The 41,289-nt window shown below is 48.9% G+C and carries 37 protein-coding genes and 5 pseudogenes; 26 read left to right on the forward strand and 16 right to left on the reverse strand.

The features are described 5' to 3' along the window. The first annotated feature begins 172 nt into the window (after positions 1–172). Positions 173–736 (forward strand): transcriptional regulator, encoded by a 564-nt coding sequence (locus tag AWJ19_RS17675; protein WP_068725694.1) that lies wholly within the window; start codon positions 173–175, stop codon positions 734–736. 289 nt (positions 737–1,025) lie between these two features. On the opposite strand, the gene AWJ19_RS17680 is transcribed toward AWJ19_RS17675, so the two are convergent. From AWJ19_RS17680 to AWJ19_RS17695, 4 genes are read right to left on the reverse strand one after another with little or no spacing between them, the layout of a single operon-like run. Then, entirely contained in the window at positions 1,026–3,557 is a 2,532-nt protein-coding gene (locus AWJ19_RS17680) for an FtsX-like permease family protein (protein ID WP_068725696.1), read from the reverse strand. Continuing rightward, on the reverse strand, positions 3,554–4,255 hold the full coding sequence (locus tag AWJ19_RS17685; RefSeq protein ID WP_068725698.1) for an ABC transporter ATP-binding protein: 702 nt from the start codon (positions 4,253–4,255) through the stop codon (positions 3,554–3,556). The genes AWJ19_RS17680 and AWJ19_RS17685 overlap by 4 nt, the downstream gene beginning before the upstream one ends. 51 nt (positions 4,256–4,306) lie before the next feature. Then, on the reverse strand, positions 4,307–5,380 hold the full coding sequence (locus AWJ19_RS17690; RefSeq protein WP_241781791.1) for a HAMP domain-containing sensor histidine kinase: 1,074 nt from the start codon (positions 5,378–5,380) through the stop codon (positions 4,307–4,309). Then, on the reverse strand, positions 5,377–6,063 hold the full coding sequence (locus tag AWJ19_RS17695; protein ID WP_068725699.1) for a response regulator transcription factor: 687 nt from the start codon (positions 6,061–6,063) through the stop codon (positions 5,377–5,379). The genes AWJ19_RS17690 and AWJ19_RS17695 overlap by 4 nt, the downstream gene beginning before the upstream one ends. A 258-nt stretch (positions 6,064–6,321) precedes the next feature. Here AWJ19_RS17695 and AWJ19_RS17700 point away from each other — a divergent pair, with 258 nt between their 5' ends. From AWJ19_RS17700 to AWJ19_RS17755, 13 genes and pseudogenes are all read left to right on the forward strand, one after another. Next, complete coding sequence (locus tag AWJ19_RS17700) at positions 6,322–6,624, forward strand: hypothetical protein (protein WP_068725701.1); 303 nt, start codon at positions 6,322–6,324, stop codon at positions 6,622–6,624. Positions 6,625–6,677: 53 nt separating this feature from the next. Next, the gene (locus AWJ19_RS17705; protein ID WP_068725703.1) at positions 6,678–7,355 is read left to right on the forward strand and encodes a PspA/IM30 family protein; all 678 of its coding nucleotides are present in this window, start codon (positions 6,678–6,680) and stop codon (positions 7,353–7,355) included. 4 nt (positions 7,356–7,359) lie between these two features. Next, the gene (locus AWJ19_RS17710) at positions 7,360–7,752 is read left to right on the forward strand and encodes a PspC domain-containing protein (RefSeq protein WP_347231126.1); all 393 of its coding nucleotides are present in this window, start codon (positions 7,360–7,362) and stop codon (positions 7,750–7,752) included. Positions 7,753–7,841: 89 nt separating this feature from the next. After that, a complete protein-coding gene (locus AWJ19_RS17715) occupies positions 7,842–8,546 on the forward strand; it encodes a PspA/IM30 family protein (RefSeq protein ID WP_068725705.1) in 705 nt (234 codons plus the stop codon). 353 nt (positions 8,547–8,899) lie between these two features. After that, entirely contained in the window at positions 8,900–9,547 is a 648-nt protein-coding gene (liaF, locus tag AWJ19_RS17720) for a cell wall-active antibiotics response protein LiaF (protein WP_198536592.1), read from the forward strand. Positions 9,548–9,554: 7 nt separating this feature from the next. Further along, positions 9,555–10,622 (forward strand): sensor histidine kinase, encoded by a 1,068-nt coding sequence (locus AWJ19_RS17725; RefSeq protein WP_068725708.1) that lies wholly within the window; start codon positions 9,555–9,557, stop codon positions 10,620–10,622. Between the two features lie 16 nt (positions 10,623–10,638). Further along, complete coding sequence (locus tag AWJ19_RS17730) at positions 10,639–11,289, forward strand: response regulator transcription factor (RefSeq protein ID WP_068725710.1); 651 nt, start codon at positions 10,639–10,641, stop codon at positions 11,287–11,289. 60 nt (positions 11,290–11,349) lie between these two features. Further along, positions 11,350–11,493, forward strand: a complete 144-nt coding sequence (locus tag AWJ19_RS35280) for a hypothetical protein (RefSeq protein WP_157890035.1) — start codon at positions 11,350–11,352, stop codon at positions 11,491–11,493. A gap of 327 nt (positions 11,494–11,820) precedes the next feature. Beyond that, the gene (locus tag AWJ19_RS17735) at positions 11,821–12,030 is read left to right on the forward strand and encodes a hypothetical protein (RefSeq protein WP_068725712.1); all 210 of its coding nucleotides are present in this window, start codon (positions 11,821–11,823) and stop codon (positions 12,028–12,030) included. Positions 12,031–12,059: 29 nt separating this feature from the next. Next, positions 12,060–12,905, forward strand: coding sequence for a YwmB family TATA-box binding protein (locus AWJ19_RS17740; RefSeq protein WP_068725713.1), 846 nt, complete (start codon positions 12,060–12,062; stop codon positions 12,903–12,905). Positions 12,906–13,239: 334 nt separating this feature from the next. Further along, positions 13,240–14,790, forward strand: a complete 1,551-nt coding sequence (gene zwf, locus AWJ19_RS17745) for a glucose-6-phosphate dehydrogenase (RefSeq protein ID WP_068725714.1) — start codon at positions 13,240–13,242, stop codon at positions 14,788–14,790. A gap of 203 nt (positions 14,791–14,993) precedes the next feature. Continuing rightward, complete coding sequence (locus AWJ19_RS17750) at positions 14,994–16,229, forward strand: MFS transporter (protein WP_068725716.1); 1,236 nt, start codon at positions 14,994–14,996, stop codon at positions 16,227–16,229. 163 nt (positions 16,230–16,392) lie between these two features. Then, positions 16,393–17,978, forward strand: a pseudogene (locus tag AWJ19_RS17755) (peptide chain release factor 3). A gap of 118 nt (positions 17,979–18,096) precedes the next feature. On the opposite strand, the gene AWJ19_RS17760 reads toward AWJ19_RS17755, so the two are convergent. Beyond that, positions 18,097–18,342: a small acid-soluble spore protein SspI gene (locus AWJ19_RS17760; RefSeq protein WP_068725717.1), complete on the reverse strand. Its 246-nt coding sequence runs from the start codon at positions 18,340–18,342 to the stop codon at positions 18,097–18,099. 175 nt (positions 18,343–18,517) lie between these two features. Here AWJ19_RS17760 and AWJ19_RS17765 point away from each other — a divergent pair, with 175 nt between their 5' ends. From AWJ19_RS17765 to AWJ19_RS17780, 4 genes and pseudogenes are all read left to right on the forward strand, one after another. Next, a complete protein-coding gene (locus AWJ19_RS17765; RefSeq protein WP_068725719.1) occupies positions 18,518–19,177 on the forward strand; it encodes a TrkA family potassium uptake protein in 660 nt (219 codons plus the stop codon). A 24-nt stretch (positions 19,178–19,201) separates the two neighbouring features. Continuing rightward, positions 19,202–19,996 (forward strand): RNA methyltransferase, encoded by a 795-nt coding sequence (locus AWJ19_RS17770; protein ID WP_068725721.1) that lies wholly within the window; start codon positions 19,202–19,204, stop codon positions 19,994–19,996. 328 nt (positions 19,997–20,324) lie between these two features. Further along, positions 20,325–21,830, forward strand: a complete 1,506-nt coding sequence (locus AWJ19_RS17775) for a dienelactone hydrolase (protein ID WP_068725722.1) — start codon at positions 20,325–20,327, stop codon at positions 21,828–21,830. Positions 21,831–21,948: 118 nt separating this feature from the next. Next, positions 21,949–22,440: pseudogene (locus tag AWJ19_RS17780) on the forward strand (L-dopachrome tautomerase-related protein); the annotation flags it as partial. A gap of 107 nt (positions 22,441–22,547) precedes the next feature. On the opposite strand, the gene AWJ19_RS17785 reads toward AWJ19_RS17780, so the two are convergent. From AWJ19_RS17785 to AWJ19_RS17820, 10 genes and pseudogenes are all read right to left on the reverse strand, one after another. Further along, complete coding sequence (locus AWJ19_RS17785; protein WP_068725724.1) at positions 22,548–23,168, reverse strand: SDR family oxidoreductase; 621 nt, start codon at positions 23,166–23,168, stop codon at positions 22,548–22,550. Positions 23,169–23,214: 46 nt separating this feature from the next. Further along, positions 23,215–23,580 (reverse strand): YxeA family protein, encoded by a 366-nt coding sequence (locus tag AWJ19_RS17790; protein WP_068725725.1) that lies wholly within the window; start codon positions 23,578–23,580, stop codon positions 23,215–23,217. 28 nt (positions 23,581–23,608) lie between these two features. Next, entirely contained in the window at positions 23,609–24,907 is a 1,299-nt protein-coding gene (locus AWJ19_RS17795; RefSeq protein WP_241781792.1) for an FtsX-like permease family protein, read from the reverse strand. Positions 24,908–25,066: 159 nt separating this feature from the next. After that, positions 25,067–25,279: pseudogene (locus AWJ19_RS36745) on the reverse strand (FtsX-like permease family protein); the annotation flags it as partial. Further along, positions 25,218–25,541 carry a hypothetical protein gene (locus tag AWJ19_RS36750; protein WP_241781793.1) on the reverse strand — a complete coding sequence of 108 codons (324 nt, stop codon included), beginning with the start codon at positions 25,539–25,541 and terminating at the stop codon, positions 25,218–25,220. The pseudogene AWJ19_RS36745 and the gene AWJ19_RS36750, both read right to left, overlap by 62 nt. Beyond that, entirely contained in the window at positions 25,528–26,313 is a 786-nt protein-coding gene (locus AWJ19_RS17800) for an ABC transporter ATP-binding protein (protein WP_068725727.1), read from the reverse strand. Before AWJ19_RS17800 ends, AWJ19_RS36750 begins: the two co-directional genes overlap by 14 nt. A gap of 139 nt (positions 26,314–26,452) precedes the next feature. After that, positions 26,453–27,499, reverse strand: coding sequence for a sensor histidine kinase (locus AWJ19_RS17805; protein ID WP_068725729.1), 1,047 nt, complete (start codon positions 27,497–27,499; stop codon positions 26,453–26,455). Between the two features lie 14 nt (positions 27,500–27,513). Beyond that, positions 27,514–28,197, reverse strand: a complete 684-nt coding sequence (locus AWJ19_RS17810; RefSeq protein ID WP_068725731.1) for a response regulator transcription factor — start codon at positions 28,195–28,197, stop codon at positions 27,514–27,516. A 46-nt stretch (positions 28,198–28,243) separates the two neighbouring features. Then, positions 28,244–30,154: an ATP-binding protein gene (locus AWJ19_RS37630; protein ID WP_128083636.1), complete on the reverse strand. Its 1,911-nt coding sequence runs from the start codon at positions 30,152–30,154 to the stop codon at positions 28,244–28,246. Positions 30,155–30,161: 7 nt separating this feature from the next. Beyond that, a pseudogene (locus AWJ19_RS17820) lies at positions 30,162–30,874 on the reverse strand (response regulator transcription factor). A 206-nt stretch (positions 30,875–31,080) separates the two neighbouring features. Between AWJ19_RS17820 and AWJ19_RS17825 the strand changes: the two are divergent. From AWJ19_RS17825 to AWJ19_RS17845, 5 genes and pseudogenes are all read left to right on the forward strand, one after another. Continuing rightward, a complete protein-coding gene (locus AWJ19_RS17825; RefSeq protein WP_068725734.1) occupies positions 31,081–32,427 on the forward strand; it encodes an extracellular solute-binding protein in 1,347 nt (448 codons plus the stop codon). A 249-nt stretch (positions 32,428–32,676) separates the two neighbouring features. After that, positions 32,677–33,771: a DUF4163 domain-containing protein gene (locus AWJ19_RS17830; RefSeq protein ID WP_068725736.1), complete on the forward strand. Its 1,095-nt coding sequence runs from the start codon at positions 32,677–32,679 to the stop codon at positions 33,769–33,771. Positions 33,772–34,009: 238 nt separating this feature from the next. After that, positions 34,010–34,471 carry a nuclear transport factor 2 family protein gene (locus AWJ19_RS17835; RefSeq protein ID WP_068725737.1) on the forward strand — a complete coding sequence of 154 codons (462 nt, stop codon included), beginning with the start codon at positions 34,010–34,012 and terminating at the stop codon, positions 34,469–34,471. 106 nt (positions 34,472–34,577) lie between these two features. Next, positions 34,578–35,165 (forward strand): TetR/AcrR family transcriptional regulator, encoded by a 588-nt coding sequence (locus AWJ19_RS17840; RefSeq protein ID WP_068725739.1) that lies wholly within the window; start codon positions 34,578–34,580, stop codon positions 35,163–35,165. Between the two features lie 194 nt (positions 35,166–35,359). Next, positions 35,360–36,696: pseudogene (locus AWJ19_RS17845) on the forward strand (MFS transporter). A 185-nt stretch (positions 36,697–36,881) separates the two neighbouring features. Here AWJ19_RS17845 and AWJ19_RS17850 read toward each other — a convergent pair. Then, positions 36,882–37,616, reverse strand: a complete 735-nt coding sequence (locus AWJ19_RS17850; protein WP_347231127.1) for an AraC family transcriptional regulator — start codon at positions 37,614–37,616, stop codon at positions 36,882–36,884. Between the two features lie 305 nt (positions 37,617–37,921). Between AWJ19_RS17850 and AWJ19_RS17855 the strand changes: the two genes are divergently transcribed. Genes AWJ19_RS17855 through AWJ19_RS17865 form a run of 3 tightly spaced genes read left to right on the forward strand, consistent with a single transcriptional unit; the run spans position 37,922 to position 40,764 of the window. Beyond that, entirely contained in the window at positions 37,922–38,752 is an 831-nt protein-coding gene (locus tag AWJ19_RS17855) for an amidohydrolase family protein (protein WP_068725755.1), read from the forward strand. 24 nt (positions 38,753–38,776) lie between these two features. Beyond that, positions 38,777–39,742 (forward strand): aldo/keto reductase, encoded by a 966-nt coding sequence (locus AWJ19_RS17860; RefSeq protein ID WP_068725741.1) that lies wholly within the window; start codon positions 38,777–38,779, stop codon positions 39,740–39,742. Continuing rightward, complete coding sequence (locus AWJ19_RS17865) at positions 39,742–40,764, forward strand: zinc-binding alcohol dehydrogenase family protein (protein WP_068725743.1); 1,023 nt, start codon at positions 39,742–39,744, stop codon at positions 40,762–40,764. Before AWJ19_RS17860 ends, AWJ19_RS17865 begins: the two co-directional genes overlap by 1 nt. The last annotated feature ends 525 nt before the right edge of the window (positions 40,765–41,289 follow it).

Below are 41,289 nucleotides of genomic sequence, written 5' to 3' on the forward strand. Positions count from 1 at the left end.
GGTGAATACTATCTCTGTTCAAAAAAAATTGTACACTGGACAAGTAAGCGTGTGGTCAACCGGAAGTAAAGCAGACTCGGAAATTGTGTAAAATTTGTTGCAATAATGCGGGCTTGTTCCCGCTTTATGTAATGCGGAGTTAACAAGACTACGAAGAGTGAGGGTGCAGCAAATGAAGCAGGCCGCATTTGGCGAAGACAACGGGCAGTTATCTCCACGGGAGCAGCTGCTGCGCAGGGTGATTGATGCGATCGCTCAGACGATGGATTTGTACGGGGCCAATTATTCCTTTGGGCAGCTGTACGGGATTATGTTCTTTGAGGACAAGCCGATGACGCTGGAGGAAATGAAGCAGGTGATGAATATGAGCAAAAGCAATATGAGCTACGGTGTGCGTTCCCTGATGTCCTCACAGATGGTAACCAAGCTCGAAGAGAAACGGGAGCGGAAGGATCTGTATGTGGCGGAGACGGATTTTTTCCAGGCGTTCCGGAACTTCTTCACCCTGAAGCTGCAGCGGGAGATTGATGTAATGCAGGAGGCGATGGGGGCGGTGATTCCGCAGCTGGAGGTTTTGATGCAGGCGGGAGATACGCCCGAAGAGGAGCGGCTGTCCTGCAGCCGGGATTTGGAGAAGCTGCGTCATGCAGCGGAATATTACCGCTGGCTGCAGCAGTTTGTTGATGGACTGAAGAACGGGGAGATGTTCGGCGGACCGGGTGCGGAGCAGCGTTGAGTCACGGCATGCTATGTCAATTTTTTTGCGGAAATTTGAACCGTCCCCCGTCTGCCCTTGCACGTTAGCTGCGCTTTATACAACTATATCGCCATTTTTTCTTCTTATCCCCGGTTTAAGTGTATTCTGTGCAACTATCCCTTATAGAGTGTGCCTTTTAACTATACTGCGCAAGCAGACGACAAAAAACAGGCAGACCCGTTTCCATACGGATCTGCCTGTTTATTTATGTGCTTTCCTCACAATGAGGGGCTGCGGGCAGATAAATTTGTTTTTCAGAATACTAAGCTTATTCCCCCTGACGCAGCCTTTCAATCAGCGTATCCTTACTCAGCATTCTGTACGAGCTCAAGGTTACCGTGTAAGCAATGACAGCCAGCACAGGGATGACCAGCACAAAGGGCAGCCAGCTCATGCGGAACACGGTAAAAGCCATGTTATCCGCAATGCTTTTGGCAATGTTATAGGTCAGGAACACGCCGAGGCTTGATGTAATAGCGGTGGTCAGAAGGACATTGTACAGCCCCTCATAGATCAGCATTTTTTTGAGCTGGCGTTTAGTCATGCCGATGCTCTCCAACAGAGCGAATTCATTCCTCCGCGTAATAACACCCGTAACGACTGTATTGATATAATTCAGGATGCCGATCAGCGCAATGACGAAGCTAAGACCGTAGCCGATAATCCGAAAAACCCGGATAAATCCGTCCAGCTCCTCCCGGTAATCCTCTCTCGATTTAACCACCAGCTCATCACTGGAAGCGGCCAGGGATTTGGCTGCCTGTGTTGCACTGTCCAGCTTGTCCGGGTCAATATGCAGCGTTGCTGACAGCGCCCATGGCGGGTTAGTCTCCGCAGGCAGCTCTCTGGTCAATTCGGATGACGGGAAGAATGCATTGAACCCGTACGTTGAGAAAGACTGGGTCGTCGCAGCATAGAGCGCATCGTAATTCATTACAGCCATGACCTCATAGCTTTTGCCCAGATTTTTAAACTCAATCATATCACCGGGATGATAGTAAGAGGTATAAGTATCTTCCTCCCACATGTTGGCTTGAGCCACCAGCACATAGTCCCCGGAAGCGAATTTCTGCGGATCAAATCGGCCTTCGATAACATCCTTTTCTACCAGGCTGTACCAGCCAGGATCGATGCCATACAGTCTAAGATAAACAAGATTACGCTCCAGCAGGCTTGTAAGTAAAGGCTCCTTCGGCTCTGTCTCTGACAAAGGCTGCAATACAGCACGGGTTTTCTCATCCATTTCATGAATATCATAATAGTAGTAAACCTTCTCCACGCTCTCCACACCATCAATCTTTGCCAATTCATTGCTGAATGCCTCCGACAGCTTATAAGGATCACCGGCGCGTTCACCTGTAAAGGTCTCAATGGCCTCATTACGGATTACCACATCCCCGGAAAGAAACGTGCTAAGGTATTTATTCACATCGAGCGAACCGATCACCGTGAAAATAATACTGAACAGCACAATGCTCAAGGAAAGAGAGGTCAGCATGAGGGTCAGCTTCTTTTTACTGCGGAACAGGTTCGTGAAGGCCATGACAGGCAGCCGGCCTCCGCGCTTCGAGCGTTTGTTCATCCGCCGCGTTGTTTGCACTCCCGTATACCTGACCGCTTCGACAGGCGCAATCCGTGCGGCCATCCGGCCCGGCTTCCCTGCAGCGACCCATACCGTCAGATAAGCGAACAGGGCGGCTCCAATGAAAATCCACGGGCTGGCGGAATAAGCGGCTTCCATAGGCTCACTGGAAAAAGTGTTCAGCATCGGCGTGAGCAGCCATCCGATTATATAGCCTGCAGCGAGGCCGAAGGGAAGCCCGATCAGATACAAGACCTGTGATTGTACTCTGATAATCCGTTTGAGCTGCCTTGGTGTCGTCCCGATCGCTTTGAGCAGACCGTAAAACTTCACATCACGCACAACCGATATGTAAAAAATATTATAAATTAGCAGATACCCGCTCAGCATAATAATGAAGACGACAGCTACATAAGGTACAAATTCAATAAGATTGTCGGATAAGGAAGAGGTCGTATAAGCCCAGTTGACTCCAGTGGGTCTATCTATACCTGTATCGGCGAGCACTTTATCCAGCTTTTTTTCAATATCGACTGCGTTCTTGAACATTACGCTCATCTCTGCGGTGTTTACATAGGAGCCGCTGGCTTCGGACTCTGCCGGATCAATCCCGGAGAGATTATTCTGCACCCATGCATCGGAGACGAAGGCCAGTCCCGCAATCGCCAGATTTTTATCCGCTTCATAGTAGCCTGACACGATAAAATCCTGCTTAAGAACACGCTCTGTAATATCAATGTCCAGCTGGAACTTTTCGCCCAGCGCATGCTTCACACCGAGCTTATCCAGCACCCAGGTACTCAGCACAACCTCATTCTCAGCTTCAGGCAAACGCCCCTCAATAAGATGAATAAAACCATGCCGGGCATAGGCTTCATCGATCTGCTTAACCTCTACCGGACTGTCCCTGAACACCTCGTTCCGCAGGATCCCGGCATTCAGCGAAACGCTGTATTCCTTAATGCTTGGATGCTGCTTTAATATCTCTATCTGCTCAGGGCTCACCCGTTTGAAGCTGCCGTGAAAATCACTGCCGGCCGTCTTCATCTTGGTTAATTCCATAGATTTGTTAAGGCTCATCGACATCGTAAACATCGACGTAATCAGCAGTGTCGTCAGTACGACAGCGCAGATGACAGCCAGGTTGCGCAGCGGATTGGCCCGTAGGCTTTGGATGGAGAGACGGGTTACAATCTTGCTGTTATTGTTGGCAATCATAGTGTCCCGGCTCCCGCCGGTGCTGCGTTTCCGGATACAATGCGCCCGTCCTCCATGCGGATAATCCGGTCAGCCATCTGGGCGATGGATTCGTTGTGCGTAATCATAACGATGGTCTGGTTGAACTTTTCGCTCATCTGCTTCAGCAGGATCAGCACTTCCTGGCTTGTTTTGCTGTCGAGATTGCCTGTCGGCTCGTCCGCCAGAATGATCGACGGCTTGGTAGCGAGCGCTCTGGCAATAGCGACCCGCTGCTGCTGTCCGCCAGAGAGATTAGAAGGGAGGGAATGAATTTTAGACTGCAGGCCCAGCGCCTGAATGACCTCATCCAGATACGTCTGGTCGATTTTGCCGCCGTCGAGCTCGATGGGAAGCGTAATATTTTCGAGTACACCCAGAATCGGTACCAGATTATAGCTCTGGAAGACAAATCCGACCGAACGGCGCCGGAAGATCGTCAGCTTCTCATCGCTCATCGCAAAAAGCTCGTTCCCGTCCACCGTCACCTTGCCCTCCGTAGGCCGGTCCAGACCGCCCAGCATATGCAGCAGAGTACTTTTTCCGCTGCCGCTGGTGCCGACAATGGCGACAAACTCACCTTTTTCTACCGTCAGGGATATATCATCCAGTGCTTTTACCGTAGTCTGCGGATCTTTGCCGTAATATTTCTTCAGGTGCAGGGTACTTAAAATAGGCATTTGCGTATCTCCTCCATCATTCGTGGTTGTCCTCTAAGATAACAGACCATTCTAACGTGGCAGTGTCTGAAATCTGACGGAATTGACACATTCAGAGCTGGGGGAGGTAAATGGTAAGCCTGCTTCCTTGTCCTGCCTGGGATGATGCGGTGATGAAGCCGCCCTGGATACTGATGATTTTTGCGCCAAAAAAAGTCCGATTCCGATCCCCTCATACTCCCCGGCATTATGCCCTCTATAGAAGCGCTTGAAAATATGCTCCAGCTCGTCCTCCGCAATCCCGATTCCTGTATCAGCTACCTCAATCCTGGTGAACATTTCATTGCCCTCAGCTGTAATCCGGATACTGCCGCCCGGCTCCGTATATTTCACAGCATTCTCCAGCAGATTGAACAGCGCTTCGCTGGTCCATTTGTGATCGTGGCGGGCTGATGTTAGAGAGTCACATTCAATGGTAATGCGGATGTTTTTATTGCTGGCGCGTGTATACAAATGTGAGAGGGCACTGGTAATCGTTGCTGTAACCGGCCTTACCTCACTCTTGAGATTGATCATGCCCGACTCCAGCCTGGATAATTTAATCAGGGAAGTAATCAGCCATTCCAGCTTTTCCGACTGGACTTCGATTTGCTGCAGCAGCTGCCGTGTGTCCGTGCTCAGGTCCGGTGTTTCCGCAACTAGCTGACTGTAGAGCAGAATGTTGGACAGCGGAGTTTTGGTCTGATGCGAGATGTCGGAAATCAGCTCCTTGATCATGTTCTTTTCGGCCGCGAGGTGTTGCTCGTTTGCCTTGCCCATTTCAATATAGCGCAGCAGCTTGTGCTCAAGGGAGGACAGACGGGTCTCGTCGAAAAGGGTCAGCTGCTCTTGCCCGTGAATCGCCCGGTCGACCATGTCATCCACCGTATCCATAAAGCCTGTGATCTGCCGCTGCAGCATGCGGTTATATAGAACTCCCGTACCGAGCATAGCAATCAGGAAGAGCAGAGTGAGCTGCAGAAGTGCGGGACTGAACCCTTCCAGATAGAGAACGGTTGCGGTGTAGCCTGTTAGTAGAAGCAGAAATAATACTGAGAAAATAATAAGGAGCCGTTTGTTAGGCCGAATATTACCGCTATTGGTCATAGATGCGGCCTTTCTGTCCACATGTACCCCAGACCGTAGACGGTTTTGATGTACCTGGGCGAGGCAGGGTCGTCCTCAAGTTTGGAGCGCAGCCGCTTTACGGCCACAGTCAGGGCATTCTCATCCACAAACTCCGCATCCTGCGACCAGATTTTATCTATTAACTGCTCTCTGCTCAAAACGATGCCGGGATTCGAGGCCAGGATGTTCAGCAGCTTGAGCTCTGTTTTGCTGAAGGCCAGCGGTTCCTTATGTTTGTAGAATTCCAGTTTCGCGAAATCCAGGCTCAGCGGACCGAACGTAAGGACCTCGTCAGCCTGCGGGGCAGTCCGTTTAAGCACAGCCATCACCCTGGCCCGCAGTACCATCAGGCTGAACGGTTTGGTGATATAGTCGTCTCCCCCGAGTGCGAATCCGGTAACAATATCCGGCTCCATGTCGTTAGCAGTCAGAAAAATAACCGGGACCTGTGAGGTTCTCCGCAGCTGCTCGCAATAGTCCAGCCCGCTTCCGTCAGGCAGATTAATATCCAGCAGAATCAGATCGATCCGGGTTGCGGCAAAAATCTGCTCAGCCATAGCCAGTGTATAGGCCTGTTCAATCCGGAGGCCGTTCTGGGCAAGGGAGAGGGCGATGCCTTTGTTGAGGCTGTGGTCGTCTTCGACGATCAGTAAGGTTTTCAAGGGCAGTGCTCCTTTGGATTGGTCATATTTGCTGTATGTACGAAAAGGAAGGGGCAGGCTTTACTTCAATATTATGTACAGCGTCCTGGGATCACGCAAGCGGGATTGATCACATAAGCGTGGACCGCAGTCTCCAGTCCGGCGTCCTCCCCGACTAAGGTCCAGTTCATAAAACCGTCCGCGGTCTGTTTTGAAAGTCTGCAGATTACCCTAGAATAAAGCTATAAGAACGAGGTCAACGAAAGGCGGTGAGAAAAAATGCAGAATAGAAAAGGTAACGGACTTGCTATTGCCCTGATCGTGATCGGAGCGGTTATGCTGCTTGGGGTACTGCCCCATCTGATTCACGGAATATTCGGAATCCTGTTCCCGGTACTGCTGGTAGCTCTCGGATACTACGGAATTAAAAGCGGACGCAAAATTATCGGCTGGATCGTATTGTTCATCGGTGTTATGGCTTTGATCTCGAAGCTTTCCTGGATCATCGGACCATTGCTCGGGGTTGCGCTGGTTGTCTGGGGCATCTCGGTGCTGAAGGGCAGAAGCGGCAGAACATACTAAGAATACAGGCTCACAAGATTACTTAATAAGAAGCAGGGAGGGAACAGGAAATCATGAGTGTTTTTCGCCGCATGAGGGATATTACCGTAGCTAATCTAAATGAACGACTGGAACAAAGCCAGGACCCGGTGAAGCTGATCGATCAGTTCTTGCATTCGACCCGTGAGGAGATCGCTGAAGCAGAACGGCTGTACCAGCAATATGCTGCCCATACCAAGCAGCTGCAGGTGCAGGTGAATCAGGCAACGGCCATGAGAAACAAACGTGAGGAGCAGGCGCTGCTGGCGCTCAAGGCCGGTGAAGACAACCTGGCAAAGATGGCTTTGCAGGAGAAAATCATCCACGAGGAAAAGCTGGAGCAGTACAGCGGGCTGCTGGAACAGAGCCAGGGATCGCTGTATGAGCTGGAAAGCCAGCTGAATGAACTGAAGGTTGAATACCAGACGGTGTATAACAAACGCCAGTACTATGCGGCACGCATGGAGTCGCTGAGACTGCAGCAGCGCATGAACCAGCGGGCGGCTGCATACGGTAACGGCAGCGATGTTCCGAAGATGTTCGGACGGCTTGAAGACCGGATGAACGACTGGGAGCTGGAAGCGAAGAGTCTGCGGGATCTGCGCCGCATGGGCCAGGAATACGCAGTGCAGGCCGGCGAGACCGTAGCAACTGTATTGGAAAGAGAAATGGCTAAGCTCAAGGAGAAGCTTAACAATGGCGGAAAGGAGTAGTGCTATGACCCGGTTGTATCGTTCAACCCGCGACAAGGTAATGACAGGGCTGGCTGGAGGATTGTCCGAGACACTCGGCATTGATTCTACCCTGTTCCGGATTCTGCTGCTCGTCAGCATTCCCTTTACCGGAGGCGCGACCATACTTGTCTATTTCATCGCAGCACTGATCATTCCGAAGGAGCCGACGCAGTATAATCCGTTCGGTCCCGGACCGGGAGCACCCGGCGGACCTTATGGCGGCCATTACGGCGGCCCCGGATATGGAAGCGGCCCGCAGGGCCGCATGCACAGGGCGGCTACGGCGGACCTGGCGGACAGCCCGGCTACAACCCGAACCCGGGATATAACAAAGCTAATAGTTATCCCGGCCAGGATTCCGGCCTGGATGCGATGATGAAGGATATCGAGAAGAAGGCATTGCAGAAAGAAGTCGAAGAGCTGAAACAAAAACTTGCTAAATACGAGAAGGGAGAAGTGTAAAACATGGGAGTATTTCAACGGATTAAGGATATGACAAAAGCGTCGGTAAACGACCTGCTGGATAAGGTAGAGGACCCAATTGTAATGCTGAACCAGTACCTGCGCGATATGGAGGCTGAAATCCACGAAGCAGAGGTTACTGTTGCCAAGCAGATGGCCAACGAGCGCCGCATGAAGCAACGGGTTGAAGAAGCAGCCAAAATGTCCGGACAGCGCGGAGCCCAGGCTGAGCTCGCTCTGAAGAACGGGCAGGAAGAGGTTGCCCGCAAGCTGCTGGAAGAGAAAATCTACTTCGACCAGAAGCAAACCGAATATGGCGATCTTCATGCCCAGGCAGAAGTGCAGGCCAAAGAACTGGTACAGCAGCTGCATGACATGAAGGATGAGTTCTACAAGCTGCGCAACAAGCGCAACGAGCTGGTATCCCGCGCTCAAATGGCCAAGGCCAAGAAGCAGATGTCGCAGATCAGCAGCGTGCATTCCATTGAAAGCGGCAGCGCGTCCCTGGGCTTCCACCGTATGGAAGAAAAGATCATGCAGCTTGAAGCTGAAGCCGATGTTATGCGTGCCCCTTACAGCCCGTCCAACGGCTTGTACAACAAACCGGTTGACGCTGAGAAACAGCTCAAAGTGGAAGAGCAGCTTGCTGCTCTGAAGAACAAATTGAATCCTCCATCTTCACCGTCCCTGGACAAAAAAGAAGATTAATCCCTGTTCCTAAAAAGCAGGCGGATATGATATGCTGAACAAGGTAAAAGCCATACGGTATGGGTCACCATACCGGTATGGCTTTTGTAGCGGGATACGATATGCCAAATCATGATTGCGGATTATAGGTATTTTAACGTTGAAAATAAAGCAGAGGGATTTGATTCCTCTCTTATGTTATATAGTTTAGGCTTGCGAAGACAGTTTTGCTCCGCAAAACTTGGCAAATGCTTACGAAGATAGTTTTGCTTCGCAAAACTTAGCGAATGCTTACGAAGTTAGTTTTGCTTCGCAAAACTTGGCAAATGCTTACGAAGATAGTTTTGCTTCGCAAAACTTTTAGGAGGTGCGCTGTGGATAAACGGAACCGTTTGATTGCCATCGGACTGATTGGCGTGGGCTGCTTGATGATATTTGGCAAATGGATCGGATTTTTCTCCGTTGTCGCGCTCCTGTTCCTGCTGCTCGGGATATACCGCACAACCTCAGGCAAAGTCAAGCAGGGCTACAAGCTGCTGGGAATCGGCGCAGTACTGCTGCTGCTGGATCATCTGCTGCTGGTGCTGGGCATCTGCCTGATTTCGCTCGGCGTGTTCTATGTCAAATCGAAACGGCTGCAGCAGGGCAAAGCGTTCATGCAGAAGCAGAGCTTCTCCTCCCGTTTTGACTGGGATTTGTCGCCCTGGGTGATGCGCAGCCTGAGTGCATGGCATGTCCTTGGTGAGGCTGATGTGGATCTTTCACTGGCGATCGCTGAGGATAAGGAAACTATTATGCTGTTTCAGGGAATATTCGGTGATATGGATATCCACCTGTCCGATGACTATGGCGTAGAGATTGAAGCCTTTGTGCTGTTCGGCTCGATCGAGTTCGGCAGCCACCGCGATACGGGGATGATGAACCGGCTGAACTGGAAGTCTGCCAACTATGATACCAGCACTAACAAGGTAAAGTTCAGCATTTCCTATCTGATGGGTGATCTGGATCTAACCAAATCCTGACCGCTGCATGGTATTTATTAAGAGAGGGAGGCTCCTGCACGTGGATAAAAAGAACAGCAGCATGGTGACGCGCAGCATGGGTGAAGGGGCTTTATTCTCCTTTGTCATGCTGCTGGTTTTCTTGTACATTATGTATACATATGGTTATTTGAAGCCTTTCGAGAATTGGGAGATTGGAATCCGGACCACTGTGACGCTCATCCTGCTGCCGGTGGTCTTCGGAGTCGGCTTTGGCTTCTTTCAGAGCTTCCGTTTCAAGCGCAGGCTGGAGCGGCTGCGGGGAACGCTTGTTGCCTGGGAGAAGGGCAACCTCACCCCGGCGATGCCGTTACTCGGGACCGATGAGCTGGGCCGGCTCGGCGAGCAGCTTGGCCGGATCAGCGGCAAGTGGGAGAACCAGGTGAACACCCTTCAGCGGCTGTCGACCAACAATGCGAAGCTGGCCGAGCAGGCGCGGGTATCGGCGATCATCGAGGAGCGGCAGCGCCTGGCCCGTGAACTGCATGACGCCGTGTCCCAGCAGCTGTTCGCCATCTCGATGACGGCGACGGCTGTGGGCCGGACGCTGGAGAAGGATTTTGACAAGGCCCAGCGGCAGATTGCCCTGATTGAGGAGATGGCTGCGGTGGCCCAGTCGGAGATGCGCGCGCTGCTGCTGCATCTGCGGCCGGTATACCTGGACGGAAAGGGACTTGAGCAGGGGCTGCAGGAGCTGATCAAAGAGCTGCAGATCAAGGTGCCGATGGAGATTATTTTTGAGATGGACCCGGATGTACAGCTGCTGAAGGGGGTTGAGAACCACCTCTTCCGCATCGTGCAGGAAGCCATCTCGAATACCCTGCGCCACGCCAAGGCAGAGAAGATGGAGATCCGGCTGCACCGGCGCGGTGACTCTGTAAGGCTGACACTGAGGGATGATGGCGTAGGCTTTGAGATTGATGACAGCAAGCTGACCTCATACGGTCTGTCGAATATGCAGGAGCGGATTGCAGAAACCGGCGGCTCCATACAATTTATTACGGCGCCCGGCAAAGGGATGCGGATTGAAATTACTGTACCGCTGGTCAATGAATAAGGAGGCAAGGGCAACCATGGAAACAGAAGAAATCAAGGTTCTGCTGGTGGATGATCATGAAATGGTGCGGATCGGACTTGCCGCAGTGCTTGGTACGGAAGACGGTATTGAGGTGGTCGGTGAAGCCGGCAGCGGTGAGGAAGGCATACGGCTGGCCCAGGAATACAATCCGGATGTAGTGCTGATGGATCTGGTAATGGAGGGTATGGACGGCATTGAGACCACCAAACGGCTGCTCAAGCTGTATCCGGACTGCAAGGTTATCGTGCTGACAAGCTATCTGGACGATGAGAAGATGTATCCTGTCATTGAGGCTGGAGCGTTCAGCTATCTGCTGAAGACCTCGCGAGCCAGCGAAGTAGCGGATGCCATCCGTGCAGCAGCCAGAGGGCAATCCGTGCTGGAGTCCCAGGTCGCTTCCAAAATGATGAACCGCTTCCGTAACAATGCTAAAGCGGAGGCTCCAGCCTACAAGGAGCTTACCGAACGTGAGATGGAAGTATTGAAGCTGCTGGCCCAGGGCAAATCCAACCAGGATATTGCCGACCAGCTGATTATCGGGATCAAGACGGTAAAGTTCCACGTTACCAACATTCTTGCCAAGCTGGGCGTCGAGGACCGGACCCAGGCGGCTATTTATGCGTATAAGAACGGGCTGGCGGAGTAAATCGGCTGTCAGTCATAGGCTGACAGCCCCTTTTCCCGCTTCTGTGGCTCTGGTGGCCGAATGGGCGAAATGAGAGGCAAAAATGCCTTTGATTTCGGCTCCGGTGGCCGAATGTGCGAAATGAAAGGCAAAAATGCCTCTGATTTCGGCTCCGGTGGCGGAATGGGCGAAATGAAAGGCAAAAATGCCTCTGATTTCAGCTAACGAGTCTGTTATTCATAGCATAAAGGGATTTTTCCCACTAATTAGCTCATTGAAGGTTTGTAAAGCCAACATAAAGGGATTATTCCCTCTATGTTGGCTTTTGTGCATAGAAGCGTATCGGCTCCTGCGAATGAATAATAGGCATTTCAACACTCCGGTTCAAGCTCAGGCCCCGTAGATTTAATGTGCTTAGTTTGCACGTTAAATCGAAATCCCTTATAAGTTTTGAACTTTAGCAGAGTAACTAGCAAGCAAGTATATCTTCTCCCGATTCGGGCTATCCTTTCTAGTAGATTGCGAGAATTGGATGAGAGAGGGAGATGCGGAATGCGGCTGGGGAAACATGAACAAGGGATGGGGAAGCTAACGCTGGTCATGATTGGTCTCAGCCTTCTGGTGGTGCTGCTGGCCGGATTCGCAAGCGGGGCCAGCCGCATTGCTGCAGATGAATCTGCAGCAGACACCGCGCTCTCTGCATCCAGCCCGGAGCAGCTGACCCGCTCCCTGAAGCTCCTGACCACGGCCGGCGGGAAATAACAGCCGATGGTTCTCCGCTGCGACTGGTTGTGAAATGGCAGGGGGAGTACAGCGGTGAAACTGCAGATGCCGCTAACGCCGCAGATCATGCAGAAGCCACTGCTGTAGCTCAAGCCATGACGAATGCGGATACCACTGACGCTGCAGATCATGCAGAAGCCATTGCTGCAGCTCAAGCCATGACGAATGCGGATGCCGCTAACGCTGCATATCATATAGAAGCCACTGCCGCAGCTGAAGCCGTGACGAATGCGGATACCACTGACGCCGCAGATCATGCAGATGCCGTTACTGCGACCCAGGCCATGTCCGCTGTAGAAGCTGCAAATCCTGCCGCATCGGCAGCCCGACTGGCCGGGCTGCTCGGACTCGGCAAGCTGGAGGCGGCTGAAGAAGATGGCCATGTAACCTACAGAGCCTCCCGTGCGCTGGATTCAACCAGCACGATTTCATTGTTCTGGAGTGAGCTGGGCCAGGGTGTAAGTTATGTAATCGTGACAGTGGAGACGCAGGATCTGCTGCAGGCAGAAGCGGTTCAGACTGCAGCAGCAGACGCAGGAGCACAGATGCTGGCCGCCGGCATTACTCCAGAATGGAATGCTTCACTGCAGGGCACCTCACTGGTGATTGAATCTCCCCGCGAGGCGCTTAAGCAGGCGGAGGGGGTAATTACTGAGCGGCTGGGGGGATTAGAAGCAGTAGAAAGCTATGAAGACGATGCCACGTACAGCCGTTCCTACAGCATTCAAGGCGCTCAGAGATACGTGAACAGCGGAGATAATAGAATAGCTCTCCAGGCTGCAGTACACCAGAACAGTAATGACAACAGTAACCGCGTGACAATCGGGCTGCCGCTCATTACGATTGAATATTAATGGTTGAAGCGTTGCACAATCTTCGTCATAATCCGCCGTAATTCAGCATATCCTAACAGAATGCTCCGCAAAACCGGGCTCCGTGTTTGCGGAGCTTTTTGCCGGAAGGTATAATATGTAAGAACGGGGAAGCCCAAATTGCCGTTGCAGACTATAAGCATCAGTATGAAATTGAATAAAAAAGAGTAATGGAAAATTGCGAAAACCCGAGAAAAACTGTCAGGAATGTGATAGCATCCTTACTGTGAATATGATAAAATGACATCACGCCGTGCTACGGCACGATGAGAATGATTGTCAACTAACTATATTACATACAGAGAGATGAGGAGCCATGGCTGAAAATCAAACCCTTGATGAACTGCATACACCCGGTGCTGTATTCTTTATTTTTGGGGCAACCGGAGATCTGGCCCGGCGGAAGCTGTTCCCTGCGATATACAGCTTGTACCGCGAAGGCAAGCTGACACATGATTTTGCGGTAATTGGCGTGGCTCGGCGTCCCCGTACCCAGGAGGAATTCCGGGAGGATGTGAAGGAATCCATCCGTGAATTCTGCCGTTATCAGGTAGCCGATGCTGCGGAATGGAATGATTTTGTACAGCATTTCGAATATAAATCATTGGATATTAACAATGTGGACGGCTTCCGTGAGCTGAGTGCGCAGACAGAGCTGCTGGAGCAGAAGTTCCAGATCCCGGGCAACCGGATGTTCTATCTGGCTCTGGCTCCTGAGCTGTTCGGCAGTGTCTCGTTCAACCTCAAGGCAGGCGGCATGCTGCAGGGTGCCGGCTGGAACCGTCTGGTTATCGAGAAACCGTTCGGCTACAATCTGGAATCTGCAGAGCAGCTGAATGAACAGATCCGCCAGGTGTTTAAGGAAGAAGAGATCTACCGGATTGACCACTATCTGGGCAAGGAAATGGTGCAGAACATTGAGGTTATCCGTTTTGCAAATGCATTCTTTGAACCGTTGTGGAACAACAAGCATATTGCCAACATTCAGATTACCCTTGGCGAAACGGTCGGGGTAGAAGAGCGCGGCGGATACTATGATCATGCCGGAGCATTGCGCGATATGGGGCAGAACCATATTTTGCAGCTGCTGACGATGATTGCAATGGAGCCGCCAAGCCGTTTGCTGGCTGAAGATATCCGTGACGAGAAGGTGAAGGTGCTCCGTTCGCTGCGTCCGTACTCTTCCTCGGAGGAAGTGCGTGAGAATGTGGTGCGCGGGCAGTATACTCAGGGCCTCTACAAAGGCAAGAGCCTGCCGGCTTACCGCCAGGAGGATAAGGTGGATCCGGAGTCCAATACCGAGACGTATTTTGCAGCGCGTATCTTTGTAGACAACTTCCGCTGGGCGGGCGTTCCGTTCTACATCCGTACCGGCAAGCGTCTGCCTGTGAAGACAACGGAAGTGGTGGTGGAGTTCAAGGGCATGCCGACCAATGTATACCTGGGTCAGAAGCATAAGCTTGAGCCGAACCTGCTCGTTATCCGCGTTAACCCGATGGAAGGCATCTACGTGAAGATTAATGCCAAGAAGCCGGGCTCGGAGTCTGAAATTCAGCCGCTAGCCATGGACTTCTGCCAGAGCTGCATGGTCGGCATCAACTCGCCGGAGGCTTACGAGCGTCTGCTGCATGATGCGGCACGCGGCGATTCGACCTATTTTACCCGCTGGGATGAAGTATCGTCGGCCTGGTCCTTCGTTGACCGGATTGCACAGGCCTGGAAGGAAGAAAGCAATGATCTGGCATCCTACCCTGCAGGCTCATGGGGCCCGGTAGAAGCAGACCAGCTGCTGGCTCAGGAAGGCTTCCACTGGTGGCCGGTGAACGGACAGGATGAAGATAATGTAGTATGGCGTGTGAACAGCTAGTACCAGCTTTATAGATTACACAACAGCGGTTCCCCGGTGATGGGGGAGCGCTGTTTTTGTATTTTGAGTGAAAGTTACAAAAAAAGGATTTCGGTACTACGTATTTGCTATATAATTCCATTAAATGTAGAGAGAAACAACAGGGGGAAAGTGCATCAGCCGCCTGAAGGCCTACAACATCCTTGACAGGAATGGGGCGTTCGATGATGAAGAGGACACGGCAAGCTCATAAGCAGTACAGCTTTTTTCTGGGAACCCTGCTATGCGGCTATAATCTGACTGATAAGCTGTACGGTGCGGTATATATTGTGCTGATGAGTATGAGGGGAGTTGATCCGCTGCAGATCAGTATTGTATTCGCGGTTTCCTCGCTATCCCTTGCGGTGTTTGATTATCCCAGCGGCAATCTGTCTGACCTGTACGGGAGGAAAAAGCTGACGGCCATCGGTTTTATAATATGGGGTGCAGGATTGACTGTGTTTGCTTTTGCCGGTAATCTGGCGGCGTTCATCGTTTCTGCGGTTATAATGTCTCTGGGAGTTGCGCTGATTTCCGGCTCGCCGCAGGCCTGGTATCTGGATAAGCTTGAGGATCTGGGCATGCCGGGCTATAAAAATATTGCACTGCCTCGCTTGAACGGATATGTGTCTGCTTTTGCGGTTGTGGGTGCACTTATAGCGTCATTTAGCAGCAATATCCACCTCTACCTTCCAGTTGCTATAGCGGGTGCAGCGGCAGTGGGACTTGGTCTTTATGCGTGGCTGCGGTTCAGCGACAATTACGGCGTCCGGACGCAGGACAATGTTTTTAAAGAAGTCTACGTGACCACGGCAGAATTTGCAGGAAATAAGCTGATGCGCTTTATTCTGTTCAAAAGCATCTTCAGCCATGCCGCATTGCTTGCTTTCCTGCTGAGCTGGCAGGTGTATGGGGTGAATGAGCTTGGGCTGCCCGCAGGCTATTTAGGAGGATTGCTGGTGTTGTTCATGGCTGTGATCAGCCTGTCTTCGTTCTGCAGCTCCTTTCTGGCGAAACGGAAGGTGCGGGCGGTACGGGTCATTTCCGGCGGTCTGCTGCTGTCGGCTGCGGGGCTGCTGCTTGCAGGGCTGTTTGCTCATCCGGCTGTGTTTATCGCGGGACTGGTTTTATATGAGTTCGGGCTTGGTCTGGAGTCTTCCTTATTCAGTGCATGGGTCCAGGATTTCATTCCCCGGGGCAAAAGAGCAACCTTCACCTCAGGATTATCCGCCCTCAAATCGCTCGCCGGCTTCGCTATTACCCTGCTGCTTGGTCTGGCTGCCGAACGGCTGGGCTATACTGTTATCTGGATGACGGGTGCGCTGAGCCTAGTCTTGTCCTTGGCGGTTTTGCTCATTTTTAACAGAAAGATTGTTATGGCAGACACGGCCCGTACAGAAGCGGAAACGGCAGCCAGTTAAGGGATACGCGAGAAACGGCAAATTTGTACAACTTGTTTCACTTCCGCCGCTTTTTTGTAGATAAAGTCTGGTGAATTTTGATATACTTTAAAGGATGCTTTCTGGAAACGGAAAAAAGCAATTGGCGATCAAGCATGAATTTATATATGAAGGGATATGTGCAATGGATAAGGCACCGGATCAGAAACTGCAACAGGAAGTGGACAAACGGAGAACGTTTGCGATCATTTCCCACCCGGATGCGGGTAAAACAACACTGACGGAAAAGCTGCTGCTGTTCGGCGGGGCGATCCGGCTAGCGGGAACGGTTAAAGCCCGTAAAGCAAGCAAGCATGCGACAAGTGACTGGATGGAAATAGAGAAGCAGCGCGGAATCTCGGTAACGTCTTCCGTAATGCAGTTTGACTACTTGGGCCACCGGGTGAACATTCTGGATACTCCGGGTCACCAGGATTTCAGTGAGGACACTTACCGTACACTGACAGCTGCGGACAGCGCAGTCATGCTGATCGACGTGGCAAAAGGGGTCGAGGCACAGACAATCAAGCTGTTCCAGGTCTGTGCCAAGCGCGGTATCCCGATCTTTACCTTCATCAACAAGCTGGACCGTGAGGGCCAGAGCCCGTTCGATCTGATGGAGGAGCTGGAGAACGTACTGGGCATCCGCTCCGTGCCAATGAACTGGCCGATCGGCAGCGGCCGCGAGCTGTGCGGCGTGTACGACCGGATGAAGAATCAGGTGGAGCTGTTCCAGGGCGATGATCATTCGGTAATCAAAGTTCAGAAGGTCGAGGACTACCACGATCCGATCATCCGCGAGATGGCCGGAGAATATCTGCATGACCAGCTGTGCCAGGATCTTGAGCTGCTGGATGTGGCGGGTGACGCTTTTGATTATGAAAAAGTATTGCGCGGGGAGCTGACTCCGGTCTTCTTCGGCAGTGCGATTAACAATTTCGGCGTCCAGACGTTCCTCGACAACTTCCTGGAGCTGGCACCGAAGCCGGAGCCGCGCCGCAGTACTGTTGTTCAATTGAACCGACTAATGAGAAATTCACCGGTTATGTCTTCAAAATCCAGGCCAACATGAATCCGGCACACCGTGACCGCATCGCGTTCCTGCGGATTGTATCCGGCAAGTTCGAGCGCGGCATGAGCGTAAAGCATGTCCGGGCAGGCAAAGACATTAAGCTGTCCCAGCCGCAGCAGTTCCTGGCGCAGGACCGCGATATTGTTGAAGAGGCGTATCCGGGCGATATTATCGGTTTGTTTGACCCGGGGATTTTCCGGATCGGCGATACGCTAAGCCAGGCGGGAGAGATGGAGTTCGATGAGCTGCCGACGTTCTCACCGGAGATTTTCTCCAAAGTGAGCATCAAAAATGCACTCAAATCGAAGCAATTTCAAAAAGGGATTGACCAGCTGACGGAAGAAGGGATGATCCAGGTATTCCGCACGGTCAATTTTGACGATATTATTCTTGGCGTAGTCGGACAGCTGCAGTTCGAAGTGTTCGAGTACCGGATGAAGGGCGAGTATGGCGTAGATGTACAGCTGCAGCGGATGAGCTATCAGTTCGCGCGCTGGATTGTCGATGAGAACAAGCCGGATCCGGCCAAATTCCGGATTAACTCTACGCTGGTAACGGATAAGAAGGGCAATTATGTCGTGTTATTCGAAAATGAATACGCGATGCGTACGGCTATGGAGAAGAATCCGACTGCCAAGTTCCTGGAGACAGCTCCTTAAAGCACAGCGGGAATGGGCCGGATAAGCCTGATCAGGCTGTACGGATAGCATAGTGTGATAAAAAACCTCCGCCTCTAACTGTGCGCTGCACGGCCGGGATGCGGAGGTTTTTGGCTGTCTAGCTCTGCTCGGTGGTAACCGATCCGGGGGTGATCTCCTCCAGATGCCGGTGCAGCAGACCGATGACATGATCCTGCTTGGCCTTGCCGATGTCTTTCCAGACCATTTCAAATACAACACCAAGTCCGGGAAGTGCCGCTTCCGGCCCGTCTACAGAGCCTTCAATCATGTGGCGCAGGTCTTCCTCGGACTGGCCGTGCACTTTATGAAGAATCGCCTGGCGTAAATCAATGGTTACCGGCATGGTGCACCTCCTTTTTCATTGTTTGGGGGAAAAGTGGAACAGGCATCCGGAACAGAATCTGACTTCTCCAAAATGCCCTGTACTAATGTGCCCTGCGGCGGCAGTGAAAATTCAAGTTTGGCCGCCCATATGCTATACTGTGTGAGACGAAAAATGCTGCAGGAGGTACACGGACATGGCCAAAAAACAATACGCGATTATCGGGATGGGGCGCTTCGGCTCAAGTGTAGCCAAGGCGCTAAGCGGCATGGGATATGATGTGCTTGCCATCGATACCGACGAACAGCGGACCCAGGAGATATCCGGTATTGTAACCCATGCCGTATCCGCAGATTCCACAGATGAGGAAGCGCTGCGCGCGCTGGGTATCCGCAACTTCGACGTTGTGGTTGTAGCGATCGGCGAAGATATCCAGGCCAGCATTCTGACCACGCTGATCCTGAAGGATCTGGGTGTGCCGGCGATCCTGGTCAAGGCCAGAAATGAGCTGCACGGCAAGGTGCTTAGCAAGATTGGCGCAGACAAAATCATTTATCCTGAGCGGGACATGGGGCTAAGGGTAGCGCATCATCTGGCCTCGCCGAACATTCTCGACTATATCGAGCTGTCCCCGGATTACAGTATCCTGGACATGAAGGTGCCCAAGCAGATGCTCGGCAAAAACCTGCTGGAGCTGGACATCCGCGCCAAATACGGCTGCAATGTCATGGCGATCCGCCGGGGCGATGACATGAACATCACTCCCAGAGCCGAGGACCGGCTGGCTGACGGCGATGTGCTGGTTATCGTCGGGCATAAGGATAACCTGACCAAGCTGGAGATGGCGTATCATTAACGAAGTACGAAAGGACAAGACCTAATGGAAATATTATCTCCGCAAAATACGCGGGTTAAGGAATGGGCCGGACTGCAGGAAAAGAAGCACCGCGATAAGACCGGCAAATATATTGTAGAAGGTATCCATCTGGTGCAGGAGGCGCTGCTGGCGGAAGCCGAGGTGGAGATTCTCGCCTACGATTTGGACAAGGGAATGCCATCGGAGCTGCGGGATCATCTGCAGGCCGTACAGGGTATGGAGGTCATCGGCGTCTCAGCCGCTGTCATTGCCAAGTGCAGCAGCACGAACACCCCGCAGCCTGTGTTTGCGGTTGTCCGCAAAGAGCAGCAGGGTGTGGAGACGATCCTGGCGAAGCGGGACAGTCTGGTTGTTGTGCTTGACGGCGTCCAGGACCCGGGCAACGTGGGCACGATCATCCGCAGCGCGGATGCCGCCGGCGCGGACGGGGTAATCCTCGGCCAGGGCTGCGCCGACCTGTATAACCCCAAGACCATCCGCTCTACGATGGGCTCGATGTTCCATCTCCCGGTAGTGGAGGGAGATCTGGGCGTTGTTCTGCCGCAGGCGCGCGAACGCGGAGCTCTTCTGGTCAGCACCTCGCTGACCGGGGAAGACTCCTGCTACACGCACGACTTCCGCGGCAGCCAGTGGCTGCTGATCGGCAGCGAGGGCAAGGGGATTTCCCCACAGACGGCAGCGCTCGTCGATAAGAGCATCATCATCCCGATGGCCGGCCGGGCCGAGTCGCTGAATGCGGCGATGGCGGCTACAATTTTGTTGTTTGAAGGGATGCGGCAGCGGGGGTATTCAAAGTAAATAAACCCATCCCAAAGCAAATAAACTGTGAGTTGAAACTCACCTTGTCACCGTTTGGAATGTGGATTGGCACAGGTTTGTAACGATTTTTTGACATAACAATTAAGTCCTGATAATCAAGAAACCCTTGATTTATCGGGGCTTTTTTAAATTCCTCTTCGTATCTACAAAAACCAACCACACACTACGGCCTTAATTTTCTATTCCATCATCCATCACGGAACCTTACAAAGAGTGTAAGGCAATTGTAATCGAGATCGATAGCAGCAACCTGGCAGCTCCTCTAGACTTATCTAATAAGAGGATTATTTTTTAAGGGGGAGTTGGCGTGAGGTTTTTTGAAATGCTGCTATTCTTTTCAAGTGTTTGTTTGTTCGTATTCGTGTTCATATTCAATCAACGTATCCGAAGATCAGCTTTGCTCCTGGCAAGCGGAGCAGGCTCCATTGTTTTAGTGATACATTTGCTAGTCGAAGGATACAGGGTTCAGCTTTTGTTTTTATACGGATTTACGATCCTGATGCTTATGCTTTCGCTTAGAGACGTTCTCATAACGCCAAAAGTCGTTCGGACTGCCTCGCGAATCCGCAGGGTGCTGGGCCGCCTGGTTATTGTACTTGGGCTAACCGCAACGGGGGGATTACTCTATGTGTTTCCCGTATTCGACCTTCCGGCGCCAAGCGGCGAGTTTACGGTAGGTACGCAAGTCTTTCATTTCATCGATCCAAGCCGGGAGGAGACATTCGGCCAAACCGCCACAGGCAAGAGGGAGTTGATGGTTCAGGTATGGTATCCCGCTCAGGCTGACACCGGCAAGTACGCTCCCTTTGTTCCCGATACCGGGATTTTACGTTATATGGCTTCAGACTATGGCCTTCCCGGGTTTACTTTTCAACACCTGAAGTACATATCCAGTCATGCTTATCCGGGGGCTGAGGTCTCTTCGGCACAAACTTCATACCCGCTGGTCCTTGCGAATCCCGGCAACGGCTCTTCCAGGTTCCTTCACACGTCTCAAGCCGAGCATCTCGCGAGTCACGGCTATATCTTGGCAGTGATCGACCATACCTACAATACATTTGCCACCGAGTTTCCGGACGGCCGAATCACAACAAGTACAACCAATGACTTATTTTCGTCCGGCCATGATTACGGGACAGAAAGAGAAATTCGCGACAAGCTGGGCAAAGTTCTAACCGGCGATGTGGAGTTTACGCTGGACCAATTCGAGCTCCTCCAGTCGGGGGAGATTCCAAGTCTTTTAAAAGGGAGGATTGATCTCGGCCATGTCGGGGTGTTCGGCCATTCAATTGGCGGAGCAACGGCCTATGACGCTGCATATGATCCGCGAATCGCGGTTGGAATAGACCTTGATGGCGGGCTTTACCGGCTGCGTGACAGAGAGGGTCTGCGAAAGCCGTTTTTATTCATCAACTCAGAAAGCTATTTCGGCAAATTAAAAATGGTGTTGGATAACCGGGCATACACGGATGCAGAGCTTAACCGGATGGGCTCAACAAGAGAGTGGGAGGATCAAGTAACGGAAGATAAAAAGCTGGAGCTTGAACGGATGCGCGAAACGGCCGGCGAAGGGGGACAAGTCCTCTATATTGAAAACACGGAGCATATGAATTTTACCGACGTACAGTTCATTTCTCCAATTTTCAAAAGGCTGGGTATTACAGGAGAAATTGCGCCCGAAAGAGCGGACGACGTTATCGATGCCTACATGCTGGATTTCTTCGATAGGTATCTGAAAAACCAAGGCGGACTATTAATGAAAGGACCGGACAGCCGCTTTCCGGAAGTGAAGTTCGTAACTTCGCTATTATAAATTACCAAGCTGGGTGTCGTTTCCAGGCTAGCGGGCAGGTATCACTGGGCTGGGCTAATCTTCTACCGTTTAACAGCCCGGCGTGGTGGTCTTCTTTGCAGATAACGTCCGTCTTTGCATCCTAATGAATCGAAACAAAGACGGATTTACCTCACCCTTTAGATTGGCATCCGATGGTATAGCAATTTCCCCGGACGGCAAGATGTTGTATTTCTGCCCTCTCTCTAGTCGTCATCTCTACTCGATTTCAACGGAAGCTTTAAGAGAGCGGACCATACCGGATATGGCTCTACAGTATTACGTGAAGTATTGGGGAGAAAAAGGCGCCTCAGATGGAATGATCACCGATGCAAAAGGGAATGTGTACGCTGGAGACTATGAAAACAATAGTATTCGAAAGATATTGCCGAATGGAGTAATGGAAACCATCGCACATGACCCGAGAATTTTATGGCCGGATACTTTTTCTATTGGTCCAGATCAATGCTTGTATTTCATCGTGAACCAATTACATCGGCAGTCGAGATTTCATTATGGAAATGATCTGCGGCAGAAGCCTTATAGTTTATTACGTATGAAGATAGCCGAGTCACCTGCTCCTACCTTTTAGTAAATATTATGGGGGTGTGAGGGCCATTGCAGCAGGCCAAGCACTGGTATGGACGACAGATGATCCTGACTATCTCGGCGTTCAGGCCGGACAAATAGATACGGGAATCAGTAAGCAATGCCTACACGTGAATTTATGAAATCGGCGGCTTGTATTTGACTATAAGTAAATTCCGCTGTATCCTGCACTGATATTACAATACCGCCTTCAGGCAGAATATTTTGCTTCACACGATAGTTCCTTGAATCTCCGCCATTCTGCAAAGCAGTAGGGCATACGATAGTCCATTTAAGAGTTGATTGTTTTAACAGGCGATATACCTGATGATGTTCTTCAGCTGCGCGGGTTGACCTGCGTTTGGATTCGCTTGACTGATAGCGCAGAAGATTGGGGGAATGTTCACTCTGCAGAATACCGGCAGTTCCTACGGTTATGATACGTTGTATACCTTCGTTATACATCGCCTCGATGATTAAAGGCATACTGTCAGATAGCGTTGTTGTACCATCTGTATTTAGTGCGCTAATCACTACATCATTTCCTTGTACTGCACGGGTGATATCTTCTTTATTTAGAACGTTACCTTGTAAGATCGTCAGGTTTTGATTAATATGTTGAATCTTCTCCGGTGTGCGGACCAATACGGTCACATGATGTCCATCCTGAAGAGCAAGGGTAAAAATGTGGCTACCAACCCGTCCGGTGGCACCAAGAATTAATATATTCATATATGAGAACCTCCTGTTGTTTTATTATAAACGCCGGCTCCTCATTTTAATTTGAAAATTTAAGCCGTAGCTGGGATAAGACTTTTTCCGGAATCACTTTTTCTTCGACTATAATCCATTCCTTCGTATAGGCTCCCTTAGCAAGCACCCTGACATAGCTTTCTGTTTTTTGTTCTTTGCTTGAAGAGAACGTGATCTTTGCCTTCTCTCCCTCACCTGTGTAACCTGTCAGATTGTATCTGTAGCGAATCCATTCATTTTTACCTTCCTTCTTGGCTGGCTTATTGATTACTGCGTATACATATTGTTCCTTATACAATGGGTTGAACTGATCAAACTCACGTTTAAAAGTTAAATACAGAACCGAGCACACAACCAGTGTGATCAGAATAAAAATGACAGGTTTTTTCATGCTTAATTCCCTCCACCAATAGTTGTTGTTATAACATAGCGTTTTTAACGATTTTTTTGTAATACCCAAGGGTAAAGATAGCGAACATAAAGTAAATGGCGGCATAAGCGCCCATCGCAATTATCGCAGGGATCGTATCGTCCGAAAGAGTGATGAAGTAACTCGCCTTGACTGCATAGATTGAATGTACTATTCCAATGGACAGCGGGAGCAGGAATACCAGCATCTGCTTCCTCAAAATGCCTTTCATGATCATCCTTTCATCAAAACCAAGCTGACGCAATGTTTTAAAGCTCTGCTTCTCCTGCTCGGCTTCGCTCATCTGCTTGAAGTACAGAATGCTGCCGGTAGAAGCAAGAAAAGCAAGGCCCAGAAAGGCAGCAATAAAGATTAATAATCCGGATTGTTCAAGCAGACTTCTGTAGCGGGAATAGTAGTCTGCCGAATAAAAATCATCCGTATTGTATTTCTGGTAGAGGGGTGAAGCAAGCTCAAGCTCCTTCAGGTCTGGCACTTGAAATGTATCGATTTGAACCCGTTCAAAATCATCCGTATCAGACATTCTCCGCTCGATTTCTTCCAGGGTTGCTTCGGACACTAAGATTTGCCTGCCTGATATTCCAGGATTCATAATGTTTTCCACGAATATTTCATTCAGGCGATAACTCTTGGTCTGTTTGTCTGAGCGCAGTTCAAGCATGGTTGGATAACGTTTGGAAAGATCAATGTCATCATATAAGCTCAGTGCAGAAGCATTATATTCTACTGCCTCGCCATAGTCAGGTACAGGGATATCCCTGCCGGATTGTTGCAGCTGTTCCGCTGGAAGCCATAATAACACGCCTTCTCTGTATCCCGATGAAGTCATCGGGTCCAGAACAACACCGTTAACCCGGAACGTATGGATGGTTTGGTGATTGTAACGAATACCTTTGCTGTCCAGCTCGGCTGTAAATGCAGCTGTATCCCGCTGGTTATTCTCAATTGCGAAATCATAAGGATATTCATCGCGGCTGACTTGCTCTACGGAGTAATAAATAGAATACGCAATGGTAACCAGTGTAAGGGTTAAAGCTGAGAGCACAGTAATTAATGTGAGCGAGTTGGCATTGGCTTTCATCCGGTGCATCAGCGGGGCAAGCGAAAGGCTGTTGTACAGGCCTAAGTGTCCTTTTTTACGAATGCGGAACCAGAAAAGGCACCATCTGATCGTCACCCGGAATAAGATATAGGTTCCTGTTATTGTAGAAGCCATTACTAACAGTGCATTAATAGCCAGTTGCTCATCTACCATACGTCCCGATAACTCATAGCCATAACCGATCATAATAACACCAAGTACAGCTAATATAGCCGTAAGAATAGAGGGCCGCTTGCTGACAAGATCAGGCTGCTTATCTGCCTGGAATAAGCCGAGCAGGGTTCTGCGGTTGATCATAACTATCATCTGAATGGAAGTAATAAAAATGATAAGAATAAACACAATTGCCGTCTCTAAAGCTGCCGGTACAGAAAAATTTATTGAAGGCAGGCCGTCCAAGTTGAGCAGTTTCATTAAAATCAGAACAAACAGACGGGATACCAGCGCTCCGGAGAGGATCCCTGCTATTAAAGCACTTAAACCCAGCAAGATATTCTCAATGAGTAAATAACGGATGGTCCAGCCTTTGGAAAGGCCTATGAGCTGGTATAATCCGATTTCCCGGCTGCGTCCTGCGTAAGAAAATACTGTTAGAGGAAACGGCGAAAATTCCGATGATTACCACAAGCAGGACTGCTGCAGACTGAAAGGCTGCCGTGATATTCACACTTGAATCCAGCATGTTCTGTACCTGCTGGTCATACTTGAGTGAGGCAAAGACGAAGAACAGGCTCATGCTGAAAATCAGGGCGAAAAAGTACAAATAGTAATGCTTCACATTTTGCCGCATACTGCGGAGTGCCAGATCAAATACCGTCAATATTATCGCCCCCTAATACCGCCTGCACATCAATGATTTCCTTGAAGAACGACTGTCTGGATTTCTCCCCCCGGTATAATTCGGAATAGATTTTTCCGTCTTTCAGAAAGACCACGCGGCTACAATAGCTGGATGCGACCGGATCGTGCGTGACCATGATTATCGTGACCTCTCTTGTCCGGTTCACCTCGTCCATTACGGACAAAAGCGATGACGCCGATTTGGAATCCAGCGCTCCCGTCGGTTCGTCTGCAAAGATGATGGAAGGCTGATGGATCAGAGCCCGTCCGGCTGCAGTGCGCTGTTTTTGTCCACCTGATATTTCAAAGGGGTACTTCTCCGATAAATCCTTAATGCCCAGTACATCTGCAATCGCTGTAAACTCTCTCTCTGCCTGCTTTTTACTCAGCTTGCTGAGAGATAGCGGCAGAAGGATATTTTCCTTTACCGTCAACGTATCAAGCAGATTGTAATCCTGGAAGATGAATCCAAGCTTGTTACGGCGGAATGCGGAAAGGGCAGCGTTGTTCATGGCGGATATATCTTCATTATCGATTAATATCGTACCGTCAGTGGTCCGGTCAATCGTCGCAAGCACGTTTAGAAGGGTGGTTTTACCGGAACCGGAGGGACCCATGATACCGACGAATTCTTTGCGAAGAACGCGTAAATCAATGCCTTTCAGAACATGCTGGGTACTGCCTCTTGAGCCATATGCTTTATGAACACTACGGGCGTGTAATACTGTATCCTGTTCTTTCATTTCATTCATAGTGGAACCTCCCAGATTTGAATATAGGTTAAGTTTACGCGTATATCTTCCGGGTGTCGCACGTTTCTGGTGACGAGTTGAACCGGTAGGTGACGAATTCGTCAGGTTAACAAAAAAACAGCCAAGATGCCTTGGCTGTTCATAACGGGATATTGTCCGCCTCTCCTCTTCTAACGGTCTCGAATGCATTTGAGTCTGTAAAGGTCATCCTCATGGTCGTGCCTTGCGGCTGGCTGGAATGGACTTGAAGCGTAATTCCAATTTTGACTGCAACGGTTTGGGCAAGATAGAGGCCCAGGCCAGTAGAAGCATTATGAATCCTTCCATTCCCGCCGGTAAATCCTTTGTCAAATATACGCGGAAGGTCATGAGGCTGAATACCAGGGCCCTCGTCAATTAAATCCAGATAGACATTCTCTTGTTCTGTAACATTCGTCCTGAACGTGAGTGACGTACCTGTAGGACTGTATTTGATGGCGTTGGTCAATAACTGTCTAATGATAAAACGGCACCATTTACGGTCTGTAATGACGGTGGCGTCACTGCCTTCAATACTGACTGCCAGGTTTTTTTCCATACACCAGGGTGCCAGTTCCCGGACTTCTTCTGTTGCAAGACGTTGTACCGATACCCGTTCAAGAACATAGTCCGACTCCAGGGCAGGAAGGCGCGTCATATACAGCTGACGGTCTACAAGCAGGTGAATCCGCAGCCATTCTGTTTCCATTTTACGGATAACCGGATCATTATGGCTTGTGGCCATAATCAGTTTCATAGCAGTAAGAGGAGTCTTGATTTCATGAATCCAGGAGGCAATAAAATCATTCTCAACCAGCTGGGCTTCCTTCACCCCAGAAAGCTTCCGTTTGAAATGGGATGAGGCCTCTCTTAATACCTGGCCCGTGATCCTGTCTAATTCATTGTCAGGTTCGGGAAGACTCTCAATCCAGTCAGCGGGCATGACCTCCTGCAGTTTGGCAACCGCTGCCAGATACCTGGTTTCTTTGTTATACCGCCAAATGAAAAATACAACAAACAGAATAATATGCAACGAATTTAAGTATATGAAAGAGGCGGGTCCAACACTTACTCCCGGATCCAGAAGGATCAGCAGGTCAGTCACACCCAGCAAACAGATAAAAAGCAGGATCCAGCTTTTTCTTGAAATCACGTAACGTACTAACATATCATCTTTTCCTCCTATAAAGTCACTGCCATATAACCCATCCCTTTCTTTGTAACAATAGCGTCTGAAAGCCCGAGCGGTTCTAACTTCTGCCGCAAACGGGTGATATTGGCTGTAAGTGTATTATCATTTACAAACTGCTCATCCTCCCACAGCTTACGAATCAGGTCATGACGTGAAATAATAGAATTGTTGAACTTTACCAGTGTAATCAGTAAGAAAAATTCGTTTTTGGTCAAGTCTGCTTCCTCGGCTGACTTTCGGATAATACCTCGCTTTAAATCAATCAAGGCACCGTTCCATTCGAGTGTATCTGCCTGGGTTTCCCCATAAGCGTACGTCCGCCGAAGAATCGCTTGAATTTTGGCATACAGCACATTCGTATGAAAAGGCTTCTGGACAAAATCATCCGCACCCATATTAAGCGCCATAACCATATCTAACGGGTGGTCGCGGGAAGATAAGAAAATGATGGGTACTTCAGATACAGAGCGAATTTCCCTGCACCAATGAAAGCCGTCAAATTTAGGCAGTGTGATATCCATGATTACAAGGTGAGGCTGCTGATCAAGAAACGAACGCATAACCTCATCAAAATCATCCGGTTTTGTAACCCGGAACGCCCAAGCTTCCAGTCCGGTTTGCAGTGCTTCGAATAATGCCTGATCATCTTCAACTATAAATATATTAAATTCCATAGAATGAACTTTCCCCCTTTTGTAATGGATTTAGTTCATGTACATTTTACAACGGCTCGCTTTGGCCATTGGCTTTTCGTATATGAGTTTTCTCCACAGGAATTTGGAAGCTCCAGTCTCCAGTAAGTAAATGCTGCTTAGTCGGGTCATCGAACAGCACCATGCTTTTTACGTTGACTTTCAACAGGAACTTATCTGGAGGCGGCGTCCCGTTGAAGGAATACCGGATGGTCCCGTTTTTGGCCAGCATTACACCTGAAACCGTGGTGATTCCAGGAACCGCTTCCTTCGTTGAAGAGTCTAATTCAAAAGCCGGCTTCACTGATTGCTTCACCCATTCCGACTCCGATATCCTGTTAGAATGTTTCATTGAGTATTGGATAATTAGGTTCTGGCCGTCGAATAAGTACTGGTGAATGAGAAGTGTATAGCCCTTGTCTGTTTTACCGGTGATTAATACCATTTCGTTATTCCCGCTTGCTGGCAACAGTGATGGATCGGCATTATCCTGAGAGACGGAATTCAGCTTTGCCAACAGGGGGGAGGTAAATGAATTCTTAACACTGAATAGCACTACCGAACAGATGAGCAGCACTATTATCAATACCGCTGCTATCCTGGATTGGATTAAGCCGTGTTGCCGGGGGGATATTTTTTGTTTCGGTGTCAGACCTCGTCCGGGGAGCACGGCCGGTATCTGTATAATTTCATTATGAACATGAACATCCTTATGCGACTGGCTGAGGCCGGAAACCGGGAGCCGTGTCTCAAAAATCGTTGCCTTTCTGCTGCTGTGTGCAGTGATACTTCCTCCGTGTACCTCGATAATGCTTTTTGCAATGGCCAGTCCGAGACCTGTACCTCCGGTCTGCTTTGACCGAGAGCTTTCCACCCGGTAAAAGCGGTCGAAAATAAAGGGCAAATCCCGTTCCGGAATAGGGTCTCCATAATTTTGGATCCGCACGACCAGGGCATCTTCATCCTTAGTAATATGGATATCAATATATTTACCCGCTTTACCGTACTGAATGGCATTGGCGATTATATTTTCATACGCCCGTACCAGCAATCCTCCGTCCGCTTGGATCTTGAATTCTCCTTCTTGCATATTCAGCCTGATTTCCATGCCTGCGTTCTCCGTAATCGGCACAAATTCCTCTTCCAGCTGACAGATCAACCCGGCGATATCGAGCTCGCTCAGTTCCAGAGGCATGCCGTTATTGATTCGAGTATATTCAAACAGCTCGTCGATCAATCGCCGAAGCGACAAGGATTTCTCATACGCGATGTTCACATAATAACGTATCTCCACTTCATCCTGGTACCGATCCTCCTCAATCACTTCGAGAAAGCCGAGAATCGAGGTCAGAGGAGTACGCAGGTCATGGGATACACCGGTGATTAAGTCATTTTTGGTTTTTTCCGCCCTGCGTTCCTCCGTTATCGAATGCTTTAACTGCATACTCATCTGGTTAATGCTGTGCGCGACCTCGCCCAATCTGTTACCGGCAATTTCCGTAATTTGATGGTCGAACTGTCCGTCCGCTATCTCCTCCAACCCCCGGGTAATTTCCGCCAGATAATGATCCCATTCACTGCTGAGCTGATTTACACTCTCCGCGACAATGCTTAATTCATCCGTCCCCTTTACTGTCACCACACGCCCGAACCGGCCTGCCGATATTTCCTGCAGCCCTGCGTTGATTTCGTGCAAATCCTGAACCAGACGGAGACTGGCAAGGAAGAAAGTAATAGGAAAGAGAATGATGCCGGTTATGATCATTACGCGAACGGATCCGGCATGCTCAATACTCCAATTGATCGGGGCAGCCACGTATTTGACCTTTTGCAGCGCTCCCGCCATAAAAAAACCGAAAAAAATAGCTGCGCCTGTTAAGAGCAGGCTTGCAACCATAATCAGCATTAATCTCCAACGAATCGTATGCAGCCACTTCAATTTGATCCTACTCACTCCTTGTTTTTAGATCGCTCTCTATTTTGTACCCAATCCCCCACACGGTTTTGATTATACGAGGTTCGCGCGGATTAGATTCTATCTTTTCACGGAGCTTTCGGATATGAACCATTACGCTATTCTTAGATTCCATAAATGCTCGTTCCAGACCTCTTCGTAGATGCGGTCCATGCTAAGCACCACCCCTTTGTTAACTGCAAGCATGTGGAGAAGTGCGAACTCGCGGGGGGTCAGCTTGATTTCCTGCTGATCGACCGTTACCGTATGAGACGCAATGTTAATAACGATGTTATCTATATGTATTTCGTTTGCGTTAGCTGGAACCAAGTTGAACTGATTCATCCTTCGAAGCTGCGACTTGATGCGTGCGATCAGTTCGAGCGGGTTAAATGGTTTGGTTACGTAGTCGTCTGCACCAATACTGAGGCCTGATATTTTATCGATATCTTGGCCTTTAGCCGAGAGCATGATGATGGGAATAGGATTGGTCTCCCGTATTTTCATACAAGCCTGTAACCCGTCCATTGTAGGCATCATTAGATCAAGTACAATTAAATCCACTTGCTCGGATTGCAGAATCCCCAGCGCCTCCAAGCCGTTCGATGCTTGCAGGAGCTTGTAGCCCTCGTTATTAAAGTAAATTTTCATCAATTGGATGATTTCCGCTTCGTCATCCACCATCAAAATCGTACTTTCCGCCATAGTTCCTCCCTTGATCCTTGTATCTTTCTTAAATAGAAAAGAAGCACGATAATTATAAGCGATATTTCTCAGGCATTGAAACATTTCAGCGTTATTTAAGGAAATGATAAGAAGTTGGGTAGCCAGCTGATAAGTTTTCTCTAATATACTTGGTCCAATACAAGCGAATAACCGTTTGGAAAAACAAATGAGTGGAGGTTTTATTTTTGAAGAACAATTTAATACAGAAGGTCATGCTGGCTAGTCTCAGTGTAATGTTAATCGGTACATCAGCAGGTCTCGGCTCAGGTCAACAAGTTTCCGCAAATTCGGACAGCCAGACAAATACGAAAGATACTTTAAAAGTATTGTACTGGAACGCAGATGATTTCAATACGACATATGGGGATTTGTTTAGTAAGAAGTACCCGGATACAAACATCCAAGTAGTTGCGCCTACAGGTACCAGTGCGATTACGGACTATAATGCGGCAATCCAAAAGTATTCACCAGATCTTGTGATGCTCCCTCCATACCATTACAAGCAGCTGTCTAAAGCTAAAAAGCTGGTGGATTTAGAGACGTTAATTAAGCGGGATGAGTATGATATGACGACGTTATACCCCGGCCTGCTTGATGAATTGAAGAAACAGGGCGGCGGACAACTTTATGGGTTAAGCTCAAAAGCGGAGTCGTATGCTCTGCTGTATAATGCTGATCTGTTTAAAAAGTACAAGGTGAAAACACCAAGTGATGGAATGACGTGGGAAGAGATATTGAATTTGGCTAAGAAATTCCCTGTTAAGGGAGATAAGAACTCCCGGATTTGGGGCCTAAGCTCGTTTGGATCCAGCAATCTGGTAATGGATATCGCCAGAACAGAAGGATTAACGTATGTGGATCCTAGTACTCTCAAAGCTACTGCGAATACAACTGCATGGAAAAATGCCTATCGGATATCAGTCGAGGCCACGAAGTCCGGGGTGCTTGACGAAAGGATTAGTCTTTCGGGCAAAAGTTACCTGGAAAGCAGTCCGTTCATAATGGGACGGTCCGCTATGGTAGTAGCCTCTATCAGTCAACTGAAGTCCCTGCAAGCAGCAAAAAGTAGTGTGAAGAATTATAAACCGTTTACGGTTGGAATTGCTGCCGGTCCTGCGGATCCCAAGGATCGGAAGTCAACAGGAAATGTTTATGTTTCAGAGATTTTAGCAATTCCGGCAGGTGCAGCGAATGTAGATGCCGCGTGGGATTTTATCAAATATTTCAATGGGGATGATTACGCCAAAGAGTACTATAAAGGCTCATCTATCAGTGCTCCTCTATCCCGAATGATTAAGGAGTACTCCGGCTACAAGCTGGATGCGTTTTATAAATTAAATCCCGATCTGGATTCCTCTATAACAAGTTATGTTCTTATGAACAAGTCACCAGAATTTGAATCAAATTTCCGGTCAGTTCTAGGTAAAGAGCTAACACAGGTAATTAAAGGGAATAAAACATTAGAGAAAGCAGCCGCTGCCATTCAATCAGGCACTCAAGCTATTGCGGATAAAATGCGTTCGTTTCGGTAGAGGTTAAATAACAAAGTGCGGCCTGCCCTTTACGAGGATAGGTCGCATTTTTTGCGCAAAGAGAACATCCCAAGGGAGAGCAGATATAACCGTTACCTGATATACTTGGGACATCAAATTGATTAGGAAGGTATTAATATGGAGAAGTATACGATGAAAGAAATAAAGATTGGATTGCTTTCTCAGGTAGAACGTAAGCGCAATAAGCACCGGATCTGCGATTGTTAAAATGAAAGGGAAGTGAGAGAAATGAAAACCAAAACGAAAAGAAATCAGCGGCGGTTCGCCATTAGCATGATGGCGGCATTAATTTCATCAACCATGGTTTGTTCCTTATCCGGTCTCCATACGGCTGATGCGGCTTCCGTTATGAAATATAAGGTTACCGCGCAGCCATTCGACATCGAAGGGAAGGAGTCAAGCATCGGTACGATCAATAAAGACGGTTTAACCTATATTGAGCTCCGCAATTTGAATACGGCATTGAGTTTAAATACCTCGTTTGATAAAGCTAGTCAAATCGTAAAAGTGTCGGGAAACGGCCGTTTACTGTACATTAACCTGACCAATAATGCCATTACTTTAAATGGACAGCCTGTTTATGGTCCTCAAGTCATTCTCCAGAACAACACGACATATTTACCACTTCGTTTTTTGCTGGAACGCATGGGTTATGTGGTTTCCTACCAAAATAATACAAAGCAGGTCGGGATTCAAAAAATCAAGGAAAATGATCTTCAAATTGATGCGAAGGAGATCGGGGCTGACGGGGATGGAAAGTCCCTGCTCGTCTATTATCCAGCGGTAAAGGGATTTGCCAATGCAGACGTTCAACATAAAATCAATGCTCTATTGAAGCAAGATACGGACAAAACCATTGCAGAAGCATCGAAGGAAATGGATAAGATCGTCAAGGAAAACAATCAAACCTTAGCCAATAATCCGAAGGCAGAGGTACGGCCGCCAAGTTTCGAAAGCAGATTTACAGTTACGTATAACGAGAGCGGAAAATTGAGCCTGTATGTGGATTACAATCTCTATCTGGGTGGAGCACACGGAAACACAACGCGTGTACCTTACACGTTCGATCTTTCAACCGGGGATCTGATTTCATTAAAAGATGCAGCAGGCAACGCCAATTATGTGAATATCATTAACAGCCAAATCCAAAAACAACTCAAACAACGCGAGCTGTATGTAAACGTACCGTTTAACTCGATTGAGCCGGATCGTGAATACTTCCTGAGCCATACTGGGATCGTTATCTACTTCAAAGAGAACGAGTATACTTCCTTTGCTGACGGGATGCCTGAATTCGTAATTCCTTTTACAGTATTCAAATGATCAAATAAATTATATTTCCATTGAAAGTCGCTTATTATAGCGGCTTTTTTTGTATTTCCGGGTTAAAAATAATTATTGACCAAACATTCCGGAAATGCTATATTAATTATAGATCGAACAGTCAAGAAAATAAGGAGGCAGCGACCGGAGTTAAACCGTATGAAAAGCTAGAATATTTTTTTGAACATTTCGGACTGAATGATCTAATTATAAAAACAATAAACTGGAGGAATCAACCATGACAAACCAAATCAAAACGCAAGAAGTAGAAGCCGTACGTGAAAGAGCGCAGCAAGCCTTCCGCAACCACCTGAAGCACCTGTCCGGCGGAGACATCAAGGCATGGGTCGATCTGTGGGAGGAGAACGGCGTGCTGGAGTTCCCTTATGGACCAGCAGGATTCCCGGACCGTAAGGAAGGTAAGGCTGAGCTGTACGACTACATGCAGAACTTTCCGAGACATTTTGAAGTTCAGTTCACCGATCTTCATTTCCATCTAACTATTGACCCCGAGCTGGTAGTCGCAGAGTTCAAGTCGTTCGGCAAGCACCGGGAGACGGGCAACCCGTACAACCAGACCTATATCAGCGTGGTGGAGACCAAAGAGGGGCTGATCACGCGCTACCGGGATTTCTGGAATCCGCTGGTGGCGATCAAGTCGGTCGGCAGCGTGAATGATGCGGTACGTTTCTCGAATTAACGAGCGGCAGGACGACGTGATATCTTTTTAAGCAACCTTCATCCGCCTCTTCTTGACTGAACGATCTAATATCGTTAGCATAGAGGAGGAGAAAGGGGTTATCCATTTGGCTAGAAGCAAAGAATTTGACACGAATCTCGTGCTGCATAAGGCGATGGAGGTGTTCGGGCATTATGGCTATGAAGGCACCTCCATGCACCTGCTACTCGATGGTTTAGGTATTGCACGTCAAAGCCTGTACGATACGTATGGTACAAAACGGGATCTGTTTTTAAAGGCAACTAAACATTATGTGGACGAAAAGTCCTCAGCAGTTGTCGCCTATCTGGCAGAGACGACACCAGTGAAGCGAGCTATCAAGGATATATTCGCCGTCATTGGAGATACATTAAGAGACGAGCAGCGCCGCAAGGAGTGCTTTATTCTCTATAGTGCGATTGACCAGGTGCCGCATGATCCAGAGATTGCAGAGCTATTCGAACAGGACAAAATCCGCCTGGAAGAAGCGTTGTACGAAGCGTTGGTACGCGGCCAGCAGCAGGGAGAGTTCAGTCCGAACCGGGATATGCGTGCACTGGCGAGGTACTTGTACCATTCACGGTATGGGCTAACGCAAGTAGCAAAATTAACGGACGATCCGCTCGTCATTGAGCAGATTACTGCGATTACACTTTCAGTATTGGAACAAGGATGAAGCGTCGTAAGGTGCTTCATTCCTTTTTCCTCAAAATAGACCAAACAGTCAAAAAAGTATAGTTTGCAGATCTTTATCTGCAAGAGAAAGGAATTGATAAGATGAATTCAACACGGTTTAAAGGTTTAGCCTTATTCATTCTAGCCATTTCACAGCTGGTTTTGGCACTGGATTATACGATTATATTTGTAGCTATGCCGTCATTAGGTAATGAGCTTGGATTCTCGGCCAATCATCTCCAGTGGGTGGTTAGTGCCTATTCACTCGCTTTCGGAGGTTTCCTGCTCATCGGGGGAAGACTGTCGGACCTGTTAGGCAGAAGACGCATGTTTATGATTGCAATAGGACTTTTTGGAATAGGCTCGCTGTTAGGAGGACTTGCAGAGTCCCAAATGATGTTAATCGTAGCCAGAGCCCTGCAAGGTTTGGGTGGGGCACTACTTCGCCGGCAACGCTATCGCTAATCATGTCTAACTTTAAAGAAGGACCTGAACGAAACCGTGCTATGGGAATCTGGGCAGCGATGGGCGGGGTAGGGATGTCGCTCGGCCTACTGCTGGGAGGATTTCTGACTAGTTATATCGGATGGGAAGCAACCTTCCTGGTAAATGTACCAATCGCACTTTTCGTTGTCATTCTCGCACCTTTTGTATTGAAGGAAAGCAAAGTATCTGTGGCTACTAAATACTTTGATGCGGCTGGAGCCGTCTCGGTTACAGCGGGTCTGTTGCTCGTTGTTTATTATTTAATCCAAGCCCCCGTTGAAGGCTGGCTGAGTACTTCCACACTTCCAGCTGCATTGATTGGCGTGCTGATGTTACTTGCTTTTGTCATGATAGAGCGACGAACGCAAGAACCGCTGATCTCCTTCCGTATGTTCCGGAATCGTAATCTGACGGGAGCTACACTTACTGCATTTCTGTTCTCGGCTTCCTTTGGTTCATTATATTATTTCATGACTTTGTATACCCAAGGCGTACTGGAGTTTTCAGCCATTGAATCCGGATTTAGCTTTTTACCATTGACGCTTAGTGCTTTTGTTGGGGCTAAACTGATTAACTGGATGTTAAGCAGAGTTGGTGTAGCCGGTACCATTGCAACGGGGATGGGACTAGGCGCAATCGGATTCCTCATGCTGACCGGGCTATCCGAGACTGGCTCTGCTTGGGGAATCATCCCGGGAACGGTGGTCATAGGTATTGGTCAGGCTTTAGTGTTCACGACAATGTTTATTGCAGGCAGTGCAGGTATTGAACCGGAACAACAGGGTGTTGCTTCTGCATTAATCTCAACCGGTCAGCAAATTGGTGGAGCGATCGGACTGGCGGTAATTATGGCTATTATTTCAGCGAGTCTGGGAACAGGTGCGACACTAGAACACATGGTTCCAGCCGATTTGAATCATGCGATTCATACGGCGTTCCTAATTGCTGCTGGCACCACTTTACTAGGCATTGTGGTTGCCTTCCTGGCTTTGAAACAAACCAAATCATCGGCAGTAAATGATAACCACGTACAGGCAGCTCATTAATGAGCAACATTTCAAAGGATATGAAAAAAGCAAAAGACCGAGGAAAGCCTTTTTAGGTCTTTTGCTTTTTTTATATTATTCCCAGTGGTATTAAGTGGGGACCGTCCGTGCTTATTATCCTAGGGTCCAAGGAACAAAGCCGCGGAGCAGAGAGACTTAGTCACTGACACTCCTCAGACTTCTTTTTATATATCCGACTGACTCTGTCTGTATTTATGAGGCGTTACTCCTGTCAAAGCTTTAAACATCCGGTAAAAATGAGTTGGTGTTTCGTATCCGCATTGTTCTGAAATATCAGCAATCTTGTGATCTGAGCGGATCAGGAGCTCTTTGGCACGGATAATCCGTTTGGCATTTACATATTGGGTAACATTCATAGTGGTCAATTGGCGGAAAACGCGTGAGAAATGTGGCGCGGATACATTGGCTTTTTCTGCGAGCCTGGCAAGGGAAGCTTCTCGTTCGGGATGCTCGTCGATGTCACGCAGCACCTGCTTCATCCAGGAAGGGCCTACGCCAGTTTCGAGTGGGGCATTGCGTTTGCGGATGGACTGGACATGCCGGTTGATTTGCAGTAAAAGCTGGCATGAGAGAAGCTTAACGGCTTCATGATAGCCCAATTTTTGTTCTTCCAGCTCCTGATGGATTTGGCCGAGCGCCGTTTCCGTAACAGATCTCAGAGGTTCCTGGAGCTCAATCTGGTATATCCCTTTTTGTCCGGCAAAATCAAAGCATAATAAGCTGTTGTACGAATCGTCCATCGGCTCCATCGCAAGCAGAGTAGGCGCAAAGTAAAGGGCTGAGGATAGAATGGGATCTTCGTTATGCGGCAGAGAATGATGGATCGTGTTCCCCGGTATGATGAACAGGTCACCCTGCTTTTTTTCAAACCAGGCATTATCAATAAAGAAATAAAGAATACCCCCTTACCCTGATGGATATAGACTAGCTCATACCGGTCATGCAGATGATCCGGAAGCTCGTTCATTTGTCTTTTTACCGTTTTGTATGCAAGCTCAAAGGGAAACAGAGGGTCGCCAAAGAAGGGTTTACGGATAGGCTTCACTCAGATCACTCCTTTAAAGGATGTTGTAATGCTATGATCAAATATCAAAATAGGTTATAAAAATGCATGTTTAGGACATTAAATACTTGATTCTCTTAGTATACAATGTTCATTGAAGAGGAGCATTACATTATGAATGCAGAAGAGGTGTGCAGCAGGATGCGTATTGACGCTCATCAGCACTACTGGAAAATCGCACTGGGAGATTACGGCTGGATTACACCGGAGCTGCCGGTGTTGTACCGGGATTTCATGCCGGTTGATCTGGAGCCGCTGCTTCAAACACAGAGCCTTGACGGGAGTATTATTGTTCAGGCTGCCCCGACGGTTGAGGAGACGGATTTTATTTTATCCATCGCTGACCAATCGCCATCTGTGCTTGGGGTGGTAGGCTGGCTGGACCTTTTCGACCCGAACCACCGCCTAATCTATGAAAAGTTCAGGCAGCATCCGAAATTTAAGGGATTTCGGATTATGATTCAAGACATGCCGGATGCTTACCGGATATTAGATCCTACATTTGTAGAAGCGCTCCGCGGATATGCGGAAGAGGGTGTGCCGGTAGATCTGCTGCTGGTTTCCGGTCAGATGGACGCTGTATTAAAGCTGCTTAAGCAGGTTCCTGATCTGCGTGGAGTTATTGATCATATTGGCAAGCCGCCGATCCGGGATAAGGAGATGGAGCCGTGGAAGCAGTTCATGGCTGAATTTGCCCGGTACCCTCAAACCTATTGCAAATTATCCGGAATGGTCACAGAAGGCGATCATAACCAGTGGCGCAAAGAAGACTTTCTTCCATATATCCGCACAGTATTAGAACTCTTCGGTCCGCAGCGGGTAATGTTCGGCAGTGACTGGCCGGTATGTCTTTTGGCGGCAGATTATTCTGAGGTTTTGGACATTCTGGTCGGCTCTCTGCCAGAAGCCTGGGGGGAATATGAGCGCGGCCGTTTATTTGGTGAAAATGCGAAAGCGTTTTACAAGCTATGAATCTGCTGAACGGGGGTACTTGTAATGAAATATCGTACATTAGGAAATACCGGGCTTGATGTGTCGGTGCTAAGCTTTGGTGCTTCTTCGCTAGGATCGGTTTTTCGTGAGACGGATGACCGGCAGAGTATCAAGACTGTACATGCTGCCATTGATGCAGGCATTAACTATATTGATGTTTCACCCTATTACGGTCTGACCAAAGCAGAGACGGTACTTGGAAAGGCGGTTCAGGAGCTGCAGCGCGACAAGTTCCTGCTGTCCTCCAAAGCCGGGCGCTACGGTGAAGCGGCCTTTGATTTTTCCGCAAAGCGTATCTTCAGCAGTGTGGAAGAGAGCCTCAAACGGCTGCACACAGACTATCTGGATATTCTTTTCCTGCATGATATTGAATTCGTACCTGCTGCTATTCTTATGGAGGAAGCGGTACCGGCGATGGTTAAGCTGAAGGAGCAGGGCAAAATCCGCTTCAGCGGGATCAGCGGCCTGCCTTTACAGCTGTTTGAAAAGCTGCTCCCGCAAATGGATGTGGACGCGATTCTATCCTACTGCCATTATTCGCTTAACGATACGTCTCTATTGGAATTGCTGCCGCTGCTTCAGTCAAAAGGAACCGGATTGGTCAATGCTTCACCCCTATCTATGGGACTTCTGAGCACGCGTGAAACGGCAGATTGGCATCCTGCAGGAAGCAGGCTAAAAGCAGTATGCAAACAAGCCGCGGAACATTGTGCCTCCAGAGGTACGGATATCGCCAAGCTGGCAGTGCAGTATTCTACCAGCCATGAAGAGATTCCGACCACACTTGTCAGCACAGCTACTCCTGCGAATATTATCAATAATGCCGCCTGGACTGATGAAAAGATGGACGCTGAGCTGCTGCAGGAAGTGCTGGATATACTGAAGCCCGTTCACAATGAATCATGGGTTAGCGGCCGTCCCGAATACAATGAACGTCTGGAACCGGCCAAAGGGGGCGGAACAGCATAATGAAGGGCATTGTCTGCGAGGAAATCGGGAAATTTGTCTTGCATGAAGATTTAACGGAGCCCTTACTGGAAAAGGGAGCGGCCATCGTCCGCATTCGCCGGATTGGAATCTGCGGAACGGACCTGCATGCCTATCAGGGCAATCAGCCGTTTTTTAGCTACCCGCGGGTGCTCGGTCATGAACTTGCCGGCGTTATCGAAGCGGTAGGAGAGAATGAGGCAGGGCTGCACGTAGGGGATCAGGTTAGCATTGTACCCTACATGCACTGCGGTGAATGTTCAGCTTGTCTGGGCGGAAAAACAAACTGCTGCAAAAATATGAAGGTGTTCGGTGTCCATATTGATGGAGGAATGCGTGAGCTGGTCTCTATTCCGCTCAGTCATTTAATCAAGACAGAGGGGCTTACGCTTGATCAAGCTGCAATGCTGGAGCCGCTGGCGATTGGTGCCCATGCCATCCGGCGCTCCGGCTTGACCGAGGGAGACACTGTCCTTGTAATTGGTGCAGGCCCGATTGGCCTGGGCGTTATGGCACTTGCCCGGTATGCAGGCGCCAAGGTCATCGCCATGGATGTTAATGAGGAACGGCTGGAATTTTGCCGCGAATGGGCGCAAGTAGAGCATACAGTGAACGCGCTGCAGCCGCCGCAAGAGCAGCTTACAGCTATTAAGGGGGAACCAAATGCCGCCTTTGTCATTGATGCAACAGGGAATGCCAAATCCATGACCGATGCATTTGATCTGGTTGCGCATGGCGGATCGCTTGTGTACGTAGGTCTGGTCAAAAGCGATATTACCTTTAATGACCCCAACTTCCACAGTCACGAGATGAGCTTGATGGGCAGCCGCAACGCGACCATGGAGGACTTCAATTTTGTACTGAAGGCTATCTCGGCCGGATACGTTGATATAGACCGTTATATCACTCACCGTTCGAATTTTGTAGATATGATTAATCATTTTGACAGCTGGCTCAAGCCGGAATCCAAGGTGATTAAAGCGTTGGTTGAAATGAATGATTAATAGAAATGATTAATAGAAATGAAGTTCCTTTAATCGGATTAACATAGGTTAATCCATTTTTTTATTTCATTCATTTAATCCTGTAACTCTACCTCTTTCAATATTGCCTACATGATTCATAGATCATCTTTAAAATAATTCTTGCATTATATTTCTGTACATGGTATATTATTATTCCGGCCAAGAAATGCTGAAAAGCATCTACGCCAAGCTCGAAAAAAGAAATTAAAAAAAGAGCTTGCAACGAACGACCGGATGTGATATAGTATAAGAGTTGCTGCTGACGAGAACATCGACGGTAACAACGAGCTTGATCTTTGAAAACTGAACAACGAGTGAGTATCGGAAATCACTTCGGTGATTCCAAATTAGAGAATGTAACATTCTCGTCAGATGTTTCAAAATGAGCGAATCGCTCTTTCGATAGTTTTCGGATGGTTATTTCCTCGAAGTCATTCGGGTGAAGTAGCCGCACGGAAAAACCTTATTGGAGAGTTTGATCCTGGCTCAGGACGAACGCTGGCG

The organism is Paenibacillus sp. DMB5 (assembly GCF_001517085.1).
GTDB lineage: Bacteria > Bacillota > Bacilli > Paenibacillales > Paenibacillaceae > Paenibacillus_AQ.

Bases quoted from the DNA above. Each gene is read 5' to 3' on its own strand.
- AWJ19_RS17675 (WP_068725694.1), top strand. From the start codon at position 173: ATGAAGCAGGCCGCATTTGGCGAAGACAACGGGCAGTTATCTCCACGG.
- AWJ19_RS17680 (WP_068725696.1), bottom strand. From the start codon at position 3,557: ATGATTGCCAACAATAACAGCAAGATTGTAACCCGTCTCTCCATCCAA.
- AWJ19_RS17685 (WP_068725698.1), bottom strand. From the start codon at position 4,255: ATGCCTATTTTAAGTACCCTGCACCTGAAGAAATATTACGGCAAAGAT.
- AWJ19_RS17690 (WP_241781791.1), bottom strand. From the start codon at position 5,380: ATGACCAATAGCGGTAATATTCGGCCTAACAAACGGCTCCTTATTATT.
- AWJ19_RS17700 (WP_068725701.1), top strand. From the start codon at position 6,322: ATGCAGAATAGAAAAGGTAACGGACTTGCTATTGCCCTGATCGTGATC.
- AWJ19_RS17705 (WP_068725703.1), top strand. From the start codon at position 6,678: ATGAGTGTTTTTCGCCGCATGAGGGATATTACCGTAGCTAATCTAAAT.
- AWJ19_RS17710 (WP_347231126.1), top strand. From the start codon at position 7,360: ATGACCCGGTTGTATCGTTCAACCCGCGACAAGGTAATGACAGGGCTG.
- AWJ19_RS17715 (WP_068725705.1), top strand. From the start codon at position 7,842: ATGGGAGTATTTCAACGGATTAAGGATATGACAAAAGCGTCGGTAAAC.
- AWJ19_RS17725 (WP_068725708.1), top strand. From the start codon at position 9,555: ATGGTATTTATTAAGAGAGGGAGGCTCCTGCACGTGGATAAAAAGAAC.
- AWJ19_RS17730 (WP_068725710.1), top strand. From the start codon at position 10,639: ATGGAAACAGAAGAAATCAAGGTTCTGCTGGTGGATGATCATGAAATG.
- AWJ19_RS35280 (WP_157890035.1), top strand. From the start codon at position 11,350: ATGGGCGAAATGAGAGGCAAAAATGCCTTTGATTTCGGCTCCGGTGGC.
- AWJ19_RS17735 (WP_068725712.1), top strand. From the start codon at position 11,821: ATGCGGCTGGGGAAACATGAACAAGGGATGGGGAAGCTAACGCTGGTC.
- zwf (WP_068725714.1), top strand. From the start codon at position 13,240: ATGGCTGAAAATCAAACCCTTGATGAACTGCATACACCCGGTGCTGTA.
- AWJ19_RS17750 (WP_068725716.1), top strand. From the start codon at position 14,994: ATGATGAAGAGGACACGGCAAGCTCATAAGCAGTACAGCTTTTTTCTG.
- AWJ19_RS17760 (WP_068725717.1), bottom strand. From the start codon at position 18,342: ATGCCGGTAACCATTGATTTACGCCAGGCGATTCTTCATAAAGTGCAC.
- AWJ19_RS17765 (WP_068725719.1), top strand. From the start codon at position 18,518: ATGGCCAAAAAACAATACGCGATTATCGGGATGGGGCGCTTCGGCTCA.
- AWJ19_RS17770 (WP_068725721.1), top strand. From the start codon at position 19,202: ATGGAAATATTATCTCCGCAAAATACGCGGGTTAAGGAATGGGCCGGA.
- AWJ19_RS17785 (WP_068725724.1), bottom strand. From the start codon at position 23,168: ATGAATATATTAATTCTTGGTGCCACCGGACGGGTTGGTAGCCACATT.
- AWJ19_RS17790 (WP_068725725.1), bottom strand. From the start codon at position 23,580: ATGAAAAAACCTGTCATTTTTATTCTGATCACACTGGTTGTGTGCTCG.
- AWJ19_RS17795 (WP_241781792.1), bottom strand. From the start codon at position 24,907: ATGATCGGTTATGGCTATGAGTTATCGGGACGTATGGTAGATGAGCAA.
- AWJ19_RS17800 (WP_068725727.1), bottom strand. From the start codon at position 26,313: ATGAATGAAATGAAAGAACAGGATACAGTATTACACGCCCGTAGTGTT.
- AWJ19_RS17805 (WP_068725729.1), bottom strand. From the start codon at position 27,499: ATGTTAGTACGTTACGTGATTTCAAGAAAAAGCTGGATCCTGCTTTTT.
- AWJ19_RS17810 (WP_068725731.1), bottom strand. From the start codon at position 28,197: ATGGAATTTAATATATTTATAGTTGAAGATGATCAGGCATTATTCGAA.
- AWJ19_RS17830 (WP_068725736.1), top strand. From the start codon at position 32,677: ATGAAAACCAAAACGAAAAGAAATCAGCGGCGGTTCGCCATTAGCATG.
- AWJ19_RS17835 (WP_068725737.1), top strand. From the start codon at position 34,010: ATGACAAACCAAATCAAAACGCAAGAAGTAGAAGCCGTACGTGAAAGA.
- AWJ19_RS17855 (WP_068725755.1), top strand. From the start codon at position 37,922: ATGCGTATTGACGCTCATCAGCACTACTGGAAAATCGCACTGGGAGAT.
- AWJ19_RS17860 (WP_068725741.1), top strand. From the start codon at position 38,777: ATGAAATATCGTACATTAGGAAATACCGGGCTTGATGTGTCGGTGCTA.
- AWJ19_RS17865 (WP_068725743.1), top strand. From the start codon at position 39,742: ATGAAGGGCATTGTCTGCGAGGAAATCGGGAAATTTGTCTTGCATGAA.